At 66.5% G+C, this 53,630-nt stretch carries 62 protein-coding genes and 2 pseudogenes (1 of these 64 running past the window's edge); 30 read left to right on the top strand and 34 right to left on the bottom strand.

Annotated elements, in window-relative coordinates; all coding sequences use genetic code 11:
• The 3 genes from DJ70_RS11960 to DJ70_RS11950 form a co-directional block, all read left to right on the top strand.
• On the top strand, positions 1–1,638 hold the 3' portion of the coding sequence (locus DJ70_RS11960) for a radical SAM protein (RefSeq protein WP_094533296.1). It extends 195 nt beyond the left edge of the window; the window shows 1,638 of its 1,833 coding nt (coding positions 196–1,833); its start codon lies off the left edge, out of view; its stop codon occupies positions 1,636–1,638.
• The gene (locus DJ70_RS11955; protein ID WP_094533294.1) at positions 1,638–2,495 is read left to right on the top strand and encodes an MBL fold metallo-hydrolase; all 858 of its coding nucleotides are present in this window, start codon (positions 1,638–1,640) and stop codon (positions 2,493–2,495) included. Before DJ70_RS11960 ends, DJ70_RS11955 begins: the two co-directional genes overlap by 1 nt.
• 78 nt (positions 2,496–2,573) lie before the next feature.
• Entirely contained in the window at positions 2,574–4,223 is a 1,650-nt protein-coding gene (locus DJ70_RS11950; protein WP_094533292.1) for an ATP-binding protein, read from the top strand.
• 13 nt (positions 4,224–4,236) lie between these two features.
• Here DJ70_RS11950 and DJ70_RS11945 read toward each other — a convergent pair whose 3' ends face one another.
• The 7 genes from DJ70_RS11945 to DJ70_RS11915 form a co-directional block, all read right to left on the bottom strand.
• Positions 4,237–5,154, bottom strand: a complete 918-nt coding sequence (locus DJ70_RS11945; RefSeq protein ID WP_094533290.1) for an adenosylcobinamide amidohydrolase — start codon at positions 5,152–5,154, stop codon at positions 4,237–4,239.
• A complete protein-coding gene (gene cobD / locus DJ70_RS11940; protein WP_094533288.1) occupies positions 5,151–6,158 on the bottom strand; it encodes a threonine-phosphate decarboxylase CobD in 1,008 nt (335 codons plus the stop codon). Before cobD ends, DJ70_RS11945 begins: the two co-directional genes overlap by 4 nt.
• Positions 6,159–6,228: 70 nt before the next feature.
• A complete protein-coding gene (locus DJ70_RS11935; RefSeq protein ID WP_245810830.1) occupies positions 6,229–6,903 on the bottom strand; it encodes an NTP transferase domain-containing protein in 675 nt (224 codons plus the stop codon).
• Positions 6,888–7,667, bottom strand: a complete 780-nt coding sequence (cobS, locus tag DJ70_RS11930; protein ID WP_394338456.1) for an adenosylcobinamide-GDP ribazoletransferase — start codon at positions 7,665–7,667, stop codon at positions 6,888–6,890. The genes DJ70_RS11935 and cobS overlap by 16 nt, the downstream gene beginning before the upstream one ends.
• 104 nt (positions 7,668–7,771) lie before the next feature.
• Positions 7,772–8,728, bottom strand: coding sequence for a CobD/CbiB family cobalamin biosynthesis protein (locus tag DJ70_RS11925; RefSeq protein ID WP_094533286.1), 957 nt, complete (start codon positions 8,726–8,728; stop codon positions 7,772–7,774).
• Positions 8,725–9,345, bottom strand: coding sequence for an HAD family hydrolase (locus DJ70_RS11920; protein WP_094533284.1), 621 nt, complete (start codon positions 9,343–9,345; stop codon positions 8,725–8,727). The genes DJ70_RS11925 and DJ70_RS11920 overlap by 4 nt, the downstream gene beginning before the upstream one ends.
• A gap of 139 nt (positions 9,346–9,484) precedes the next feature.
• The gene (locus DJ70_RS11915; protein WP_094533282.1) at positions 9,485–9,967 is read right to left on the bottom strand and encodes a DUF7321 family protein; all 483 of its coding nucleotides are present in this window, start codon (positions 9,965–9,967) and stop codon (positions 9,485–9,487) included.
• Between the two features lie 170 nt (positions 9,968–10,137).
• Here DJ70_RS11915 and DJ70_RS11910 point away from each other — a divergent pair, with 170 nt between their 5' ends.
• The 7 genes from DJ70_RS11910 to DJ70_RS11880 all read left to right on the top strand — a co-directional run bounded on the left by DJ70_RS11910 (position 10,138) and on the right by DJ70_RS11880 (position 14,601).
• On the top strand, positions 10,138–11,070 hold the full coding sequence (locus tag DJ70_RS11910) for a DUF308 domain-containing protein (RefSeq protein ID WP_094533280.1): 933 nt from the start codon (positions 10,138–10,140) through the stop codon (positions 11,068–11,070).
• Between the two features lie 97 nt (positions 11,071–11,167).
• The gene (locus tag DJ70_RS11905) at positions 11,168–11,818 is read left to right on the top strand and encodes a halocyanin domain-containing protein (RefSeq protein ID WP_094533278.1); all 651 of its coding nucleotides are present in this window, start codon (positions 11,168–11,170) and stop codon (positions 11,816–11,818) included.
• Positions 11,815–12,204, top strand: a complete 390-nt coding sequence (locus DJ70_RS11900; RefSeq protein ID WP_094533276.1) for a DUF7318 family protein — start codon at positions 11,815–11,817, stop codon at positions 12,202–12,204. Before DJ70_RS11905 ends, DJ70_RS11900 begins: the two co-directional genes overlap by 4 nt.
• 7 nt (positions 12,205–12,211) lie before the next feature.
• Positions 12,212–13,021 (top strand): cytochrome b, encoded by an 810-nt coding sequence (locus DJ70_RS11895; RefSeq protein WP_094533274.1) that lies wholly within the window; start codon positions 12,212–12,214, stop codon positions 13,019–13,021.
• Positions 13,022–13,025: 4 nt separating this feature from the next.
• Entirely contained in the window at positions 13,026–13,814 is a 789-nt protein-coding gene (locus DJ70_RS11890; protein WP_094533272.1) for a cytochrome B, read from the top strand.
• Positions 13,815–13,949: 135 nt separating this feature from the next.
• Positions 13,950–14,324, top strand: coding sequence for a DUF7315 family membrane protein (locus tag DJ70_RS11885; protein ID WP_094533316.1), 375 nt, complete (start codon positions 13,950–13,952; stop codon positions 14,322–14,324).
• Positions 14,325–14,328: 4 nt separating this feature from the next.
• Positions 14,329–14,601, top strand: a complete 273-nt coding sequence (locus DJ70_RS11880) for a DUF7314 family protein (RefSeq protein ID WP_094533270.1) — start codon at positions 14,329–14,331, stop codon at positions 14,599–14,601.
• A 101-nt stretch (positions 14,602–14,702) separates the two neighbouring features.
• Here DJ70_RS11880 and DJ70_RS17455 read toward each other — a convergent pair whose 3' ends face one another.
• Positions 14,703–14,843: a hypothetical protein gene (locus DJ70_RS17455; protein WP_179234048.1), complete on the bottom strand. Its 141-nt coding sequence runs from the start codon at positions 14,841–14,843 to the stop codon at positions 14,703–14,705.
• Between the two features lie 127 nt (positions 14,844–14,970).
• On the opposite strand from DJ70_RS17455, the gene DJ70_RS11870 reads away from it, so the two are divergent.
• A complete protein-coding gene (locus tag DJ70_RS11870; RefSeq protein WP_094533266.1) occupies positions 14,971–15,273 on the top strand; it encodes a DUF7521 family protein in 303 nt (100 codons plus the stop codon).
• Between the two features lie 147 nt (positions 15,274–15,420).
• Here the strand turns inward: DJ70_RS11870 and DJ70_RS11865 are convergent, their stop codons facing one another.
• Positions 15,421–15,864 carry a DUF7313 family protein gene (locus tag DJ70_RS11865; protein WP_094533264.1) on the bottom strand — a complete coding sequence of 148 codons (444 nt, stop codon included), beginning with the start codon at positions 15,862–15,864 and terminating at the stop codon, positions 15,421–15,423.
• 39 nt (positions 15,865–15,903) lie between these two features.
• Complete coding sequence (locus tag DJ70_RS11860) at positions 15,904–16,692, bottom strand: NAD(+)/NADH kinase (protein ID WP_094533262.1); 789 nt, start codon at positions 16,690–16,692, stop codon at positions 15,904–15,906.
• Between the two features lie 136 nt (positions 16,693–16,828).
• Here DJ70_RS11860 and DJ70_RS11855 point away from each other — a divergent pair, with 136 nt between their 5' ends.
• The gene (locus DJ70_RS11855; RefSeq protein ID WP_094533260.1) at positions 16,829–18,133 is read left to right on the top strand and encodes a M28 family peptidase; all 1,305 of its coding nucleotides are present in this window, start codon (positions 16,829–16,831) and stop codon (positions 18,131–18,133) included.
• A 36-nt stretch (positions 18,134–18,169) separates the two neighbouring features.
• Here the strand turns inward: DJ70_RS11855 and DJ70_RS11850 are convergent, their stop codons facing one another.
• The 11 genes and pseudogenes from DJ70_RS11850 to DJ70_RS11800 form a co-directional block, all read right to left on the bottom strand.
• The gene (locus DJ70_RS11850; RefSeq protein ID WP_094533258.1) at positions 18,170–18,817 is read right to left on the bottom strand and encodes a DUF420 domain-containing protein; all 648 of its coding nucleotides are present in this window, start codon (positions 18,815–18,817) and stop codon (positions 18,170–18,172) included.
• Positions 18,818–18,862: 45 nt separating this feature from the next.
• Positions 18,863–19,909, bottom strand: a complete 1,047-nt coding sequence (locus DJ70_RS11845; RefSeq protein WP_094533256.1) for an NAD(P)-dependent glycerol-1-phosphate dehydrogenase — start codon at positions 19,907–19,909, stop codon at positions 18,863–18,865.
• Positions 19,910–19,985: 76 nt separating this feature from the next.
• A complete protein-coding gene (locus DJ70_RS11840) occupies positions 19,986–20,678 on the bottom strand; it encodes a LysE family translocator (protein WP_094533254.1) in 693 nt (230 codons plus the stop codon).
• Positions 20,679–20,765: 87 nt separating this feature from the next.
• Positions 20,766–21,452, bottom strand: a complete 687-nt coding sequence (locus DJ70_RS11835; RefSeq protein ID WP_094533252.1) for a metal-dependent transcriptional regulator — start codon at positions 21,450–21,452, stop codon at positions 20,766–20,768.
• A gap of 32 nt (positions 21,453–21,484) precedes the next feature.
• Positions 21,485–23,191 carry a cobyric acid synthase gene (locus DJ70_RS11830; protein WP_094533250.1) on the bottom strand — a complete coding sequence of 569 codons (1,707 nt, stop codon included), beginning with the start codon at positions 23,189–23,191 and terminating at the stop codon, positions 21,485–21,487.
• 8 nt (positions 23,192–23,199) lie between these two features.
• Positions 23,200–23,559: a hypothetical protein gene (locus DJ70_RS11825; protein ID WP_094533248.1), complete on the bottom strand. Its 360-nt coding sequence runs from the start codon at positions 23,557–23,559 to the stop codon at positions 23,200–23,202.
• Positions 23,559–24,404, bottom strand: a complete 846-nt coding sequence (locus DJ70_RS11820) for a cob(I)yrinic acid a,c-diamide adenosyltransferase (RefSeq protein WP_094533246.1) — start codon at positions 24,402–24,404, stop codon at positions 23,559–23,561. The genes DJ70_RS11825 and DJ70_RS11820 overlap by 1 nt, the downstream gene beginning before the upstream one ends.
• A 74-nt stretch (positions 24,405–24,478) precedes the next feature.
• Positions 24,479–24,751 (bottom strand): DUF7385 family protein, encoded by a 273-nt coding sequence (locus DJ70_RS11815; RefSeq protein ID WP_066414813.1) that lies wholly within the window; start codon positions 24,749–24,751, stop codon positions 24,479–24,481.
• Positions 24,752–24,868: 117 nt separating this feature from the next.
• The gene (locus DJ70_RS11810; RefSeq protein WP_094533244.1) at positions 24,869–25,885 is read right to left on the bottom strand and encodes an aldo/keto reductase; all 1,017 of its coding nucleotides are present in this window, start codon (positions 25,883–25,885) and stop codon (positions 24,869–24,871) included.
• 52 nt (positions 25,886–25,937) lie between these two features.
• Positions 25,938–26,486, bottom strand: coding sequence for a GNAT family N-acetyltransferase (locus DJ70_RS11805; protein ID WP_094533242.1), 549 nt, complete (start codon positions 26,484–26,486; stop codon positions 25,938–25,940).
• Positions 26,483–26,891 (bottom strand): annotated as a pseudogene (locus DJ70_RS11800) (universal stress protein). Before DJ70_RS11800 ends, DJ70_RS11805 begins: the two are co-directional and overlap by 4 nt.
• Before the next feature lie 344 nt (positions 26,892–27,235).
• On the opposite strand from DJ70_RS11800, the gene DJ70_RS11795 reads away from it, so the two are divergent.
• Positions 27,236–28,435 carry an orc1/cdc6 family replication initiation protein gene (locus DJ70_RS11795; protein ID WP_094533240.1) on the top strand — a complete coding sequence of 400 codons (1,200 nt, stop codon included), beginning with the start codon at positions 27,236–27,238 and terminating at the stop codon, positions 28,433–28,435.
• Positions 28,436–28,781: 346 nt separating this feature from the next.
• Here the strand turns inward: DJ70_RS11795 and DJ70_RS11790 are convergent, their stop codons facing one another.
• From DJ70_RS11790 to DJ70_RS11775, 4 genes are all read right to left on the bottom strand, one after another.
• Complete coding sequence (locus DJ70_RS11790) at positions 28,782–29,306, bottom strand: hypothetical protein (protein ID WP_094533238.1); 525 nt, start codon at positions 29,304–29,306, stop codon at positions 28,782–28,784.
• Between the two features lie 116 nt (positions 29,307–29,422).
• Positions 29,423–29,860, bottom strand: coding sequence for a hypothetical protein (locus DJ70_RS11785; protein WP_094533236.1), 438 nt, complete (start codon positions 29,858–29,860; stop codon positions 29,423–29,425).
• Positions 29,857–30,390, bottom strand: coding sequence for a DUF7342 family protein (locus DJ70_RS11780; protein ID WP_094533234.1), 534 nt, complete (start codon positions 30,388–30,390; stop codon positions 29,857–29,859). Before DJ70_RS11780 ends, DJ70_RS11785 begins: the two co-directional genes overlap by 4 nt.
• A 152-nt stretch (positions 30,391–30,542) precedes the next feature.
• Positions 30,543–30,995 carry a transcriptional regulator gene (locus tag DJ70_RS11775; protein ID WP_094533232.1) on the bottom strand — a complete coding sequence of 151 codons (453 nt, stop codon included), beginning with the start codon at positions 30,993–30,995 and terminating at the stop codon, positions 30,543–30,545.
• Between the two features lie 115 nt (positions 30,996–31,110).
• On the opposite strand from DJ70_RS11775, the gene DJ70_RS11770 reads away from it, so the two are divergent.
• The 4 genes from DJ70_RS11770 to DJ70_RS11755 all read left to right on the top strand — a co-directional run bounded on the left by DJ70_RS11770 (position 31,111) and on the right by DJ70_RS11755 (position 33,045).
• Positions 31,111–31,743 (top strand): aminopeptidase, encoded by a 633-nt coding sequence (locus DJ70_RS11770; RefSeq protein ID WP_094533230.1) that lies wholly within the window; start codon positions 31,111–31,113, stop codon positions 31,741–31,743.
• 67 nt (positions 31,744–31,810) lie between these two features.
• Entirely contained in the window at positions 31,811–31,978 is a 168-nt protein-coding gene (locus tag DJ70_RS11765) for an NTP transferase domain-containing protein (protein WP_094533228.1), read from the top strand.
• A gap of 54 nt (positions 31,979–32,032) precedes the next feature.
• Positions 32,033–32,602 (top strand): DUF7342 family protein, encoded by a 570-nt coding sequence (locus tag DJ70_RS11760; protein WP_094533226.1) that lies wholly within the window; start codon positions 32,033–32,035, stop codon positions 32,600–32,602.
• Positions 32,599–33,045 (top strand): hypothetical protein, encoded by a 447-nt coding sequence (locus DJ70_RS11755; RefSeq protein WP_094533224.1) that lies wholly within the window; start codon positions 32,599–32,601, stop codon positions 33,043–33,045. Before DJ70_RS11760 ends, DJ70_RS11755 begins: the two co-directional genes overlap by 4 nt.
• Before the next feature lie 75 nt (positions 33,046–33,120).
• On the opposite strand, the gene DJ70_RS11750 is transcribed toward DJ70_RS11755, so the two are convergent.
• Positions 33,121–34,527, bottom strand: coding sequence for an ATP-binding protein (locus DJ70_RS11750; RefSeq protein WP_094533222.1), 1,407 nt, complete (start codon positions 34,525–34,527; stop codon positions 33,121–33,123).
• 677 nt (positions 34,528–35,204) lie between these two features.
• Between DJ70_RS11750 and DJ70_RS11740 the strand changes: the two genes are divergently transcribed.
• The 5 genes from DJ70_RS11740 (at position 35,205) to DJ70_RS18120 (ending at position 37,147) form a co-directional block, all read left to right on the top strand.
• Positions 35,205–35,453 (top strand): UPF0175 family protein, encoded by a 249-nt coding sequence (locus DJ70_RS11740; protein ID WP_094533220.1) that lies wholly within the window; start codon positions 35,205–35,207, stop codon positions 35,451–35,453.
• Entirely contained in the window at positions 35,450–35,809 is a 360-nt protein-coding gene (locus tag DJ70_RS11735; RefSeq protein WP_179234047.1) for a hypothetical protein, read from the top strand. Before DJ70_RS11740 ends, DJ70_RS11735 begins: the two co-directional genes overlap by 4 nt.
• Before the next feature lie 227 nt (positions 35,810–36,036).
• Positions 36,037–36,267 carry a DUF433 domain-containing protein gene (locus tag DJ70_RS11725; RefSeq protein WP_014556651.1) on the top strand — a complete coding sequence of 77 codons (231 nt, stop codon included), beginning with the start codon at positions 36,037–36,039 and terminating at the stop codon, positions 36,265–36,267.
• The gene (locus tag DJ70_RS11720) at positions 36,264–36,590 is read left to right on the top strand and encodes a DUF5615 family PIN-like protein (RefSeq protein ID WP_094533218.1); all 327 of its coding nucleotides are present in this window, start codon (positions 36,264–36,266) and stop codon (positions 36,588–36,590) included. The genes DJ70_RS11725 and DJ70_RS11720 overlap by 4 nt, the downstream gene beginning before the upstream one ends.
• A gap of 44 nt (positions 36,591–36,634) precedes the next feature.
• Positions 36,635–37,147, top strand: a complete 513-nt coding sequence (locus DJ70_RS18120) for a hypothetical protein (protein WP_449272196.1) — start codon at positions 36,635–36,637, stop codon at positions 37,145–37,147.
• Positions 37,148–37,395: 248 nt separating this feature from the next.
• Here DJ70_RS18120 and DJ70_RS16950 read toward each other — a convergent pair whose 3' ends face one another.
• Entirely contained in the window at positions 37,396–37,611 is a 216-nt protein-coding gene (locus tag DJ70_RS16950; protein WP_143421011.1) for a hypothetical protein, read from the bottom strand.
• 453 nt (positions 37,612–38,064) lie between these two features.
• Here DJ70_RS16950 and DJ70_RS11700 point away from each other — a divergent pair, with 453 nt between their 5' ends.
• The 5 genes from DJ70_RS11700 (at position 38,065) to DJ70_RS11680 (ending at position 43,276) form a co-directional block, all read left to right on the top strand.
• Entirely contained in the window at positions 38,065–38,907 is an 843-nt protein-coding gene (locus DJ70_RS11700; RefSeq protein ID WP_094533214.1) for a TrmB family transcriptional regulator, read from the top strand.
• Positions 38,908–38,950: 43 nt separating this feature from the next.
• The gene (locus tag DJ70_RS11695; RefSeq protein ID WP_094533212.1) at positions 38,951–40,099 is read left to right on the top strand and encodes an NAD-dependent epimerase/dehydratase family protein; all 1,149 of its coding nucleotides are present in this window, start codon (positions 38,951–38,953) and stop codon (positions 40,097–40,099) included.
• Positions 40,092–41,048: an NAD-dependent epimerase/dehydratase family protein gene (locus DJ70_RS11690; protein WP_094533210.1), complete on the top strand. Its 957-nt coding sequence runs from the start codon at positions 40,092–40,094 to the stop codon at positions 41,046–41,048. Before DJ70_RS11695 ends, DJ70_RS11690 begins: the two co-directional genes overlap by 8 nt.
• Before the next feature lie 3 nt (positions 41,049–41,051).
• A complete protein-coding gene (locus DJ70_RS11685; RefSeq protein ID WP_094533208.1) occupies positions 41,052–42,059 on the top strand; it encodes an NAD-dependent epimerase/dehydratase family protein in 1,008 nt (335 codons plus the stop codon).
• 590 nt (positions 42,060–42,649) lie between these two features.
• Positions 42,650–43,276 (top strand): glycosyltransferase family 2 protein, encoded by a 627-nt coding sequence (locus DJ70_RS11680; protein WP_094533207.1) that lies wholly within the window; start codon positions 42,650–42,652, stop codon positions 43,274–43,276.
• Between the two features lie 217 nt (positions 43,277–43,493).
• Here the strand turns inward: DJ70_RS11680 and DJ70_RS11675 are convergent, their stop codons facing one another.
• The 4 genes from DJ70_RS11675 to DJ70_RS11665 all read right to left on the bottom strand — a co-directional run bounded on the left by DJ70_RS11675 (position 43,494) and on the right by DJ70_RS11665 (position 49,699).
• Positions 43,494–43,847 carry a growth inhibitor gene (locus DJ70_RS11675; protein ID WP_094533205.1) on the bottom strand — a complete coding sequence of 118 codons (354 nt, stop codon included), beginning with the start codon at positions 43,845–43,847 and terminating at the stop codon, positions 43,494–43,496.
• Positions 43,844–44,215 carry a MarR family transcriptional regulator gene (locus tag DJ70_RS11670; RefSeq protein WP_053772525.1) on the bottom strand — a complete coding sequence of 124 codons (372 nt, stop codon included), beginning with the start codon at positions 44,213–44,215 and terminating at the stop codon, positions 43,844–43,846. The genes DJ70_RS11675 and DJ70_RS11670 overlap by 4 nt, the downstream gene beginning before the upstream one ends.
• Positions 44,216–45,323: 1,108 nt before the next feature.
• On the bottom strand, positions 45,324–47,318 hold the full coding sequence (locus DJ70_RS16945) for a hypothetical protein (protein ID WP_143421010.1): 1,995 nt from the start codon (positions 47,316–47,318) through the stop codon (positions 45,324–45,326).
• Positions 47,315–49,699: a hypothetical protein gene (locus DJ70_RS11665; protein ID WP_143421009.1), complete on the bottom strand. Its 2,385-nt coding sequence runs from the start codon at positions 49,697–49,699 to the stop codon at positions 47,315–47,317. Before DJ70_RS11665 ends, DJ70_RS16945 begins: the two co-directional genes overlap by 4 nt.
• Before the next feature lie 341 nt (positions 49,700–50,040).
• On the opposite strand from DJ70_RS11665, the gene DJ70_RS11660 reads away from it, so the two are divergent.
• Together DJ70_RS11660 and DJ70_RS11655 are read left to right on the top strand one after the other, a co-directional pair.
• Positions 50,041–50,316 (top strand): hypothetical protein, encoded by a 276-nt coding sequence (locus DJ70_RS11660; protein ID WP_053772527.1) that lies wholly within the window; start codon positions 50,041–50,043, stop codon positions 50,314–50,316.
• A complete protein-coding gene (locus DJ70_RS11655) occupies positions 50,313–50,753 on the top strand; it encodes a type II toxin-antitoxin system VapC family toxin (RefSeq protein WP_094533201.1) in 441 nt (146 codons plus the stop codon). The genes DJ70_RS11660 and DJ70_RS11655 overlap by 4 nt, the downstream gene beginning before the upstream one ends.
• A 68-nt stretch (positions 50,754–50,821) precedes the next feature.
• Here DJ70_RS11655 and DJ70_RS11650 read toward each other — a convergent pair whose 3' ends face one another.
• Together DJ70_RS11650 and DJ70_RS11645 are read right to left on the bottom strand one after the other, a co-directional pair.
• Positions 50,822–51,352 carry a hypothetical protein gene (locus DJ70_RS11650; RefSeq protein WP_094533199.1) on the bottom strand — a complete coding sequence of 177 codons (531 nt, stop codon included), beginning with the start codon at positions 51,350–51,352 and terminating at the stop codon, positions 50,822–50,824.
• 9 nt (positions 51,353–51,361) lie between these two features.
• Positions 51,362–52,069 carry a DUF7437 domain-containing protein gene (locus tag DJ70_RS11645; RefSeq protein ID WP_094533314.1) on the bottom strand — a complete coding sequence of 236 codons (708 nt, stop codon included), beginning with the start codon at positions 52,067–52,069 and terminating at the stop codon, positions 51,362–51,364.
• A 238-nt stretch (positions 52,070–52,307) separates the two neighbouring features.
• Here DJ70_RS11645 and DJ70_RS11640 point away from each other — a divergent pair, with 238 nt between their 5' ends.
• Positions 52,308–53,027, top strand: coding sequence for a sugar phosphate nucleotidyltransferase (locus DJ70_RS11640; RefSeq protein ID WP_094533197.1), 720 nt, complete (start codon positions 52,308–52,310; stop codon positions 53,025–53,027).
• A gap of 46 nt (positions 53,028–53,073) precedes the next feature.
• Here the strand turns inward: DJ70_RS11640 and DJ70_RS17805 are convergent.
• Positions 53,074–53,630 (bottom strand): annotated as a pseudogene (locus tag DJ70_RS17805) (hypothetical protein); the annotation flags it as partial.

The raw sequence follows: 53,630 nt of genomic DNA, 5'->3' as shown, positions 1-53,630 counted from the left end.
GACGTCGCGGACGCGGACCTGTTCGTCTACGTCGGCGGGATGACCGTCCCCGGCAGCTACGTCGGCGGCACGCCCGCCGAGCCGGACGAGGTGCGCGAGCTGGGGTGGACCGCCGACGGCGTCACGCTGCTCGGCGGCCCGGTCCGCTTCGGCGTCGGCGAGGAGAACGCCGGCGCACAGGAGACGGAGCGCGACGACCTCGACTACGACTTCGTCGCCAAGGGGGACGTGGAGGCCGCCGCCCACGACCTCGTCGCGAACGGGCTCGAGGGGTTCAACGACCGGATGCGCGACAACGCGGAGGTGGACCGGTGGGCGGCGAGGGGCGCGTTCGTCGTCGAACACCACCCCAACCACCCCGACTACCTCATCTGCGAGATGGAGACCTCCCGCGGCTGCGCGTACCGCTGTTCGTTCTGTACGGAGCCGCTGTACGGCAACCCGTCGTTCCGGGAGGCGCGCTCCGTCGTCGACGAGGTGGACGCGCTCTCGGAGTGGGGCGTCAAGCACTTCCGGCTGGGTCGACAGGCCGACATCCTCGCGTTCGGCGGCGACGGCGAGGCCCCGAACCCCGACGCGCTCCGGGAGCTGTACGGCGGGATCCGCGAGGTCGCGCCCGATCTCGAGACGCTCCACCTCGACAACATGAACCCGGTGACGATCACCGACTACCCCGAGGCCTCCCGCGAGGCGATCCGGGTCATCGCCGAGCACAACACGCCGGGCGACACGGCGGCGTTCGGGCTCGAGTCCGCCGACCCGGTCGTCCAGGAGGAGAACAACCTGCTCGTCACCGCGGAGGAGTGTCTGGAGGCGGTCCGCGTCGTCAACGAGGAGGGCGGCTGGCGGCCGGGCGATCCCGTCGCCGGCGACCCCGGCGGCGTCGCGGGGCCGGACCCCGACCGCCGCTACGGCCCCTCGACCGGCCCCGACGCCTCGCCGCGGCTCCCGAAACTGCTCCCCGGAATCAACCTCGTCCACGGGCTCGCGGGCGAACGTCCGGAGACGTACGAGCACAACAAGCGGTTCCTCCAGTCGGTCTACGACGAGGGGCTCATGCTCCGCCGGATCAACGTCCGACAGGTGATGGCGTTCGCGGGCACGGAGATGGCCGAGACCGGCGCGGAGATCGCGAAGGAGCACAGGGACCGCTTCCAGGCGTACAAACGCGAGGTTCGCGAGACGATCGACAACCCGATGCTCGACCGGGTGGTCCCGCCCGGCACCGTCCTTCCCGACGTCCACCTCGAGTACCACCAGGACGGCAGGACGTTCGGCCGCCAGCTCGGCACCTACGCGCTGCTCGTCGCCGTCCCCGGCGAGCGCGAGCTGGGCACCGCGATCGACGTGGCGGTCACCGACCACGGCTACCGCTCCGTGACGGGCGTCCCGTACCCGCTCGACGTCAACGCGGCCTCGATGGACGAGCTGACCACGATCCCCGGTATCACCCGGAACACCGCCGGCGACGTCGTCGTCGGCCGGCCGTACGAGACGGTCGCGGACGTCGACGCCGGCGTCGCCGACCTCTCGCGGTTCGCGGTCGCCGGCGACACGCGCGTCCCGATCCCCGGCCGCGACCGCGCCGGCTCCGGTCCCGGTCCGGACGCCAGGTCGCCGCTCGGTCGGGGGGACTGATGGGGGACTCGATGGATCGGTCGGACGCGGACGAGTCCGGATCGCCACCCGCGGTCGGCCGCGTCGAGGTCCCCGTCGACACCCGTGCCGCGACGGGGACGACGAACGCGTACCTCGTCGACGGGCTCCTCGTCGACCCCGCGGCCCGAACGGCGGCGTTGGACGCGGCCGTGGCGGAACACGGGTCGCCGGCGGACGACGACGCCGGAGCCGGGATCGAGGCGATCGCCGTCACCCACACGCACCCGGACCACGTCGGCGCGATCGGCGACTACGCGGCCCGGACGGGCGCGACCGTCCACGCGCACGCGGACCACGTCGAGCGGTTCCGCGACGCGACCGGCGTCGACCCGGACGCGACGTTCCGCGACGGCGACGCGATCGGGACGACCGGCGTCCGCGCGCTCGAGACGCCCGGACACGCCCCCGACCACGTCGCGTTCGCGGTCGAAGCTGAGGTCGCCGACGAGGAACCCGCTGCCGAGGCGATCGTCGGCGACCTCGCCGTCGCCGAGGGGAGCGTGGTCGTGGGCGCGCCCGAGGGCGACGTCCGCGAGTACCTCGCGAGCCTGGAGCGGGTCCGGGACCGGGGCTTCTCCCGCCTCCACCCCGGACACGGGCCCGCGATCGACGACCCGGCCGCGGCCTGCGAGCGGCTGATCGAGCACCGCCTCGCCCGCGAACGGCGGGTGCTCGCGGCGGTCGAGGCCGGCGCGAGCGACGTGGACGCGGTGCTCGAGGCGGCCTACGACCAGGACCTGTCCGGCGTCGAGGACCTCGCACGGGCGACGGTCCGCGCCCACGTGGCGAGGCTGGTCGCCGAGGGCCGGGTCGACGCGTCGTGGAACGACGGCTAACGAGGGTCGAGCGCGACGAACGGCCGAGAGGCCGCCCCCGACGCCGCACTTATGTCGGCCGGCCGGAACGGATCGGACATGACTCGGGGAGCCGCCGACCGTGACGGGCGACCGCCGCTTTCCGGCCGGTACGGCGGGCTCCTCGTCGCGGGGGTCGGGTTCGCGGTCACCCGCCTCTTCGTCGCCGAGGCGGTCATGCTCTCCGGCGGCCCGCTGGCCGTCGTCGCCACCGCCGGATCGCTCGTCGTCGGCCTCGCCGTGAGCGTCGCGGGCGTCGCCCTCGCGGTCGGCGCGTTCGACGCGGCGTACGTCGCCGACGTCGCCCGCGGCTGTCTGCTCGGCGTGGGCGTGATGATCGCCGCGCTCGCGGTCACGGTCGCGGCGACCGGGGTCGGGATGATCGGCTCGGCGATCGGAACCCAGCTGCTCGCCGCGAACGTCCTGCTGGCCGGCGCGGTCGGCGGGATGGTCAACGGCCACCGGAAGGCCACGCTCCGGCGGCGGCGGGAGGCGATCGGGCGCGGCGCGAACCGGGCTCGGTTCATCAACCGGCTCCTGCGCCACGAGGTGTTGAACGCGGCGTCGATCGTCGACGGCCACGCCGAGCTGCTCCGGGAGCGGGACGAGAGCGGGGACGGGAGCCGCTCCGTCGACGCGATCCGGCGGAGCGCCGCCCGGATCGAGTCGACGATACACGGGGTCGGAACCATCGCCGAGGAGCGCGACGCGGTGCCGGTTCGACTCGGGTCGGCGGTCGAGGCCGCCGTCTCGACGGCGGCGACGCGGGACGCCCACGGCGAGGCCGTCGACGCGGCCGTCGAGGTCGACCTCGGGGACGCGGCGGGCGTCGACGCCGACGCCGACGACCGGCTCTCCGTCGTGTTCGAGCGGCTCGTCGAGCACGCGGTCGACGTCCGCGGCGCCGAGCGCGTTCGGATCGAGGGGACCGCCGAGCGACACGACGCCGCGGTGACGGTCGTCGACGACGGGGAGCCGCTCTCCGAACGGCGGCGGGACGTGCTCGAGCGGGGCGCGTTTCCGGAGTACGACGACCCGACGAGCGGGTTCGCCCTCCAGGCGGTCTCCCTGCTCGTCGGCGAGTACGACGGCCGGGTCCGCGTGACGAACGGGGAGGACACCCGCGTCTCGGTGCGGCTCCCGCGGGCGAGCGCCGACGCCGCGGTGGCGGCGGTCGGCGTCCCGTATCCCGATCTCCGACGGGCCGCCGTGGCCGGGATCGGTGCGGGAGCCGTGATGGGCGGCGTGTTCTGGCTGTCGAGCGGCGGCGTGCTTCCGGTGATCGGCGCGCTCTACGGCGCCGAGAGCGCCGCCATCGGCTGGGTGACCCACCAGTTCCACAGCGTCGTGTTCGCGTTGCTCTTCGTCGCCGGGGCGTCGACCTCGACGCTCCGCGGCCGGATCGGCTCGCCGGCCCGGACGGCGGCCGCCGGCCTCGCGTGGGGGATCGTCCTCTGGCTGGCCGCCGCGGGGCTGATCATGCCGTTGTGGCTCCGGACCGTCGGGGTCCCGGCGCCGCTTCCGAACCTCCCCTGGAGCGGCCTCGTCTCGCACGCGGTCTGGGGGGTAGCCCTCGGCGTCGGCTACGTCCTCCTCGGGGGACGGTTCGGCGGGAACGCGTCGTCGACCGTGACCGACGACGCCTCGCGGTCGACCGGGGAAGCCCCACGGTCGACCGACGCCGACTCCGAGCGATCGATCGGTTCCTGACGGTCGTCGACCCCTACCGATCGGGCGACGCCGTCCCCCCGGCGGCCGGGTCTCGGGCGGCCGGAGTCGAGACGCGTGCCGCCCGGTCGGTCAGGACGCCGTACTCGGCGTCCGCGACCGACGCCGGCGCGTCCCCGAGGTCGGTTCCGTACCGCGAGGCGAGCGAGGCGCGGACCGCGTCTCGGACGCACGCGCGGACCGCCGACCCGACGGCGGTGGCGGCGCCGGAGAAGGCGGCCGGCTCCCGGTCGTCGGCCGCCGGACCTCCCGAACCGGCGTCGGCCGGGCAGCCGACGACGATCGCGTCGCTCGTCGTGCCGGGGAACCCGACCGTCGCGAGCAGCGTCGCCGCCTTCGCCTCGGCGGCGACCGCGACGAGGTTCGCGAGCGCGCCGGGCTCGAGCGCCCGCGCCGTGCCGACGAGGAGGTTGACGGTGCCGGGCGGGGGCGCGTCGTCGCCGGCGTCGTCCCCGGCGACGTCGTTTCGGCCGGTAGTGTCGCCGGCGGTACCGGCGTCGACGCCGGCGGACCGGTCGTCGACGGTGTCGCCAGCCACGCCCGTGACGGGCAGCGCGGCCGGGTTCGAGACGCCCGCGGTGGCGACCACGGTCGCTCCGTCGAGTCGCGCGATCCGGGCGTGTCGCTGGTCGACCCCGGTCAGCAGCGCGGGAGCGACGGGACGATCGCCGCTCGCCCCGCCGCCTCCCGCCTCGAAGCCGGCGTCCCGGACCCGGCCGTCGGCGTACTCGCGGAGGTCGCGGCGCTCCGCGTCGTCCCACCCCTCCGTGACGGTCACGTTGTGGGCGGCGTCGGCGACCCGGACCCCGCCGTCGAACCCGGTCGAGAGGAAGCGCGTCGGGCCGCGTGGCCGCCGGAACCGACAGACGCCGTCGGCGACCTCGGCGCGGAACGCGTGCGGAGGGGGACTCATACGCCGAGCGCGTCGAGGAGGCGGTCGTTCTCCCGTGGCCGACGGATCGCCGTCCGCAGGTGGTCGTCGAGCCGCGGGAACGACCGCGCGTCCCGCAGGACGATCCCCCGCTCCCTGGCGGCCGCGAGCACGGCGTCGGGGTCGTCGTCCCCCGTATCGAAGAGGAGGAACGGCGCGTCGGAGGGGTACACCTCCCACCGGGCCTCGAGGCGGTCGCGGACGCGAGCGCGCTCGACGGCGACGCGCTCGCGCGTTCGCTCGACGAAGCCGGTTCGACGGAGACAGTGGGTGCCGACCGCGGCCGCCGGCGTCGACAGCCCCCACGGGAGCCGCCCGCGGTCGAGCCGGTCGCGGAGCGTCCCCGTCGCGACGAGGAAGCCGGCGCGCAGGCCGGGGAGCCCGAACACCTTCGTGAGCGAGCGCGCGACGACGACGCCCGGCTCGCCGGCGAGCGACCGCTGGGGGGTGAAATCGAGGAACGCCTCGTCGACGAACAGCGTCGTTCCGGCCGCCCGACAGCGCACGGCGAACTCGAGAAGGTCGTCGCGATCGGCGAGCTCTCCGGTCGGGTTGTTCGGCGTACAGACGACGACGAGCGCGTGGTCCGTCGGGTCGACGTCGAGGATCGCGTCGTGGGCGGCCGGCACCGGCCGGCCGCCCTGGAGGCGAATCTCGCGGGCGTACTCGCCGAAGGAGGGCTCGGGGACGACGGCGGAGTCCCCGTCGTCGAGCGCGACCGCGAACAGCAGCCGCATCCCGGCCATCGCGCCCGACGTCGGGATCACCTCGGCGGGGGCACAGCCGACGTAGTCGGCGGCGGCGGCGCGGAAGGCCGCGTAGTCGTCCGCCGGATACCTCGCCGAGGCCGAGAGCGCCGAGTCGTATACGGCCGTCACGCCCGGAGGCGTCTCCGGGTTCGTGTTCGCGCTGAAGTCGATCACGCCGGGGTCCGTGGCCCCCCCGTGGGGCACCCGACCGACGTCGTCCAACGCCTCTACGTCCATGGTACCGATCCAAGCGCGAAGGCCAAAAATCCCTCTCCGAACTCGTGATCCCGAGGAATCCGTCCCGAGCCTATCGATCGTCGACGATCCGGCGGGCGAGCGTGAGGTCGCTCGGTCGGTTGACGTTGACCGCGAGGGAGTCCCGCTCGCGGACGACGGTCCGGTCCGGGCCGTCGCCCACGACGTTCAGCCCGGTCGGCTCGACGGGCGTTCCCGCGTGGTCGACCGACGAGTCGACGCTGGCGCCGAGCTCGCGCTTGTACGCGGCCGGCACGCAGACCGTCACCGACCGGACGGGGTCGTCGGGGGCGGCGCCTCCGGGCGACGGCCCCTCCGTCGAGGGGACCGCCGCGTCGACGGCGTCGTCCACGTCGCGACCGCGGAGCAGCGGGAGGTCGGCCGCGACGGTGACGGCCGGGCCGTCGACCGCCGAGAGGCCGACCCCGAGGTCGGCGACGTATCCCTCCCCGCCCCCGTCGAGGACGGCACACGGAACCCCCGCCTCCTCGGCGAGTTCGCCCCGGAGCGCGCGGCGGGTGTCCGGCGCGTGTGGCGACGCGACGGCGACGACGCGGGCGATCCGCGCGGCTGCCAGCGCGTCGAGGACGCGCGCGACCATCGGCCGCCCGCCGACCTCGACCAGCGGCTTCTCCGCGTCGCCGCCGAGTCGCGTCCCGCGCCCGCCACAGAGGAGGACGGCCGGGAGGCCGGTTCCCGGCCCGACGTCGCTCACGCGATCGCCCACGCCATCACCCCCGCGTGGAGGGCGACCGCGCGCCCGAGTTCGTTCGCCGCGCCGAGCACGTCGCCGCTCGCCCCGCCGAGCCAGGGACGCACCCGGACGAGGAGGAGAAGGGCGACGGCCGGTCCCGCGAGCAGCGCCGCCGCGAGCGAGGGGAGCGCGCCGGGCGGGGCCGCGAGCAGGACGGGCACCGACACGGCCGCGACCGGCACCAGCGACCGGGGGCCGACCTCGCCGACGACCGCCGACCCCAACCCCTCGTGGGCGGGCGTCCCGAGGCAGGCGAGCGTCGCCATCCCCGCCTTCGCGCCGACCTCGGCCGCGAGGACGATCCGGAACGCGGCGCCCCCGACGAGCACGCCGCCGCCGGCGAACCCGGTCGCGAGCGCGAGCACGCCGAGGGTCGTCGCGAGCAGCGTGACCGCGAGCGCGAGCGCGCCGCCCACGCCGAGGTCGGCGTCCTTCAGGACGGCGAGCCGCCGGTCGGGGTCGTGTGCGGCGATCGCGTCGCCGAGGTCCGCGAGCCCGTCAGCGTGGGTGACCCCGGTGAGCAGGTAGATCGCGAGGAGGTAGGCCGCCGCGGCGGTCCACGGGGAGGGCGCGAGGAAGGCGAACCCCGCGACCGCGCCGACGACCGCGCCGACCGCCGGGAACGTCCAGGGGGACCGCCGGAACGCGTGCCAGTCCGCGGGGGCGGCTCCCGGAACCGGCACCCGCGTCAGAAACGTGAACGCGCCCCGCAACGCGGGGATCGGGCGGGGCGGCAGCGCGGCGCCAGCAGGGTCGCCGGCGGCGACGTCGGCGGAGTCGGCGGAGTCGGCGGAGTCGTCACCGTCGGGCCGGTCGCGGCCGACATCGCCGTCGCTCCCCGTCACAGCGCCAGCGACACCCCCGCGACGCCGATCCCGAGCCAGCCGGCCCGCGAGACGACCTCCACGCCGGTCCGCGCCTCCGACGCGGTGGGAAGCTCCTCCGCCGGGAGGAGCGTGTACGTCTCCGGCTTCGCAAGCCGCACGCCGAGGACCGCCGCGAGCGACCCCATGGGCCAGCCGGAGTTCGGCGAGTCGGGGACGCGAGCCGCCGACCGAGTCCGCCGGAGGCCCGAGGCGGATTCAGTCGCGGCCCGCCCCCCGCCGGCCGCGAGGATCAGGAGCGCGGTCGCCCGCGCCGGGAGCCACATGACGGCGTCGTCGAGCCGCGCGGGCGCCCGGCCGGCCCGCCGGTCGCGGTACCCGAGCATCGAGTCGAGCGTGTTGACGCCCTTGACCCAGGCGGCCGCGCCGGCGGCGACGGCGAGTCCGCCCGCCGGCGGGAGCCCCGCGACCGCGCCGACCGCGGCCCCGGCGACGAAGCCGAGAAGCGGCGCGATCAGGCCGTCGGCGAGGTTCTCCGCCGCGCTCTCGACGGCGGCGGACCGGACGTGGTCGGCCGAAAGCTCCGTCGCGTCCCGGCCCGCGAGCGCGCGAAGCTCGCGGCGCGCCGCGTCGAGGTCGCGGTCGGCGAGGTCGATCACGTCGCGCGCGACCGCGAGGAGCATCCGGTGGCTGGAGCAGGCGAAGAGGACGAGGCTCGCGGCCGCGGCGGCGAAAGCGGGAGCGGGGGAGATCACGCCGGCCGCGGCGACGGGCGCGGCGAGGAGGGCGGCGAAGGCGACGGGGAGGACGGCCGCGAACCCGACGCCGACGGCGGGAGCGTCGGGGAGACGGGCGTCGAGCGCGGCGACGCCGCGGCCGAGCCACGCGACGGGGTGGAGGCGGGCGGGCGGCTCCGAGAGGGTCCGGTCGAGGGCGGCGGCGAGCGCGAGCGCGCCGGCCGCCGCGAGCGTCACGGCTCGGCCTCCAGCTCGCCGCCGACCGCCTCGAGGGGGATCTCCGTCACGTCGAGGAAGCGCCCGCCGACGTCGACGATCCCGCCGTCCGTCGCCGGGTCGTCCCCGACGTGGACCAGCGCGGACGGCGCGACGCCGAGCGCCTCGGCCGCGGCCTCGAACGCCTTCGCGTGCGGCTTCCGCCAGCCGCAGCCGACGCTCGTCGTCACCGCGTCGAACTCCCCGCGAAGCCCCGCGCGTATCAGCGTTCGCGGGACGAGCTCCGGGACCGCACAGTTCGAATAGATCCCGACCGGGCCGCGCTCGGCCGCCGCCCGGACCGCCTCGAGCGCGTTCTCGCGACGCGTGACGTCGGGGTCGAAGGCGGCGACGACGGCGTGTCGGACGACGTTGTCGGGCGCGTCGACGCCGCGGGAGTCGAGGGCCGCGGCCACGTGCGCCGGAAGGGGCGTCTCCGCGCCCGCCGGGGCGTCGACGTGTCGCTCGCCGTACGCGACGTGCCAGTCGTCCGGAACGGCGACGTCCCGCGACTCGAGCTCGCGCGCGACGACCTCGGCCGGGTCCGTCGGATACTCGACGTCGACGAGCGTGCCGAAGAGATCGAAGGTAACTGCCACGATACCCCCTTAGGGCCAAACCGGGATTGAACCTGTCGGTCGGGTCACGGTTCGCGGGAGCCGACGGCGGGCCCGGCGGTCGGAGGAGATTCACTCCCCGATGGTCGGGGAGGGATCCCCCGGCGGGCACGGGCCTCGACTACACCAGCTGTGCGAAGTGGAGGTTGTAGAACCGGTAGAGTCCGGAGAGCCACGCGCAGAGCCAGAGGATCATGAACCCGGCGACGCCGACGCGGAGCCGGCTCCGCCAGTGGCCCATGTCCTCGTGGATCTCGTCGATGTCGACGTCGGGGTCCTCGTAGGCGTCCGCCTCCCGCTTGGCCTGGAATATCCGGACGATCCCGGTGAGCGCGAACGTCAACAGCGCGTACGCCTGAAGCCCGAAGAAGGCGTGGATCACCGCGCCGCCCGACAGCTGGCCGAGGATCCGCGGGACCATCCAGGTCGCGACCGGCACGGTCGTCAACAGGAGCCCGACGAGGATGTACCGGAGGTGGTGTGTCAACACGTTCCACGTCACCACCTCGGCGTCGATCATGATCCACGCGCCGTACAGGAGGAACGGAAGGCTCGCCGTCACGGACAGCCCGGCCGCCACCGCGATGACCGACTCGTCGACCATGACCCTCGTTGGGTCTCGGGCGCGTAAAACTCCCCGATCCGCGGGCGGCTCGATCCGCGGGCGGTCCGGTCCGGTCCGGAGCGCGTCGGCGTCGTCCCCGCGACGAACCGGGCGGGGGGGCCGCCGCCGGAGGAAAAAGAGTTACCCTCGCGAGCGCGTACGTCCGGGCGATGGAGGACACCTCGACGCGGTCGGATCCGGACGGTCGAGACGGGGAGGCCGTCGAGGACGGGACGCGCGGGAGGGAGGCCCGCGAGACCCCCGACGGTCCGGACGTCGACGCCCCGCGAGACGGGACCGACGACCCTGACGCCGGCCGGGAGTCCGGACCCGAAGACGGGGCAGCCGCCGACCGGACCGACCCGAGCGACGGCTCCGACGCGGACGACGAGCTCGCCGAGCTCCGCGAGCGGGTCGACGCCGAGTACGACTTCGACGACTTCGGCCCCGCCGACATGGCCCGGATGAGCGCCGAGGAGTGGGACGCCGCCTTCGATCCCGACACGTGGATCACCGGATCCAGGCTGCTCGACCGCGTCGAGTCGGAGCTCAAGTCGCGGATCGCCCGCCGCGAGGTGTTCGGCCTCCTAGAGCGCGTCCGCGAGGACGGCGAGGAGCGGGTGCTCGTCTACTCCGACGAGGGGTACGCGATCGTCCGGCCGAGCGGCGAGGTGAGCGGCCGCGGAACGGTGCTCCGGGACGTGGAGCCGCTCGTCGCGCTCGCGGCGATGGAGGAGTACGACGTGGCCGACCCGCCCGAGGACTGGTCGCTTCCGCACCCCGACACGGTTCCCGAGGGGTCCGGCGAGTTCGGCAACCTGATCATCCAGATCGTCGCGGCGGTTCAGGTGATCGCGGGCGTCGCCCTCCTCGCCGCGTCGTTCCTCATGGACCTGGGGAGCATCGTCGGCCCCGCGATGGGGATCGTGTTCCTTCTCGTCGGGCTCTTCCTGTTCGCGATGGTCGCCAACGCGCGGCTCTCGGATCGGTTCCGCTCCGAGGAGTACCGCGACCGGCTTCGCGCGCTCCGGGAGGCCGAGGAGCGACCGGAGTTCGTCCCGGTCGACGGGGAGGCGCTGAGCGAGGAGAGCGACGATCGGTGAAACTGCCGAATTCGAGGGTTTCAACCCCTCTTACTATCCGCCCACCGATCGAAGATAGTCGGTGGGTTTAAGCGCACTCCGTCCTGAGTGAGCCTGTATGAAAAGGCGGGAATTCGTGCGAACGGCCGGCGGCACGACCGCCGCGGTCGCAGCCTCGGCCGGGGCGACGGGAACGGCCGCCGCACAGGAGGTGCAACCGGACTGGCCGAGCGCCACGAACGGGAACGTGGGGTCGTACCTGGACGCCAGGGGCCAGGACTCGGTCACGATCTCGGTCGGCGCGGGCGACAGCGGCCTCGCGTTCGATCCGACCCAGGTCTGGGTGGATCCGGGGACGACGATCACCTGGGAGTGGACGGGAGCCGGAGGTGCACACAACGTCCAGACCGTCGAGGGCGGCGGGCCGGCCTCCCTCGACAGCGGCGACGCCGTCGGCGAGGAGGGGTACACCTACGAGTACGAGACCAGCGAGGAGGACGCCGGCATCACCCACTACCACTGCGTCCCCCACACCGCGGTCGGCATGCACGCCGGCCTCGCCGTCGGGGGAGACGTCCCGACGGTCGAGGCTGGCGGCGGCGGCGGGAACACCGGGTGGCCCGAGGACATCGCGGACGTCGGCATGCCGATCCACGCCCACTGGGTCGGCGTCTCCGCCGGCCTCGGGATCGTGCTCACGTTCGTGTTCACCTTCTACATGCTGAAGTACGGCGAGTCCGCACACACGGGCCACGGAGGGGGACGATGAGTTCGAGCGGCTCCTCCTACGGCGACATCCACCGCTACGAGCCCGCCAGAGAGAGCACCGCGGCCGCCATCGCGATCGTCCTCCTCACGATCATCGAGGTCGTGTTCGTCTTCCTCTTCGTCTACGGCCTGATGTTCACGTGGGCGTCGACGGAGGCCGGAAACATGTTCATGGGCGCGCTGTTGGCACTGATCTTTTTGGATCTCGCGTTCATACTCCTGTTGTACCGGAAGGAGTTCCTCCCCGACGTGATGATCGTCAAGAAACGCCGTCGGAAGTGGGAGGACCTCTACGTCCGGGAGGAGGACAAGGACGGCGTGGAACTGGAGACCGGCGACGCCTGGGAGACCGTCAAGCGGGCGGTGTACCCGTACTACAAGAAGTGATCAATCAATGAGCCTCAAAAAGACCGACGAGATGGACCACAACGCGTGGCTCAAAAAACAGGACCTGACGGTCATCGAGACCGCGTTCCTCACCACGCTCATCTGGGTCGACAAGCGGCTTCGCATCGTCGACTACCTCGAGCTGCTGGAGACGATGTACTACCGCGCGAACCTCCAGATGCCGAAGAGCCACACCGAGCAGTACGACCTCGACAACAAGTTCTGGTACTGGTACCCGCTGTACTCGCTCGGGTCCCTGTCCATCATCGCCTACCTCGTCGCGGCGGTCTCGGGCGCGATGTTGGGCTTCTACTACTCCCCGTCGACCGCGGGCGCCGCCGCGCAGGGTGACCCGACCGCCGCGTACGACTCCGTCGTCCTGATCCTCAAGGACGTCCAGTTCGGGTTCATGCTCCGGTCGATCCACAGCTGGGCGGCCCAGTTCATGGTCGCCGCGGTGTTCCTCCACATGCTCCGCGTCTACTTCACGGGCGCGTACAAGGAGCCCCGCGAGGTCAACTGGATCCTCGGGGTCGTGTTGATCGGGTTGACCCTCTTCTTCGGGTTCTCCGGGTACGTCCTCCCGTGGAAGCAGCTGTCCTTCTGGGCGGCACAGATCGGCGTCGAGATGGCGCTCGCGACCCCGATCGTGGGGGAGTGGGCGGCACAGCTGTTGTTCGGCGGGTTCACCCTCGGACAGGCGACGCTCGTGAGAATGTACATCCTGCACGTCTTCGTGTTGCCGTTCGTGGTGACGTCGCTCATCGCGCTCCACGTCGGCATCGTCTGGGTGCAGGGGATCGCGGAGCCGCACTAAGCCAATGACCGACGACAACCAAGCCATGACGGACGGCGGAACCGACGAGGAAGCGCGCACCGACGGGGGGCCGCCGGCGACGGTGCCGCCGGACGACGAGACCCCGACCTGGAGCGAGCGCAAGGAGCACTCCCAGGGGCTCGCCCAGCTCACCTACCAGTACTTCGAGCGGTCCCGCCGCGAGGACGAGGACCTGCGTACCGAGTCGACGTACGTCGAGCGCGACGTGCTCGGCTTTCCCGCGTGGCCCCACGAGACGATCCGCAACCTCGCGATCACGAGCTTCTTCGTCGGAATCCTGATCTTCATCGCGGCGCTGATGCCGCCGCACTTCGGCCACCCGGCCAACCCCGGCTCGACGCCGGCGATCATCCTGCCGGACTGGTACCTCTACTGGTCGTTCGGGCTGTTGAAGCTCAACCCGCTGAACCCCCAGCTCGCGGTGCTCGACGGGAACATCCTGCTCGGCAACGAGTTCCTCGGGATCATCGCGCACGGCATCGTCTTCGGCGCCATCGGGCTCGTGCCGTTCCTCAACAAGGGGAGCGCCCGGCGCCCGGTCGAGGAGCCGTTCTGGGCGGCCGTCGGCGTGACCGGCGTCGTGCTCTCGCTCACGCTCGCCGCGCTCGCCATCCAGAACTTCTTCCCGTTCGGGCTCGACCTGCTCATCACGCTGACGTTCCTGCTGCCGGTGCTCTGCGGGATCATCACCTACGCAGTCCTGAAGACGATGCGGGAGGGGTACATGTACGACCTCAACCGTCGGTACTACATGCTGCGCCCGCCGAAGTAACGGCCGAAGACCACCGTTCCCGTTCTCGTTTCCATGTCCGACACAGACGACGCCGTCGACCGCACCGAGACCGACGACCGCGACGAGCCCGGCGGGGGTGTCGAGCGGCAGGCGGTCGACGACACCGGCGACCCGATCGCCGTCGACGACGAGTCGGACCCGCGGAACGAGCCGGTCGGGCCGCGGGTCGGGCCGAACGGCCGCGAGGTGGTCGTTCCGCTCCGGCTGTACAAGACCGTCACCGCGCTGTCGACGCTTGCGGCCGTGGTGACGTACCTGATCGGGTTCGTCCTCGTCGACGCCGCGACCATCCAGGTGAGCGTCGTTCGCCGGCTCATCGTCTTCGCGCTCGAGAGCGTCGGGGTCGGGCTCGCGGCGGACACGCTGACGGCGCTTCTCGCCATCGGCGGCGTCGGCTCCATCCTGCTCGGAACGGCGGTGTACGTCCTCGGGACGCGGTTCCGGGCTCAAGGAATGGGAAAGCCTCAAGAGGACTCCAACGAAGGGTGATACAATGGCAGACGAGTTCATGAAGGGGCTGGCCCTGTTCGCTCTCGGGGGCCTCGGCTGGATCACCTTCGGCGCGTGGTACCGGACCCCCTCGTACTACGAGGTCGTTCAGCTGGTGAACGCGCCGGAGGGCGTCAACACGGTGTACGGCGAGATCGGCGTCCTCGTCGGCGACGTGCTCTACTGGCTGATGATCCTCGGCCCGCTCACCTTCTGGATCCTCATCCCGATCAGCCGGGAGCTGCGCGGCAGCATCGGCGACGACGCCGCGAACTGACGACCTGCTTCTCGCTCGTCCTCCGTCCCGCGGGAGCGGCGCCGCTCCGCCGATCGCTTGCGGCTTCGGCGACGACGCCTCCGACGCGTCGACGAACGCTCTCACGTCTCGCTCGTTCCCGGCGTCGAGCCGGCGGCGCCGGTCGGGCCGCGCTCCGGCTCGTCGGCGGCGCCGGTCGGCCCCCGAGCCGCGGCGGCGGAGAGCGTCTCGGGACCGTGGTATCCCACGAGCGCGAGCGCCACGAGACGGTGTACTCGCCGAACCTCGAGCGGGTGACCGTCGAGTTGGCCGACGGCGAGCCGCGGCTCCACGTCGACAGACGGGAACGCACGGCCGACCGACTCACCCGCTTCGTCGAGGGGATCCGAGATGGTCGACGCCGTCCCGCTCGCGGCCGGGGGTCGTCCGCTCCTCCAGGCGTACGAGATGATCGGCGCGGCGCTCGGCCTGTTCATCGCCTCCCTCGCCTACAGGGGGTACCGACGGAACGACAGCCGGCCGATGCTGTATTTCGCCGCCGGCTTCGGGGTCGTCCTTGATCTGCCGATCCCGGTGGTGGCGCTGGTGTTCCTGTTTCCGGCGATCCCCGCCCCGCCGACGCGGGCGGTCATCCAGACGCTGGAGATCGGCAGGCTGTCGTGTATCGTGTACGCGCTCCGAACGGAGCCGTGAGCCCCCGTCCGGTCGGGAGGCTCTCGACGGACGGGAGGGAGTCCACGTCTCGGCCCTCGGGTCGCTTGACGGCGGGTCGAACGTAACTGTCGGAGCGGACGGCAGGGAGCGGGTGGCGGTGACTGCTCCGGAGGGGCGCGTCGCGTGTCAGGCGACGATCGCCTGGTTCCAGAACCCCTCGACGAGGAAGAACAGCGAGTAGTAGGAGGCGAACAGCAGGATGAGCCCCGAGGTGACGATGGCGCTCTTCGGCGCCTCGACGGTCATGTCGTTGCGGGCCTCGACGTTGCGGGCCTCGAACTCGAACAGGTCCGCGATGATCATCGTCACCACGAGGAAGGTGAGGATGGTTCCCCTGGTCGGCGCGTGGACCGCGAACAGGAAGCTCAACGACGCGAGCCCGAAGTTCGTGAACACGTGCGGAGCGTACTGTTCGACCGCGTCACTCTCCGCCGCCTGTTCCACGTGCCGTCTGTGTGCGAGGTGCCGAGTCGCCAGGTTCGCGAGCGCCATCACGAGGATCGCGTACGGCAACGCCGGCCCGACGGCCGACAGCCAGCCGAACGGAACGAGGAACTGCAGTGGATCCATACCGATCCCTCCGTTCACGAGTTATTAGAACCTTTCCGATCAGCGCTCGGCGTCGACCGGGAAGGAGGGGGAAAGCCGGAGGGTCTCGACCCGGTCGGTGACCTCGATCCGGATCGGGCGTCCCGGCGTCACCGCGCCCCGGCGGTCGCCGTCGACGACGATCGAGACGGTCTCGGCGTCGCGGCGGACCGAGATCCCCACGCCGTCCCGAACGACCCACGCGTCGTGTCGGGTCGTGAACGGCGCGATCGGGACGACCGACAGCCCACCGCCGGCCTCGAGCAGCGGTCCGCCGGCGGCGGCCGCGTATCCGTCGCTTCCCATCGGCGTCGCGACGACGACGCCGTCCGCCCTGAACGCCGCCTCGCGGTCGGCCGCGAGGTCGACCGCGTACTCGGAGATGCGAGCCGGCTCGTCGGTGACGAAGCCGACGTCGAGGACGGCCCGGCGGAGCGGCTCGTCGTCGCCGCCGACGGCGAGGATCGGGTGGGCGACGCGCCGGGCGTTCCCGTCGAGGAGGCCGCGGATCGCGTCGTCGAGGCTCGCCGGGTCGACCGCGTGCCGTCCCGCACGGACGGGGAGGACGGGCGCGTCGACGCGACACGGAACGGGGGAGTCGCCACGCGAGGAGGCGGGGCGGACGCGCCGGTCGGACGGCGCGGACGCGAGGAGGGCGTCCCGAACCGCCTCGTCGCCCAGGGCGACGACCGCGTCGGCGGCGGCGGGGTCGACGAGGCGGCCGCCGGCTGTGCGGACGGCACGCTCCGCGTGGTCGACGACGGAGTCGCCACTGCCGACGACGGCGACGCGGGACGCCGGATCTCCCATACGCGAGGGCTCCGCCGGCACGGTAGAAAAAGCCCCGGTTCCGACCGGGACCGTCGAAGCGGACCGGGACGGCCGTCGAACGGGCGGGTTCTCCGCTTCCCGAACCCTCAAGCGCCGGCGCTCATATCCCTGTGCCATGACGACGTGGATCGGAGAGACGTTCACGAGCGACGCGGGATGGAACCACCTCGAGACGCTCGTCGACATCGGGGACCGCATGGCCGGCAGCGACGGCGAGCGTCGCGCCGCGGAGGCGACACGGGACGCGCTCGAGTCCGTAGGCGCGCGCGACGCGCGGCTGGAGTCGTTCGACATCCAGGGGTGGACGCGCGGCTCGTCGGCGGTTCGCGCCGGCGACACGACCCAGGACAGCATCGCGCTCCCGCGAAGCCCGTCCGGCGAGGTCACGGGCGAGCTGGTCGACCTGGGGTACGGCCTCCCCGAGGACTTCGAGCGGGAGGACGTCGAGGGGAAGGTCGTGATGGCCGCCTCGAACGTCCCCGACTACTACGACCGGTTCATCCACCGGCGCGAGAAGTACTACTACGCCGTCGAGGGCGGCGCGGCCGCGTTCGTCTTCCGGAACCACGTCGAGGGCTGTCTCCCGCCCACCGGGAGCGTCGGGACTGCGGAGGCCCCGATCGGCGACGTCCCCGCGGTGGGCGTCTCCAAGGAGGTCGGCTCGCGGCTCTCGAGGCGGTTCGACGGCGAGGACGTGACCGTCGGGGTCGACGCGGACGCACACGACGCGACGAGCTACAACGTCCACGCGGACCTCGGCCCGGACACGGAGGAGGCGGTGCTCGTGACGAGCCACGTCGACGCCCACGACATCGCCGAGGGCGCGGGCGACAACGGCGCGGGCACCGCGATCGTGGTGGAGGTCGCGAAGGCGCTCGCGGCGCGCGAGGACGAGCTCGACACGCGCGTCCACTGTCTGGTGTACGGCGCCGAGGAGGTCGGACTGGTGGGGTCGAGCCACGACGCGGCCGAACGCGACCACGACACGGTCAAGGCGATCGTGAACAACGACGGCGTCGGTCGCGGCCGGACGCTGAAGTTCTACACCCACGGCTTCGACGACCTCGACGACGCCGCCGAGGCGGTCGCCGACCGCTTCGACCACCCCGCGGGCACCGTCCCGCGGCTCGGCCCCCACAGCGACCACTGGCCGTACGTCCAGTGGGGCGTCCCCGGCTACCACGTCATGAGCGAGACCGGCACCGAAGGCCGAGGGTGGGGCCACACCTTCGCCGACACGCTCGACAAGCTCGAGGTCCGCAACCTCCGCGAGCAGGCGGTCCTCCTCACCGAGCTCGTCGTCGATCTGGCCGACGACGACACCGAGATCGACCGGCGCGAGCCGGAGGCGATCGCGGAGCAACTCGAGGAGGAGGACCTCGCGGCGGGGATGAAGATTATCGGCGACTGGCCGTACTGAGGGGGCGACCGCCCCGTCTCGGAGGGCCCGAATCAGTTAGACGACCGGAACGAGCGGGAGGAGCACCGACGCGGACTCGGCGGCCGTCTCCGCCGCCTCGAACGTCGAGTCGTACACGTGGTTCAACAGGAGGTACGTGACGACGCCCAGCACCAGCGAGAGGAGCCACGCGCTCGCGGCGATCCGGCCGACCCGCGCGTGCGGGACCTCGTTCCTGAGCTCGCGCTCGCTGTGGGTGAGCCCGAGCAGCAGCGCGTAGAGGACGACCGGCACGGAGACGACCGACAACACGATGTGGATCGCGAGCATGACCAGGTACGCGTAGTAGGCCGGGTCCGGGCCGACGAAGTACTTCGTCCCGCCGCCGGCGACCTTCGGCAGATACATTCCGAGGAAGACGAGGATGAGGACGAACGAGGTCGTCATCGCGGCCGCGTGTTTCTTCACCTCGTCGTTGCGGATCCAGTACCACCCGAGCGAGAGCGTGGCGATCGTGACCGTGTTGACCGCGGCGATCGCGTGAGCGAGCAGGTCGACCGTCTCGCGGGTCAGATCCGGGAACAACGCCTGGAACCCCGGAACGAGGAAGACGCCGCCGACGGCGGCGTATCCGACGATCGTGAGGAGGACGGTGAGCGCGCCGGCCGGCTCCGTGAGGCGGGCGCGCACGCTGGCGGCTGCCATGCGATCCGATCGGTGCGGGACGCTAATCCGTCTTCGGGTTCCGACTCAGATCACGCCCGTCGCGGTCGCGACCTCGATGGCGGCCTCCTCGTTGATCCCGCCCTGGAGGATCGTGTAGCGGTCGCGGATCTCGTGGGCGCTCGTCAGCGCGGCGATCAGCTCCTCGTCGTCGACGCCGAGCTCCGCCGCGGTGGTCGGCGCGTCCAGTTCGCCGAGCGCGTCGCGGATCGCGGCCCACTCGCCGCTCTCGCCGCCGTGGAGGTACTCGGTCAGGATCGAGGCGACGCCGACCTGGTGGCCGTGGAGCGCCTTGCCGGGCGCGATCCGGTCGAGCTGATGCGAGATGAGGTGTTCCGCGCCGGAGGCGGGCCGCGAGGAGCCAGCGATGGACATCGCGACGCCCGAGGAGACGAGCGCCTTCACGACGACCCACGACGACTCCTCGAGACCGGGCCGGATCATGTCCGCGTTCTCGACGAGCAGCTCCGCGGTCATCTCGGAGAGCGCGCCGGCGTACTCGCTGTACTCGACGTTGCGCAGCCGGCGGGCGAGCCGCCAGTCCTTCACGGCGGTGTAGTTCGAGATGATGTCCGCACAGCCCGCGGTGGTGAGCCGCCAGGGGGCCTCGGCGAGCAGTTCGGTGTCGGCGACGACCGCGAGCGGCGGGTCGGCGGCCATCGAGTGGCGCGTGTCGCCCTCGGGGATGGAGGAGCGTCCCGAGACGATGCCGTCGTGGGAGGCGACCGTCGGCACGGAGACGAACCCCACGTCGAGGTGGTCGGCCGCCATCTTCGCGATGTCGATCGGCTTGCCGCCTCCCAAGGCGATCAGGTAGCCCGGATCCACCGCCTCCGCGGTCGCCTTCAGCTCCTCGACCGCGTCGAAGGAGGCCTCGTCGACGACGGCGGTCGCGGGGTCCTCGAACTGCGCGCGCACCCGGTCGCCGGCGATCCCGTTCGGCGTCGGGCTGGTGACGACCAGCGGCCGGCCGGTGAGGTACAGCTCGCCGACCGCGGTCCCGAGGTCGTCGACGACGCCGTGGCCCACGAGCACGTTCCGTGGAAGCTTGATCCACGTGGACTTCTCGAACATACGGGCCGCTCACGCCGGCGGGTGAAAGCCGTTGTCCATGCGGGCGAGCACGGCCACGAGAGCGACCGTCGCCCCCTCACCACGCGAGCACCGTCGTCGCGGCGTCGAACAGGAAGTAGACGCCGAACCCGCCGAGCACGATCGCCGACGCGACCGCGACGACCGGGCCGACCGTCCGGACCCGCTGCTCCGCCGCGGCGAGGCTCATGGGGAACAGCGTCACCCAGCCGAGCACCCCGAGGAAGAACCCGCCGAGCAGCGCGGGCGAGCCGGTCGCGACCACCAGGCTCCCGGCGAGGTCGTCGCCGACGACGGGCAGCGGCGCGAGGACGTCGAGATCGCCCGGACGGAGCATCCCCACCCCCACGGTGAGCCAGAACAGCACCTGAAACGGGTTCGTCAGCGCCAGCGCGAGCGCCTTGCGGAACCCCTTCCCGTCCTCGACCATGGGCTCTTCGCCCGCGGTGGGCCGGAAGGAGGCGCGCGCGTCGCGGGCCGTGCCGACCGCGAAGTAGCACATCAGACAGCCGCCGACGCCGACCATGGCGGTCTGGAGCCGCGGGATCGACTGGACGAACGAGACGACCCCGAGGTACGCGAGCACGAAGAACAGGAAGTCGGCGGTCGCCGCGCCGAGGCCGGCGCGGGTGCCGGCGGGCCACCCGCGCAACACCGCCTCCTCGGCGATGACGGCGTTCATCGGACCCGGCGGGGCCGCGAGCGCGAGCCCGAAGACCGCGCCCACGGCGAGGGTGGCGACGGTGTTCACGTCACCGTACAGGACGGTTCGCGTGAAAAACCTCGCGGCCGAGGGCTCTCGCCGACTGTTTCCGGATCCGCGGGCGTGACGGCTCCGCTACGACCGCTCCGCGGACTCCGCGGGTTCCGCGGCCGCCTCCACGCGGATCGACCGGGCGATCTCCGCCGGGAGACTCTGTTCGCCCGCCGGGGTCCGGACGGTCACCATCCCGAACGGCGCGACGTCGACGACCTCGATCGTCGTTCCGGGGATGATCCCGGCGTCGGCGAGGTACTCGAGCTCGTCGTCGTCGCGGTCGGAGACCCGCGTCACGACCAGTCGGTCGCCCTCGGGATGGTCGGAGAGCCGCGGGCCGGTCCCCTCGTCGATGGGCTCGAGGTCGGCGCCGGGGATGGGGTCGCCGTGGGGGTCGACGTCGGGGTCGCCGAGCGCGTCGGCGACGCGCCGTTCGAACTCCTCGGAGATGTGGTGTTCCAGCGCGTCCGCCTCCGCGTGGACGTCGCTCCAGTCGTAATCCAGCTGGTCGGCGAGGAACGCCTCGAGGAGCCGGTGGTGTCTGACGATCTCGAGGGCGACCGCCTCCCCCTCCGCCGTGAGCTCGACCCCCTGGTACGGCTCGCGGTCGACGAGCCCGCGGTCGGCCAGCTTGCCGAGCATGTCGGTTACGGACGGCGGCGTCTTCTCGAGATACTCGGCGATGGCGGACGTCGAGACGGGCGCGCCCTCCTCGGCCTGGAGGACGTAGATCGCCTTGAGGTAGTCCTCCATCACGTCGCTGAGCATTTATGTGCGTTTGCGCGAGGCGGGTCAAATACCTACCGGGACTCCCGTCCGCACGGCGCGTTCGTCGGCAGCCCCAACGCGGCGAGATCCACGTGCTCGCGGAGCAGATCGGCCGCCCGGTCGGCGGGATCGCGAGCACGCGGGTTCCCGCGCCGGGCGACATCGACCGATCCTCCCGCGCGCTCTCGAACCCGTGCGAGAAAGCCCCGTCGAACGGCCTCGTTCTCGAAGAGGCCGTGGAGGTACGTTCCGAGGACATCGCCGGCGGCGGCCCCGAGTTCGACGCCGGTTCGGTCGCCGTCGGGGTCGAAGAAGGGCGTGGAAGGGGTCGCCGTCGATCGATCCGCCGTTCGGTCCGTCTCTCCCATGTGGATCTCGTAGCCGGTGGCCTCGAGGGCTGGATCCCCGTCCGCCGTCGGCCCGCCGACCGACCCTTCGGCCGGCTTCGACCCTTCGGCCGGCTTCACGAGATCGGTCGCGTCCGGATCCAGCCGGAGGTCGGCCGCGACGACCCGCTTCTCCGCCGAGAACGTGGTTTCGACCGGCAGCAGCCCGAACCCCTCAACGACGCCGGAGACGTCGGGCTCCGCGCTCTCGACGGCCGCGTTCGCGATCCGCTCGCCGAGCAGTTGGTAGCCGCCACAGAGGCCGACGACGGGGCCGTCGAACGCCTCGAGGGCGTCGTCGAACCCCGACTCGCGGCAGGCGCGGAGGTCGTCGACGGTGTTCTTCGTGCCGGGGATCACGACCGCGTCGGCGTCGTCAAGGGGGGAATCGAGCGGCACGAAGGCGACGCGGACGCCCGGTTCGGCCGCGAGCGGCTCCACGTCGGTCGCGTTCGAGATCCGCGGGAGTCGGGGGACGGCGACGGTGACCGACTCCGCCGCCGGGACATCGTCGTCCGCGCCGAGGACCGCCCGCTCGCCCGGATCGGGGAGCGCGACGCTGTCCTCCTCCGGGAGGCCGGGGTCGTCGTACGGGAGCACGCCGAGGACGGGGACGTCGGTCCGCTCCTCGAAGGCCTCGACGCCCGGATCGAGGAGACTCCGGTCGCCGCGGAACTTCGTTATCACCGCGCCGACGACGCGGTCGCGCAGGTCCGCGGGGAGCAGCTCGAGGGTACCGACCAGCGCGGCGAAGACGCCCCCGCGCTCGATGTCGGCGACGAGGAGGATCTCGGCGGCCCGCCCCCGGTCGGCGTCCTCACGTGCGTCGTCGCCGAAGAGCCGCGCCGTCTCCACGTTCGCGAGATCGCGGTCGTGGAGGTTGATCTCGGCCACCGAGCCCGCACCCTCCGCGACGATCACGTCGTGGTCGGCGGCGAGCCGGCGATGCGCCGCCGCCGCGGCCTCGCGGGCCTCCGTCCACCGGCCGCCGTAGTAGTCGGCCGCCGTGGCGTGTGCGACCGCCCGCCCGTTCACCACCAGCTGGCTCTCGCCCTCGCCGCGCGGCTTGAGGAGGACGGGGTTGTGGTCGGTCTGGGGGGCGACGCGAGCCGCCCGCGCCTGGACGTACTGGGAGACGCCGACCTCGCCGAACGCCGCGTCGACGCCGGCGCCGGGCGAGGTCGGCACCGCGCGCGCGTTGTTCGACATGTTCTGGGCCTTGTACGGCGCGACGGCGACGCCGGCGTCCGCGAGGTGCCGACAGAGGCCGGCGGCGACCGTGGACTTGCCGACGTGGGAGGCGGTGCCCGCGACGAGGAGCGTCCGGGCGGCGGTGTGGGGATCGTCGGTCATCTCCCGACTCACCCGCCGACGCCGGAGACGTGACCCGTGTCGGACCCCGACCGCTCCGCGATCCGCGCGGCGAGCTCGCGGGCGGCCGCGACGTGGTCGTCCGCCTCCACGTCGCCGGTCCCGTCGATCTCCGCGAGCAGTTCCCGGACCTCGGCGGCGCGCTCGCCGGCGACCGACTCCGCGAGATCGCCGGCCGCGAGGTCGGCCGCGATCGCCTGTGCCTCCCCGAGGTACCAGCCGGCCTCCCGCTCGACCGGAAGCGTCTCGGTGGCGACGAGGTGATCGTGAAGCGCCGTCGCGGGATCGGCTCCGTCGCCGTCGGCGGGACCGGCGGCCCGATTTCCCCTCTCGTCTGACCCGTCGGGCATCAATACTCCGTCCCCCTGCGGGCGCGCTGGCCCGCGTCGATCGGGTGTTTCTCCTTGCTCACGTGGCTGATCAGGTCGGCGGCGTCGGCGAGGTACGCCGGGCGCTCGTGGCTGCCCGTGAGCACGAGCTCGAGCCCGTCGGGCTTCCGATCGACCAGGTCGAGCACCTCCTCGGGGGCGATCAGGTCGCGGTCGGCGGCGTAGAGGATCTCGTCGAGGATCAGCATGTGGACGCCGGCGTCGGGCTCGGCGTCGAGCGGGATCGGATCGTCGAGGGCGGCCTCGCCCGCGGCGTCGATCAGTTCGCGGGCGCGCTCGAGTCCGGCCCGCGCGTCCCGCTCGTGGTCGTCGTCCGCGGAGCCGTCCGCCATCCCGTGCCAGCCGTAGTGGCCGGTGTTCTCGAAGGAGTAGCCGGGCAGCGCCCGGATCGCGTTGTACTCGCCGCGGACGGCCTCCACCGAGTCCGCGCCGCCCTTCATGAACTGGAGCATGTGGACGCGGTGTCCGTGCCCGACCGCGCGGGCGCCCATCCCGAACGCGGCGGTCGTCTTGCCCTTGCCGTCGCCCCACCAGACCTGGACCAGCCCGAACTCCTCGGGCGCGCCGGGCTCGATCGGATCCGCGTCGGGCGTGATCCCGCGGCCGGGGGTGTTCCGCCGGACCGCCTCGCGGTCGGGGACGTCCCCCTCCTCGTCCGCGTCGGCGTCGTCGGTTCGAGCGTCGTCCGCGCCGATCCCGTCCACGCTGGTTCCGTCCGTGCCGGCACCGTCCACGCCGGCCCCGTTCGGGCCCTCGACCTCGATACGTTCCTCGCTCTCCGCCCGTCCGGCCGTCTCGTTGCTCATACGTGTCCGTCGGCGTCGACGCCCTTGAATCGGGGCGGTCCGTTCGGGTGCGTTCCGCGTGGGTTGCCGGTCGATCAGTCGTCGTGGATGAACACCAGTCGCCGGTCCTCGGTGTTACAGATACACAGCTCGATCCCGTCGCGGGTCGCGCCGATCCGCTGCCAGCCGTGGTCGCTGACGAACAGCGTCTGGAACACGCCCAGGTCACACTTCGGGTTCGGACAGCCGACGCCGGCCGCGTTCTTGTACACCGTCGTGCCGCCGCCGGAGCTCTGCCGGACCAGCCCGTCGGTCAGCGAACGGAACTCCTCGGCCGACATCGCCCCCGCCGTGTCATCCTCGCTCATGGTCTCGATTCGCGGCCCATGGTATAAAAACGACCCGCCGGTCAGAGGTGGGAACGCCACCGCCGGTCAGGGATGTGAACGCCACCCTCGATCGGGGAGCGTGAGCCCCGTCTGCGATCAGTGTCCCCACCGCCGCCCGTCCTCGTCGTAGCGGGCGTCCGTGATCCGGTCGTGTTGGTCGTCGGTGATCGACACCGCGGCGGCCCCGAGGTTCTCCTCCAGTTGGTCCACCGTGCGCGCGCCGACGATGGGGACGCAGGTGAACGCCTCCTGGTCCATGAGCCAGCGCAGCGCCACCTGGGCGGGAGTCGCGTCGACCTCGTCGGCGACCGCGCGGACCGTCTCGAGCACCTTCCAGCCGCGCTCGGAGAGGTAGAAGCGCTCGAACCGCTCGTCGAAGCTCCCGCGGGAGCCGTCGGGGGCCCGAACCGACGTCGGGTCGTCGGGATCCGCGCGGGTGTACTTGCCCGTCAGGAAGCCGCCGGCGAGCGGGGAGTACGGACACACCGCGAGGTCCTGGTCGGCGACGACCGAGAGGTACTCCTCGACGTCCTCGTAGTAGCCCGCGTGAAACAGCGGCTGGGTCACCTCGAAGCGCTCGTAGTCGTTGACGTCCGACGTCCAGAGCGCCTTCGTGAGCTGCCAGGCCGCCATCGTCGACGCGCCGAGGTAGTTCACCCGCCCCGACTCGACGAGCCCGTCGAGCGCCGACAGCGTCTCCTCGATCGGCGTCTCCTCGTCCCAGCGGTGGATGTAGTACAGGTCGAGGTAGTCGGTACCGAGCCGATCGAGCGTCCCCTCGATCTGGTTCCGGATGTGCGTGCGTGAAAGGCCCGAGCCGTTCGGGTGGGAGTCGTCGAAGTCGAAGTACACCTTCGAGGCGAGCACGTACCGCTCGCGGTCGCGCTCCGCGAGCCAGTTCCCGACGTACTCCTCGCTCGTCCCGTTCGGGTCGCCGTAGACGTTCGCGGTGTCGATGAAGTTGCCGCCGTGGTCGGCGAAGGCGTCGAGGAGGGCGTGTGCCTGCTCCTCGTCCGTCTCGAGGACGCCGCCCGTTCGTCGGCCGAACCGCCACGTGCCGAAACAGAGTTCGGAGACCTTCGTTCCCGTCGACCCCAACCGTCGATAGTCCATGCGAACGGATCGGCGGGCCGGACCAAAAGCGTGGCCTCCCGCGGCGGACGCGTCACTCCCCGTCGTCCGACTCGTTCAGCCGGAGCGCCATCTCCAGCTCGAAGCTCTCGGCGTTGGAGGTCTCGAAGCCGATCTTCTCGTAGAGCGACACCGCGGCGCGGTTCCACCGCTCGACGGTGAGCCACACCTTCTCGACGCCCTCGGCCTGGCCGTGGCCGAGCAGGCCGCTGATGAGCCGCGTCCCGATCCCGGCCTCCTGGTACGTCTGGTGGACGAAGATCGCGAGCTCGTAGGCGTCGTCGTCGGGCACGAGCGTCGCGTGGCCCGCGACCTCGTCGCCACACCAGGCGACCACGTTGAGACAGTCGTCGGTGAGGATCGCCTCGAGCCACTCGCGGACGCGCTTCTCCCCGCCCGGCGGGATCCCCTGCGCGCGGTCCGACGGGTCGAAGTCGGTGTACATCGACACGAGCGCCTCGTCGGTCCCCTCGGCGCCGTCGTAGGCGCGTATCTCGATCTCGCGGCCCTCCCGGTCGGCGAACGCGATCGGGGGCGGCTCGAATCGGTCCGCGGTCGCGTCCGGGTATCGACGGTCGTTCATCTGACCAGCGTCACGGACGTCATGCTGTTCAACAGGACGAACTCGGCGATCGGCCCGATCGTGATCTTCCCCATCGGGCTGGTCTGGCCCCCGCCGAGAACGATCTCGTCGAACCCCTCCCGTTCGGCGATGTCCACGAGCCGGCTGCCCGGATCGCCCTCGACGTGTCGGATCTCGGCGTCGATCCCGGCGTCGGCTATCGCCTCCTCGGCTCGCCCCGTGATCTCCTCGATCGCGGCGGCGAGCCGAGGAGGCGNNCGTGATCTCCTCGATCGCGGCGGCGGAGTCCGGGTTCTCCACGACCGCGACGGTGAGGTCGTCGCCGGCGACGGCCGCCCGGTCGACCGTCCGCTCGAGCGCGCGGAGCGAGTCGTCGCTGCCGCCGATCCCACAGAGCACCTTCATGTCTCCCACCTCGCGCGCCGGTCTCAAAAGCGTTCGCCGTGCGGGGCGAGGGCGGGTCCGCGAGCGGTCGTGGCGTGGCTCTGACGGGAAAGAAACCATCGAGACGGAGGAGACACCCCTCGTTTCGTCTGTTCTTCGCGTCTGCGACGGGGAGTGTCGGTGGAGATACACCCCTCGTTTCGTCTGTTATTCGAACGAGAGTAGCGCTGATTCCTTCGATCGTAGAGCGGTTCGGCTCGATAGCGAATCGGGCGAATCATGAGAAACAGATAAATCAGATGAATCCAGCAAAACAAACGAAACGACATGGACATATGTAGATGAGTTATCGTCAGAGACACGGAATGAGCGAAGATCTCTTTTCGGATATCACGGACACGCTCTTCGAGAACAAGACCGTTCTCTCCGAGGAGTACCAACCGGACGAGATCGTCGAACGCGAAGACGAGATCGACGCCTTCCGATCCGCGCTCAAGGACGTCCTGTTCGGCCGGAACCCCTCCAACGTCTTCATCTACGGAAAGACGGGGGTCGGAAAGACCGCGGTCACGGAGTACATCGTGACCGCGCTCAAAACGGAAGTGGAGCGGCGAGACGACGCGGACGAACTCCACGTCCATTTCCGCAACTGTAACGACGATACGGTCTATCGAACGGTCCGAGCACTGATCAACAGCATCCGTGGGGCCGACCGCGAGCCGTTTCCGGAGACCGGTCACTCGACGGCGCACGCGCTGGAGACGCTCTACGAGGAGATGGATGCGAACGGCGGGACCTATCTGTTCGTTCTCGACGAGATAGATCACCTCTCCGACCCGAACACGTTGCTGTATGAACTCCCGCGAGCACGCGCGAACGGTCATCTGACCGCCGCACGGGTGGGCGTCATCGGGATCAGCAACAACTACGCGTTCCGCTCCTCGCTGAGTCCGAAAGTGAAAGATACGCTCATCGAAAAAGAGATCGCGTTCTCACCGTACGATGCCGACGAGCTTCGATCGATTCTGACGACACGAGCGGAGAAAGCGTTGATCGAGGATGCGTGGGACGAGTCGGCGATCAAACTCGCCGCGGCCAACGCAGCAAAGGACACCGGGAGCGCGCGACAGGCAATCGATCTGCTTCGAGAGGGCGGCGACGTCGCCGAGGAGAACGGTGCCGGCGCGATCACGGACGACCACATCGAGGTCGCAGTCGATCGCGTTCAGCGCGGGCGCGTCGAGAACAAACTGCGCGATCAGACCATGCACGGGCAGTTGATCCTCGAGGCGCTCGCAAAACTCGAAGTCAGCGGATCAACGCCTGCCAAATCGAAGCAAGTACAGCAGGCATACGTCCGCGTGGCTGAAGGGAGACAGCAAGACCCGCTCACCACGCTCAAGAGCATCCAGAACCATCTCGCCGATCTCACCATGCTGGGGTTTCTCGAACGGACCGAACATAACGAGGGACGCGCAGGTGGCGCCCACCACCAATACGAGTTAGCACTCGATCCGACTATCGTCCTCGAAACACGGGATACGATCGAAGCCGAGTCGATGTGAGCTCTCTTTTGGGAAGCAGAACAGACGAAACGAGGGGTGTATCCAGTGGATCTCCGAGACCATGGATCGGGTCGATATATCGTAAAACGAGTGGAGGGTGTTCAAGGATTCACCGCGCAACCAGATGGATTCGAGACCGAACTCACGGACAAGACCCACCCTCAACGAGCGAAGTCGGTAGACTGAGCGAAGTAGGGTGGAGTCGTTGACTTGGAGAAGAACAGACGAAACGAGGGGTGTGAGTTCGAGCTATGTGTTCGATCTCGACGGAACCCGCGGACCCTGTGATCACATCGACGGCTTTCGGACCTCGTCTTCCGAGATTCGCCTCCGTATGGCATGGCCACTAGAACTCGACGCAGACAGGCTCGTCCGGGTTGTAGTCATCGGGGTCGCCACCGCCTCGTTCGCCAAGGAAGACGATCGCATCAAGTTGGCCGCGCGTGAACCGGGGTTCGTACGACCAATGGAATCCATCTTCGATGTCGTCGCTCCGCCCGTGGAATTCGAAGCTCCCGTGTATGTTGTGGTCGAGCCAGAACTCCTCGTCGACGGTCTGGGTGTTCGGCAGTCGGAGACCGATTCCGCGCTGGAGGCGATCGTCCGGATCCGCGTCTTCGCAGAACGAGACATACTCGTCCCACGATTCGAAGCCATGCTCGGTGGCCTCCGTCTGTTTTTCCTCTGGTGTTTTCTCGCGGAATTCCCGCTCACGCCGGAGGAGCCGTCCTTCCGCGGTAATCTTGTACGTCTGCATGGCTGGCCGACCGATCTCTTTCGTCTGCCACTTTATCGCGGATGGACTGGCTTCGTCCGGAAACTTCGGTAGCCTGAGGCCATCTGCGACCAGCACGTCGTCGTACAGGCCCATGGTAGGGTATGGTTGCCCGTAGACAGTAAAAACACCCACCAAAGAACGTCGTTTGGGATACAGTCTGGACTACCCACCTTGACAGCTTTGATCGCCCCGACCGGATTCCCCCGATCTCAGTCGGTGGCCGACTCCCAGAGAGCGCCGACCCGCTCGTCAATCCACGGGAGCACGGTCCGTTCGACGACGCGCGTGAGATCAGTCGCGTAGCTCCGGTCGACCGCGGCGGCCGTGTTGGCGTCCGGAATCGGGTGGAAGTGATCCCGGGCGTTGTGTGGCTGATCGTGTCGATCCCACCGACACTGTCGCCGGTCGACTGGGCGGGTCTCGTGGTACGACACGTGAAAGTCACCGTTCGTGTACGCACGGATCTCGACCGAGACGCCCTCGATGTCTGGGGGGTAGTACTCCGTGTCGAGGGTCACGACGAGACTCTCCAGCTTGTTGGTCGGGAACAGCGAGGTCCGGCGGACCTCGGTTCGGCGACCGAACGCGCGGGCGAGATAGCGCAGCGTCGCCTCGTCGACGGACCGCGACCGGTCTGGACCGGTCACGCGGCGTTCTCCTCGAGTGAGGAGTCCGAGCCGCGATCCCGCCGGACGGCCTCCAGTCGGTCGATCCGCGCTCGGAGGGTGTGCCACTCGCTCAACGCGAGCCACACGTCCTCGAGATCGTCGTAGCCGGCGTGGTCGAACGCGTCTACCGCCGTCGGCGACGCCGCGTCGAAGCACTCGCGAAACGCCGCCTCGCGGTCGGTGAGCTCGGTAAGGGCGTCGTGCAGCTCGTCGCGTGACAGGTCTTCGAGCCGGTTTCGAAGCCGCCACTCGAAGTACGACTCGTTTCGGACGTACGTGAGCGGGGACTCCGAAACGAGTTCGACGACGCCGATCTCGGCCAGCCGCCTGAGATGCCGCCGGGCGGTGTCCGGCGCGCATCCGGCACGCTCCGCGATCGCCGATACGCCTGCTGGGTCGTATAGCTGGAGCGCGACCCGATACACGCGCTCGTCGGCGGGCTCTGACTCGAGGTCCGCGTTGAACCCCTCGGCGAGTCCGAACGCGTCGGCCGGATCGTCGGTGGTCATACTAATTGGTAGTAGAAATAGCGATATAATTCTTGTGTCGGCGATTTATTTGTTCGATGTGGGCAGCTGGACGTCTCCGCCTGCCACCTCACCCCATCGAGTGTTTCTCTCAGTTGATATCGATGGAGACTGGCTGAGAGACACTCAACCAGTCACTCTGGGCGGGGCATCTCTTCGAGTTCAGCGATCTCACCGGTCTTCTCGACGCGATCGTACTGTCGCTGCCACGCGTCCGCCGGAAACAGGTCGTTTCGGTCGAACAGCTCCCGCGCCTCCGCGGTAAGCTGGTAGAATTTGTACGGGTAGCCGCGCACGCGCTCGCCGGGCTCGACCACCAGCTCCGCGACCACGCTGATGTCCTGCAACACGCCGAGGTGCCGCCGGATCGCGTCCTCACCGAGCTCCGGGTTCATGTAGTCGAGTTCCCGAACGCTCGGCGCACCCTGCGGGTGACCGACCACGTCCGCGATCAGATTCGCACGGGGCCGGTCGGTGGCCTTCTGGAGTGCCAGCCACGTGTCGAACTCGTCGGGCGCCGATCCCGCGTTCGGCGCGTCCGTTCCGCCGGGGTCCGTCGCGTCCGTCTCCGCAGTTCGGGGGTTCATACGCACCCCTACGGACGGCGGGGAGATAAACACTTGGTCGCTGAATACAATCGATTGATCAAATAGTAGCACAACCGATACTACTATTGGATCTCGAACTGGATGTCGCCGTAGGATGGACAGCGGAGACGACCACGCTCACGACGACACCGACGGCACCGCTCGAAACGACTCGACGGGCGACCTCGTCGGGGGCGTCGAGGAGGCGGGTCTACACGGCGGGGAGTCGCTGTCTCTGACGCCCGAGCAACACCAGCGACTCAAAGACGGGATTCATGGACCCCGGTTCGACGATGTTCGCCGAGCCGGCCGTCGGTATCTCGTGGTCGGCAGCGGGTCGGGCGAGCGCGGAAAGCGTCGTCGGCGGGTGTGTGCTCGGTTAAACGACCGTTCGGACGCTATCGCGTTCAGGTTAGAGGAGTTCGGGTTCGACGCTGACGACCTCGACCTGTGGGCGTCGGCCTTCGAGGTGTTGTCGGCACAGGCGACGTGGGTCGTCGGCGTGATCGAGGACTTCGACGGTGGGCACGTCTGGGAGCTTGGCTACCTGTATCGACAGCAGACGAGTGTGCGAGATGTGTTGTGGCTCCTCAAGCGCGCCTACGACGATCCGGCAGAACAACGGGCCCGATACGACAACGGAATGGCGGCGTCCCACCTGGCGGCTCTCGAGGCGGCGGTGGGCGACCGGGTCGTGGAGTGGTCGACCATCGAGGAGCTCGATAGCGCGGTCGAGCAAATTCCGTGAAGGAGAGTCATCGGGGATGTAGGGAAGTGACCGACGGATTCAGTGTCGAGTGGCCGACCAACTCGCCATGGACGCGGTCATCCCAGCCGCCGGGCGAGGCAGTCGGCTCGGCGAGCTGAGGGGGGACCGACCGAAAGGACTCGTCGACGTCGCGGGACGACCGCTGCTCGCGCACGCCTTCGAGGCGGCGGTTGAGGCCGGGGGTGGCGAGCCGGTCGTCGTTTCCCGCATTTGAACGGAATAAACCGTCCAAGAAAGTTTTATCACGTTTTGAGTCGCATGGTGGGGTATGAAAGATCCGCGTTCGGACGTACGAGCCGACACCGGCGAACGCGCGCCGGACTTCGACGCGCTGACCCCGCCGGAGGAGGTCGTCCGTGGTGACCGAACGCGAGACGACTTCTTCGATGCCGTGCTCGGGCTCGACGATCCAGCGACGGCCAGCGAGGTCGCCGACCGTGCGGGACACGGGGTCGACGCAGCACGTGAATACTTGGACTGGTTCGAACGGATGGGCATCGTCACCCGGGTCACGGAATCGCCGGCCACCTACGAACGGAATCAGGAGTATCTGAACTGGCGACGCGTCCAGACGCTCCGAAGCGAATACGCTACCGAGGAGTTGCTCGACCTGCTACGGTCGGAATCCGAGCGGGCGGATACACTCGCACGCGAATTCGACGCCGAGTCTCCGACGACGGTGTCGATCACACGGTACGCCGCGGAAACCGATCAGTCCATCGAGGACATCTGGAAGCAGCTCTCGTCGTGGGAAACCGCTCGCCGTCGCGTCTCCCTCCTCGAACGAGCACTCACTCCCACGTCCGGCGACGCCACGGATCGCGAATCCGTGGCATGACCCCCGGACGCGGGAACGACACGACCGATTCGGTTTCCGGTGGGCCGGTCGATTTCGACCGGCTGGAGGTCATTCGGGAGCGTCTCGCGACGGACGATCGGTTCACCGAAGTCGATGACCGGCCGAGCTTCGCGCCCGAGCGACTGGTCTGTCGGTACGATAGGCAACTCTACCCTGACCGGGTTCGGAATGTCCGTCTAGAGATAGTATGGTTCGAAAACGGGGATTTCTCGCTCCACTACCACGAAACCCACGAGACGGGGGCGTTCGATCACCGGTGGGATAGACATCCGTCCGGTCACAACGCTCGCGACCACGTCCATCCGGGACCAGAGGCCCCGACTCCCGGCGACGATACGACACACCCGACCGACTGGCGTGACGTCCTCTCGACGGTGCTTTCGGAGATCGAAGACCGCCAGCGTGGCTTCTGGGCCGAGTGATTGTGGGTTACGAAGCGGCCCAGATCGTTGACCGGTTCGGCGACGCCTTCCGGGGGTTCTTAGGGATGAGAACGTCTATTCGGACAGTGTCTCAACGACATCATCAACAGTAAACAAACCGAGGTCGTCTCTCCCCTCGGCTGCTTCCTCCAGTGACGACGCGAACCCGCTTCGGCTGAACAGTGCGTACTCGTAGCTCACGTCGCCGTCGGTCGGCGACCACTCGATCTCGGGTGCCTCCCGTTCGAGCTGTGCGAGAACATCGTACCCCATCGGTTGCTGCTGGAACTTCGCCTCCCCGACCAGTAACGTGTCGCCGTTCGTCGGGGCCACGATATCGATCTCGCGTCCGTCGGTGTCCCACCACTGACCCGGCGATTCCGTGAACGTGTACACGTCCCCGTACTCGTAGAGAACTGCCCGCTGGCAGAGGCGTTCGAACGACGAACTGACGAAGTCCGGGAGGTGTGGTTCGACGAGTTCGTCGTACGCATCCGCTCCGAACACTTCGTACCGGGACGAACGACCGTGGACGAACCGGAACCAGAACGCGAACAGTTGGTCCCGGATCCGATACCGGCTGTTCCGACTCCGGGAGGGATCAACAGTGACTGGGTACTCCTGCTCAATTATCTGGAGCTCCCGCAGGCGGGAGAGGTAGTAACTCGCACTGTTAGCGTTGATGCCGGCAGCCTGAACGATCTCGTTTCGCTTGTGGTTCCCCTCCGCCATCGCTTTCAGAACGGCGAAATACCGATCCACCTTGTCTAGTTCCCGGTACAGAACATCCTCGGGCTCCTCGTGGAGGCCGCCATCACGGAGCAGCAAGGTTTCCGTAATGTTCCCTTTGAGTGACTGTGTGTCGTCTACAGCCCGGAGGTATTCCGGCGTCCCTCCGAAGACACCGTACGCGATCACCTGCTCAGCCGGCGCGTAGTTCGGGAAAAAGGTCATCGCGGCACCGAACGGTAACGGGCCGATCTCGAGCTTTCCGTTCGGTCGTTTCGAGATCCGGCCATACAGTGGTGAGCTCCCGTCGATCGCGATCTCGTGTATCATCCCGATCGCCGAGCCAGTCAACACGAAGGTCGTGCCCGTATCGGCGACGTTGTGATCCCAGAGCCGCTGAATGAGAGAGGGGAGCGCTTCGTTTTCGTCGACGAGATACGGGAACTCGTCGAGAATCACGATCGCATCCTGTTCGGCGAGATGCGTGAGAACGTTCTCCCAGTCTTTCCGAATCCGGTTGATCCCCGGAAATACCGTTGCAGCACCAGCGATGAAGGAGTCGAGTTGCTGCTCCGTCGTCCCGTGTGCTGCTTGATGGTACACCGCGTCATCGCGATCTTCGATGGATTTGACGACGAGTGCCGTCTTCCCCATCCGCCGACGTCCGTAGACGACGCTCAACTCCGCGGAATCACTTTCGTACAGCTCGTGGAGCCTGTCGAGTTCCCGTTCTCGGTTAACGAACGTGGGCATGTGCTCACCGTCGGCTCCCCGGTACATAAAACGCGCAGGTAACGTAGTTTAGACTATCGTAGTTTAGACTACTGTAGTCAGGACTACTATAACTTAGCGTATACGATTAGGGCCTGCGAAGGTTGGGGGTCAGCGGCATGACCGAGGTGCGTGAGCAGAACCATATCGATGTCGCCATAGTCGACAGCCGACTGTCCCAGTCAGTGGGTGATTCGACTGCCGCAATCGACGAGCAGGATACTCTCGGCGTGCTTGAGAACTGCGCCCGTCNNGACGGGCGGGCGCTTCCGGTTCCGAACACTGTCAGGCGTATGGGCGTTCGTATTTGATCGACCGGGAGGAGGGTGTGGGACAGCGAGCAGTGTCCGGTTCGGGGAGGTGTCGCTGAGAGACGATCTCGACTTCAAGTAGTGGGTTGACCGATAGCTGTGGGTCCGGAGACTGACGTCTTGAGGTGGCTGATGGTGCCATTTCCCGTGTGGATGCGGTCATTCCTGCTGCCGGGCGGGCCAGTCAACTCGGCGATCTCACCGACGACCGACCGAAGGGGCTCGTCGACGTGGCGGGGCGCCCCCTGCTCGCGCACGTCTTCGAGACGCCATCAAGACGACAAACGTCGTGACCTACACGAGTGGACGAACAGCGTTACTAAGTGGCCCGACGCCGAATCTAACGACATGAGTAGCATCGATCTCCCGTCGGACGTGCTGGACGCGATCGCGGCACCGCCGGAGGAGCGCGAACCGATCGTCCGGCAGGAACTCGCGGTGTCGCTGTACCGGGAGGGCTATCTGTCCTTCGGAAAGGCACGAGAGCTAGCCGGTCTCTCGAAGGCGGAGTTCCACCGGCTCCTCGGAGAACGCGGGGTAGAGCGACACTATACCGAGGAGGATCTCGCGCTTGACGTCGAGTACGCGCGAGAATGACGGTCGTCTCGAACACGTCGCCGCTGTTGAATCTGGCACTCATCGAACGCCTTCACCTGATCGACGCCCAGTTCGGTGAGGTGGCCGTTCCGACGGCGGTCTGGAACGAGCTCACAGCCGGGTTCGACGGCCGCGACCGCATCGAAGCGTTCCGCGATCAGGGTGGGATTCGAGTCGTGTCACCGGAGCCAACCGACCTCCGAATCGAGTTCGAGCGGGAACTCGATCGCGGAGAGGCCGCGGCCATCGCGTACGCCGTCGACGTCGACGCGGACCGAGTACTCATCGACGAGCGTGAAGGCCGGGCGACCGCCACGCGTCACGACGTACGTCGGCCGAGGGAGAGTACCAGCTGAGCGAGGCCGTGGGGTTGTTGGTGCGTGCGGGGTACGACGTGGCGACGGTTCGTGTCGGTGGACGTGTGAACGTGAACACGCCAGCGGACGTGGGGCGGGCGGCGGAGTTGGTGCGTGGGAGTGAGAACGGTCGTTCCCACGGATCTCTCTCGACGGAAGGCCGGCATGAGATACGCCACGATCGGCCGGACCACGTGTTTCAAGTCGCTGCTCGGCCATTCCGTGGTATGGGAGTCGTTCGGGATCGCGAACACAGTGACGGCGCGCCGACGATCGAGGGAACGGGAATTCGCGTCGAGGACATCGCTTCAGCGTACGAACACAGCGGGTACAGCCCTGACGAGATCACACAACTGTACCCCGATCTCAGCCTCGGCGACGTCCATCGAGCACTCGCGTACTACTACGACCACATCGACGACTTTCGGACCTCGTCTTCGGAGCCCGCCTCCGCATGACGCGGCCGTTGTACTGTGACGAGAGCATCTGGATCCCCGTCGCCGATGGTCTCAGTCGTCGCGGGTGGAGCGTTCACACCGCGAGAGACGAAGGAACGCTGGGAGAGTCCGACCGAGAACAGCTCCGGTACGCGGTCGAACGCGACTGGATTCTGCTTACCTTCGACGACGATTTTCTCTCACTCGTCGAAGGGGAGGAGATGGAACACAGCGGAATGATATACGTCCGACAGGCCGGACGGCGGATCGGTGACGTCGTGAAAGTCGTCGACGAGCACCTACAGAACCGCTCGGAAGACGCTCCACCGATCCAGTATCTGTGACGTCCATCTCGAAGGACCGGACCGGTGGGATCGGTCGTGTACTCGTGTGCCTGCTCCGGTTTCGTCGCGACGACCGCCTCGTCCACCAGCTAGACGTCTCCTTTCGCGAGCCGATCGATGAACTCTCGGCGGTCCCGTTTCCGATCGGCGGCGGTTCGCTCGTGTTCGGCGTCGATCCGTTCGCGGTAGGCGTCGACATCTCGTTCGTCACCGACCAGCCGAACTCCTTCCTAGAGGGCTGCGCGTGCGATCGGAAGGGGAAGGTGCTCGATGTCGCTCACGTCGACGAAGTCGTCCGCATAGCTCTGGAGGTCCGCATCGATCCGATTCCGTCGACGGAAGCGCTCTTTCGGCGAGAGGTCCTCGGGGAATCGGAGGGCGACGTCGACATCGGACGACTCGTGCGTCTCTCCCCGGACTCGGGAGCCGAACAGGACCGCGAAGCAGACGTCCGTCTCCGCGAGATACCGGCGGATCGCCGCCACGTCCACGCCGTCGATCGCCGGCCCATCGTGATTCGATCCGGCCATGTCAGGTACCTACGTGCCGGGCGATAAAACCGTTTGTGAACGGTACGGTCGTCCATCGGTCGGGATCGATCGGCCGTCGAGCCGCGAGCATTGGGAAGTCACGGGAAGCGATAGTCCGTCGATGAAGGTAGGTGACCGGCGTGTGGGGCCTCGCGTATGGACGCGGTCATCCCCGCCGCAGGCCGAGGGAGTCGACTCGGCGAGCTGACGGCGGAGCGACCGCGGGGACTCGTCGACATCGAGTGCGCGAGAGAATGACCGTCGTCCCGAACGCATCAACCGTCTTGGTCGACAGTTTCAAACAGGGAATTTCGATCCGCCTCGGAGAATCGGTAGCCATCCCGCTCTCGTAGCTCGTCGACGAGCGTCGACAGCTCTTCACTCGTGGCGATCACGTCACGGTGGATCGCCGCCTGTAACAACAGAACGAGATCCCAGACTTCCACGCCGAGTTGTTGGCCACGTGTGCCGACGTGGGCGTCATCGGGCACGAGCGAGCGTCGCGCTGAGACGCGATCGCGAGGCACCGTGCATCGGTCGAGGAGAGAGCGTGATCGACGATGTCGTCCGCCAGCTCGAGTTCGGCTCCCGTCGGGGAAACGATCTCGAGACACATCAGTCCCGGAACTTCATCGATATCTGTTGGATGCGAATCCAGAAAACGAGCTCTCAACTACCGATCCGGAGCTCTCCAAGGATGTTCAGAGAGTTCTTCGAGAACACAGAAGTACTCCAGACGAACCGACGTTACTCCTCGTTCCGTTCCTCGGAGAGACGCTCCCAGATCTCAGTACAGCCAGCACCGTCGGGGACATCGGCGAGGTGCTCGGCATCATCAGCAGACGATCGGTTACTCATGTTCTGAGTAACTCTATTGAACGAAGTGATATAACGATTCCGGTGGGACCAGTACGTACTTATTCGGTCGACGAGGACCCTGTGGCATGCCTGATACCGGCGAGGAGTTCTTCTCGCTGCTCGATCTCACCGAGTACGAGGCGGCGGCACTCGAGGAGTTGCTGCTCTTGGGGCGAACGACCGCGCCCGACCTCGCGGAGGCGACCGGGATCCCCAAGGCACGGATCTACGACGTGCTCGACTCGCTGTCCGAGTCCGGCTACGTGAAGGTGGTTCCCGGCCGGCCGAAACGGTACGAACCGCACGAACCGTCGGCGATCGCCGACCGAGCGGTCGAGAACCGGCGGCACGCCTACGAGCGGTTCCGCGAGGACGTGGAGGCGGTCGAGGAGTCGTTCGTCGACGCGTACGCGCCGGTTCGAGATCGCGGCGTAGACGAGTTGAGCCCCACCGAGGACCTGTTTCACGTGGTCGACGTCGGCGAGCCCAGCGAGCGCGAGACGCGCCGGCTGTTCCGGGAGGCCGAGGAGGCGGTGTACGTCCTGACGAAGAGCTTCGGGTACGTCGAGTCCGTCGAGGTGGCGATGCGCGAGGCACTCGACCGCGGCGTCGACGTCGACGTGTTGATGCTCGCGCCCGAACACCTCTCGGAGACGAACCGAGAGCAACAGGCGGAGATCCGTGCCATGCTTGCTGAAGAGTTCCCGGGCGTGACGGTTCGCGTGAGCGACCGGGTGCTCCCGTGGCGAGGGACATTCGCCGATCCGAGCCTCGCGTACGAGTCGGGTCGCGGACTCTTGCTGGTCGAACAGGAGGAGATCCCGAACCACCACCGCCAGGCCGCGGTCACGGAGAACCCGTCGTTCGTGGCCGGACTCTGGCAGTACTTTGATCTGCTCTGGCGTCACGAGAGCCACCCGGCGGAGTGAACGAAAAAGCCTTTATCGGTAGTGACTCGAGAGGCGAGTAACGATGACCGTCCTGCTCACCGGTGCTGACGGCTACCTCGGATGGCCGACCGCACTTCGACTGGCCGACCGACTCGACGAACGGATCGTCTGCGTGGACGACTTCTCGCGGCGTGACTGGGTTGCCGAGTCGGGAAGCGTGTCGGCGACCCGGATCGAGAGTCCTGAAGAGCGGTTCGCCGCCGTGGAGAACCTGAGCCTCGTCGAAGGGGATCTCGCTGAGCGCGACTTCGTGCTCCAGCTGCTGGACACCCACGAACCCGATACCGTGCTTCACGCGGCCGCACAACCAAGTGCCCCCTACTCGTCGATCAACGGCGAGCGCGCGCTCTACACCCAGCGCAACAACGTCTCGATGACGTTGAACCTGCTTCACGGGCTCCACGAGTGCGGGCTCTCCGAGACGCACTTCATCGAGACGACGACGACTGGGATCTACGGCGCGCCACAGTTCCCGATCCCCGAGGGCGGGCTCGAGGTCGAACGGAAGGGTGGAGAGGACGAGGTGCCGTTCCCGGCGATGGGCGGGAGCTGGTATCATCAGACCAAGTCCTTCGACGCGGCGAACATGCGGCTCGCGGAGTCGCAGTTCGACTTCCCGATGAGCGAGGTCCGGACCGCGATCGTCTACGGGACGGAGACCGAGGAGACGCAGGCGCACGAGAGCCCGACGCGGTTCGACTTCGACTACTACTTCGGCACAGTCGTGAACCGCTTTTGCGCGCAGGCGGTGGCGGGGTACCCGATCACGGTGTACGGCAAAGGCGAGCAGCGCAAGCCGATGGTGAGCTTAGAGGACGCCGTCGAGAGCCTCGTTCGGTTGGTCGAGAAGGGTCACTCCGGCGACGACGCGATCGATGTCTACAACCAGGTGACGCGCCCGGTGGCGATCGTCGAGCTCGCGGAGACGATCGCGGCGGTCGGCGCGGAGTTCGATCTGGACGCTGAGGTGAAACACTACGAGAACCCGCGCAACGAGGACGAGGAACACAAAATGGAGATGGAAAACGAGCAGTTCCTCGATCTCGTGGGCGGACAGCGCCAGGAGTTGGAAGCCGGGATCCGCGACGTGCTCGGGACGCTGGTTGAGGAACGCGACCGGATCGCGGCTCACGAGGACCGGTTCCTTCCCGGCGTCCTGACCGATGAGTGAGTCCGGCGGGCGTCGGGTGCTCGTCACGGGCGGCTGCGGCTACATCGGGAGCGCGCTGGTTCCGCGGTTGCTTTCGGATTCGCGGGTGAGCGAGGTGGTCGTCCTCGACTCGCTGTCGTCCGGATCGCCCGCGAACCTCGCGGGGAGTCTGGGTGCGGGACTCGAGTTCCGGCGCGGCGACGTCCGAGAGTACGGTGCGGTCGAGGCCGCGGTGCGGGATGTCGATGCCGTGATCCACCTCGCGGCGATCACGGGTGCCGCGTCGACACACGACCGGCGCGCGGAGACGATGGCGGTCAACCGCGACGGGACCGAGAACGTGCTCACGGCCGCGGGCAAGTTCGGCGTCGAGAACGTGGTGCTCGCCTCCTCGTGTAACAACTACGGGCGCGCGGCGAGCACCGACATCGACGAGGGGACCGAGCAGAACCCCCTGAACCCCTACGCGGAGTCGAAGGTCGCCGCCGAGGAGTTGCTGGCGACCGCGGTCGAGGAGTACGGGATCGAGGGGACGGCGCTGCGGATGAGCACGAACTACGGCTGGTCGCCCGGCGTGCGGTTCAACCTCGTGGTGAACCACTTCGTCTTCCGCGGGCTGACGGACCGGCCCCTGACGGTCTACGGCGACGGGTCGAACTGGCGGCCGTTCATCCACGTGCGCGACGCTGCACGGGCATACGCGCACGCCGCGCTGGAGCCCGACGGCTGGCCCGCGCAGGTGTACAACGTCGGATCGAACGACGCGAACTATCGGATCCGCGAGATCGCCGAGGTCGTTCGCGAGGAACTGGACCGGGAGCTGGAGGTGACCTATCTGGAGGACGAACAGCCCGGTCCCTCCTATCACGTGAACTTCGACCGGCTGGCGGAGACCGGCTTCGAGACGGAGTGGACGCTCCGGGAGGGGATCCGCGACATCGCGGACGAGCTGTGCGGGGACGATTACTGACTCATGACGACAGAGACCACGGCGGACGGCGAGGAACCGGCGGACGACCACCCCACGATCGCGGTGACGGGCGCGGCGGGGTACATCGGGAGTCGGGTGCTCGTCGAGTTACGGGAGGCGCATCCGGAGTGGGAGCTCGTCGGGATCGACAACATGTACCGCGGGCAGGTGGAGTCGGTCGGCGACGTGGCAATCCAGCACGTCGACGTGCGGAACCGCGGGCGGCTGGAGGAGGCGTTGTCGGGCGCGGACGTGGTGTGTCACCTCGCGGCGATAAGCGGGGTGGACGACTGCGCGTCGAACGCGGACCTCGCCTACGAGGTGAACGTGACAGGGACGAACAACGTGGCGTGGTTCTGTCGCAAGACGGGCGCGGCGCTCGCGTTCCCGTTCAGCATGGCGGTGTTGGGCGATCCGGCGTCATTCCCGATCACGGCCGACCTGCCGCGGGACCCGCTGAACTGGTACGGGCGGACGAAGCTGCTCGGCGAGCGCGCGATCGAGTCGTTCGCCGAGGGGGCGTTTCCGGCGCATCTGTTCTTGAAGTCGAACCTGTACGGCGAACACGAGGTGGGGGGAACCGAGGTGGGCAAGCCCACCGTGATCAACTTCTTCGTGAACCGGGCGCTGGCGGGCGAGACGCTGACCGTGTACGAGCCGGGGACGCAGGCGCGCAACTTCGTCCACGTGCGGGACGTGGCTCGAGCATATGTTCGGAGCGCAGAGCGGTTAGTGGGGCAGTTGACGCGTGGGGAGACTGGAACCGAGACCTACGAGATCGCGAGTGAGGAGGACCTGGGCGTGATGGAAGTCGCGGAGATCGTTCAGGAGGCGGCTCGAGAGGAGCGTGGGATCGAGATTGATGTTGAATTAGTGGAGAATCCGCGCAGTGGGGAGACTATGGTCGAGGAATTCGGCGTCGATATTTCGGGTGCTCGAGACGTGCTCGGGTGGGAGGTACGGGAGTCGGTAGAAGAGGCTGTTCGAGGGAATTTGGGGTCGGATGAGTAGTTCGCCTACGTGAGAGTCAGGACAGATTAGGAGGCCCTTCAAATTATCAATTGTGGGTTACGATACACAGGTCCTCGTGACGGAGGAGACCGGATTCATCGGCGACCGCCTCACTAGACCGTTCTTGAAACCAATCACAACAGTTGGTGATAGGGCTTCTTGTCATACCTCACGGCGTCGGCACAGTAGCTCACAGGCCAGCCAGCAGATCGCACAAGAACCCACAATTCGAGTCGTTTGATGGGGGTTTTACACAAGATATTCGATTAGGGGGTCAATTAGCGGGTTGTAACTTATGTAGAACTTAGATGAGTGGGATATTGTTGAAAATCGCATGACGTAGGACCGTTACCGGGTTCAGATACGACTGATAATAGTAATAATAAGAACCAACTCACGACAGGTGTGAGTACCGTATCGACACCTCCCAGCACGGAGGCGCGTCTCCCCACAACCCCGGTGGACAGATCAGCAAACTGGCCACTGAGAGCTACTACTGAGCGTCACGACTGCTCACTGCTACCGTTCCCATAGTTCGCAACTCACCGGACAGACAAAGTGCTGGGTACACTGAGCGTTGAGTAGCACCTATGTCAGCGACCACGGTCGTCGTCCCAGCGTACAACGAGGCAGGCCGGATTGGCACGACGGTTACAGAACTCCCTGATGAGCACTCGGTGTTAGTGGTTGATGATGGCTCAACGGATGCCACTGTCTCGGAGGCTCGATCCGCAGGCGCAACTGTCGTCGAACAGCCACACAATAAGGGGTACATTGCTGCGTTAAAGCGAGGGTTTCGCGAAGCCAGCACCGACATCATCGTCACCTTCGATGCCGATGGAGAACACCGACCGGCTGACATCAAGAAACTCGTCCAGCCGATCGCCGCCGACAAATTGGATCTCGTGTTGGGCGCGCGCTCGACAATCCCCCGACCGTCAGAACGACTGTTGAACAAGTTGACCCAACTTCGGCATGATGTCCACGATTCGGGCACTGGCCTCAGGGCGCTTCGCCGATCGCTGGCCGTGGAACTTGCACTCGACACCGCATGTACGTGTGGCACCTTCGTGTTGGAAGCCGCAGCACGCGGCGCACGAATCGGTGAGGTCCCAGTTGAAACGCGCTCCGTCCAGAAGCCGCGCGGGATAGCCTGGAAGCATGGGGCCCAGTTCTTTCACGTGCTTCGGTACCTGTTATTCTCACAAAGGGCCTGATCAGGAGTTTGAGCTTTGGGTAAATCCCATCACCGAGGATCAGATTCGAGACTTTCGATGGTCACTGTGTCCCTCTCAACCACCTCATCCACTGGGGACTCGCATACGGTTTCTCCTCGCCAGGCTCTGGTTCGATCGCGGCGTGGACGGAGTGATCCCTTCTGTGAACAGACTCCGTCGTTGGTAGTTGGCTCCCACCCGGTTCCCGATCCGTCGGCTACTGTAGCTCTCCGACGAGGGCGGCAACCGCTTCGTCGACACGGTCGCTCTCCACCCGGCCCTGCCAGAAGTCGATATCTTCGATGTCGATCGATTGGACGCCCCATGGAACGATTCGACTCTCGTCGGGTGTCCCACCACGCAGCCAACTCTCCTCGGGAATTTCGATCAGCCCGTCCATCCAGGATTTCGTCGTCAACGTCAGCGCGATATACTGCTCGCCGTGGAACGGACGGGTTTCGTGATTGGCAAGAATGAGCCACGGTCGGGCATCATCTTCGTCTTTGAACGGGTCATCACCGTAGACTACGTCGCCCCGCTCAAAAATCGGGGTTGCGTTCTCGTCGGTCACTGCTCGCTTTCTACACTCGGATGTGGCTTGTCGGGGGCGTGTTCGCGCCACGACTTCTTGTCTTCGTCACCGAGTTGCTCATTGAACAGAGCGGTCGCCCGTTCGTAGCCGCTATACCCGCCTAGTCGATCGTTGTCGTCAGTTACGGCCCAGTACGTTGCCTTGTGGTCGACCAAATCCCGATCCTTCAGCCGCGAGAGCGCAGTGCTGACAGCGCCTTCGTCAATGCCGATCTGGGAGGCGATTTCCTGCGCTTTGAACGCACGATCGTCGTGGGCAGCGAGAAACCCGAGAACCTGATCCGGGACAGAAAGGTCTTCGAGTTCATCCTCGCTCGTGTTCTCGAAGGTGTCTCGGTCGATGGACATCTTAGACTAAGATACGCCACCCACTGTGAAGAGTGTTAAGACTGAAAGCATTGAAGCCTTCGAAGACAATGATACAACACTGTCAGCGAGTAGAATTGACTTCATCCCACGCGTTAAGATGCGGGTATACAGTTGAACCATATATCACCGAAGTGTTTCGCCTGTGTGTGCCGGTCTGCTCAACAGAGATACACCAACGTCTCCCAGTCGATTTTGGCGGTGGATTGGAGTGGATACTGGTAGTTAGTTAGGCCGGTAGAGAGTTGACCAGACACCGGATTAGCTCAAAACTAATGATCAGAGGTCAGTAGAAGACCCAGTAGTGGTTCATGGACGCTGTTAGGTACAGAGAAAAAGAATTCTGACATATTTTGCGAGCAAGTGAGGGTGGCCTGTTCACAGCAGAAAGTGGATCCACCCACCAAGGCTCCGTCCCGAAGGTGGTTCCGCTGGTCTCTCAACTCCCGTCAGTGGGAGGGTTATTATTACTATTATCAGTCGGACTCGTGGCCCCATCATGGCCGCGACGTCTTGTGATTAGCCCCCTCATTAGCCCCCTGATACCCCTCATTCACGATCTGGCCCACTCATCTGTCCCACTCATTCACAAAATTCGCTCGAGAGCGGCGACGTCTGAGACAACAAACACACCAATCGACTCGTTGAGCGCCGATCGGAGACGACTAAATACATACAACTAATCAGACATATCGGCGGCAACGCCTCTGGGTTGTAGAGGAGACACTATCTATCATGGAGGGGTTACACCACCCGCCACGTGGAGGGTACACTACCCGTCGCATGGATGTTCCACCACTCACCACGTGGAAGTCACACCATCCGCCACGTGGAGGTCACACCATCCGCCGCGTGGAGGAGACGCTACCCGTCGCATGGATGTTCCACCACCCGCCACGCAGAGGCCACGCCATCGCCACGTGGAGACTACACTACCCGCCACGTGGAGGCCACACCATCCGCCACGTAGAAGCCACATCCCCGCTACGTAGAAGTCACACTCCCCGTCGCATGGATGGTCCACCACCTGCCACGTAGAAGGTACACTATCCGTCGCAAAGACGGGCCACCCTCAGCACATGAAATCACACTACCCTTGTGCAGGTTCGAACGGGTATCGCCACGTCCGTTTTTGGAGGTCGTCACTATGGATGCTTGAGAGTGTTCCAGGGAACGCAGACTTCAGACTCACAGAAAAATTACCGTCGATTGGCTCCTCGGTTTGGTGACGAAGCCATGAGATAAACGCAGTTTCGACATCAGCGTAGGTGAGCGAGCGATCGGGATCTGCAACGGTGTACGTCGCAAAAAATTCGGTCGCGGCCACCCGGTCGCGAGTCGTGAGCTGGGGAGTATCCCACTGGGCGTTGGGCTGGTATTCAGAGACGGTGTCGCCGTCGTGTAGCAGAACCGTAGCGAACGCAAGCCCGTCTACAAGCCACGATGGCACAGCTGGCGGGTAGACAAACTCGAACTCTTCGAAACACGCTTCATTCGTTTTGTAGGTGCGCTGGCCGTCATCGGCGAGGTTTGTGACAGTGAAGAGCCCATCACGATGAGAGACCTGCGGGAGCCCGGCCGTGATCGTCTCGAAGGTGTCATCAGGGCTTGCGCGGGCACTGACTGTCCCGCCCTGATGGTATTCCAAGTCGCCTGTGGGCGTGAGTATCCACTCGCTCGTTGCTGGGAGTCGATGGACTGGCGCGTCAAGCGTCTTCGGTAGTCGCATCGATTTGGTGTACAGTCGCGTCTTCCCGTCGTCGGTTCGGATGAACGGGCGTTGGAGACAGTTCCGTGCCCGAGACGCAACGTCAGTTGTGTCTGTGAACACGGTGAGCCGATCAATTGTGGATGACTGATGGATGTCTGTGGCGACCGCAACCAAGTCGCCACGGATGAACGCTGGGTCCGTCAGGATGACACAGTGGTGTGTCTGGTTTGGGTACGCCGCCGTGAACTCTTCGAACGGACTAGCGTAGTCGTCGGTGACGTTCGCGCCCTGTTCGCGGGCCCACTTGAGGGCGGTTTGACCGAACGACGATTCAATCTCGAGTTCCCCAGCAGTCGGAATGGGATCCGATGGCGGCGGCGAGGCTGCCGGTGGCTTTGGCTCTCGCAATGTGTACTGCGGGGTGATTCGTGGTGGTGCGCGACCAAAGTCCTTCCACGGCGAGACATGATACGTGTGGGCTCGCAGTCCACAGAACGCTGGCAAGAGTTCGACATCGAGGCGAACCCATGGAAGCACCCTATGTTGGGCGTACGTCGGTGTGAGTGGGGCCGCAGGTGGGTCATCAGAGAACAACGCGGTATACTCTGTTGGGGTCAGTGAGAGGTCGCGAGCAGACGCAAGTGTTGGGACCTTCACAACCGCGCCGTGTTCGCGTGTCACCATCGGAACGGGTGGCCCAGACAGGCGGGTTTCTGTGTGCTGTTGCCAGCCGTGATCGAAGATGAACGCACGGTTTGTCGTGAGATTGAATGCCTCAAAGGGAGCAGCTATATCGGGCGCATGCTGGTGATAGTGGGCATCACCGACAGCCGTGTGGGTAGCCACCGTAGGTGAGAAATCTGCGACGCGGAGGCTCACTTCAACGGACTCACCCTCGAATTGACTGACGATGAGTTGGATCGCATGTGGGCGCATACTGGTCGCAATCTTGAGGAGTTGTTCGAATGGGGTCGGCGTCGATATCTGCGCGCGCGTGACTGGGTGATCGCGTGTTGTGAGCAGTCGGTGGACGGGCACAGGGGTGACACCGAGCGGTGCTGGATCAACTTCGACCATCGTGATGCCGACCTCAAGTGGGAGTTGGTCGTTGGCAATACTGGCAAGTTTCTCGGTACGCTTTCTGGAGTGTGTGGTCGATCGCGACCGGAGCAGGTACCGCTCACGGTGGTGTCCAGACACCGCGAGCAACGTGACCGCGGTGAACCCCTCGTCGAAAAGCGCCCGATAGATCACCCGCGCGAGGAGTCGTGAGACGGGCGTGTCATGGTAGTCAGTTGGTGACTTGCTGGTGGTGACGAACTCAACAGCAGACCACGGCGAAGCGGGATGGCTCCCCGTTGTAATGTCTTTCATTCCGCCTCGTCGGTGTCAATCTCGACGTCGGCCACCGACGTCTCTGTGAGCGTTTCAGTGAGGTCGGTGAGTCCTTCTTCAACGCCCGGGCGATGCGGCGTGTCGATCTCCGGGGGGATGACCCAGTCGTATCCTGGGTAATGCGGATTGCGGTTGTTGGTGCCGCCTTTCTTTGCGTCTTTGATTTCCTCGGGGAGTGCTTGGACGATGATCGATCCCGGTGGCGTGTCGTGGGCTGAGGCGGCGGTGTAGTAGTGTTGGGCCCACGTTTGGAGTGCTCCCGACGAGATGCGCGCGTCATCGCGTTCACAGATGAGTTGCTCGGTGAACGTGTCGAGACAGCCACGGTGTCGCTTCATTTTGCCGGCGCTGTCAGGCGTATCCCAGTCCGGGGGATCAGAGTAGACGTCAATGCCACCTTCTCCGGTACGGTACGCAACCGTTGCGAAATGAAGGTAGTTCCCACAGATGGGAATGTGTGGGAGTGGAATCTTTGTCCATTCTGCGGTGAACGTCTCTTGTTCGTTGTACGTCTCAATGACCGCCCCGTCTGCATCCTCAACGCGGTGAACGCCGTCGACCACCTGATAGAAGTGGGTGTCCCACGAGAACTCACCGACGTCGCCGCCGGGTGTGCCGCCTGCGATACGCTCATCGTTGACCCGAGCGACAATCCGGTCGCGACCAAACAGCTCCCAGGTGGTTGTAGTACTGCCTTTCATCACCGGAATGCGGTCGTCGGGACACCGCACTGGCTTTGTGCGGTTGTACAGCCGAACACCGCCATCATCTCGGTCTGAGAGGTTGTCGTTGTACGGCTGACTGAGGTGAGTAAAGCCCAGTCGTGCGCTTTTTCGTGAATCATACACGAAGATAACGTGCCGGCCCATGGCGTAGGCGCGGTCAGCGTTGACGAGTGTCGTCGTCGCTTTTGTTTTGTTATTGAGTTCGGCCTCAACAGAGACGTATGAGGCGTCAACAGTCAGCGGGATCGTGCTAATCTCACCGGTCTCTGTGTGGAGTTCGATGTCCGGCAGCGACTTGCTGTTCTGGGTGATTTCGTAAATCTCATCGCCGCCTTCGGTGAAGATGTCAATAATCGACTGGACGTGTCCGTGGTGTTCAATGCTGCCGGTGTTTGCGAGCGTCTCGTCGGGGACGTGGATGAGCTCATCATTGTCGCCATAGTTTGGCGCCGTTGAGCCGTACGTGTTGAGTATCTCTTCTGTGTAGAATTTGGGCGCGTCACGTCCTGGAACGACCCCCCACGGGTTGGTCTTCCAGCGTAATCGGACAAGCCCCGTGAGTTGTGGCAAGAACGGTCCTGAGATCGAGAATCGCGCAAAGCGGTTGAGTTCGTCTTCGAGCAGTGAGTCCCACGTTGCGTTCGCAGACACCATATGCCAGTAATCGGATTTGCCAAGCACGATGTCTTTCACTATGTTCGCTTCACGCCGCGTTTGCGCTGTTGATTGGTACCGTGTGGCTTTCTCGTCAGTGTAGCTTGCGCTAGCTACGGGCTCACCGTTGATTTTCTCGGTGTACTCAGTCTCCCAGTACTGGTCAGTGAGTCCGCGAAAGTTGGACGTGAAGTTGTACTTGCTGAACGTCGTCGCCAGATCAAATGGGTGGCCGCGTTCAACGATCTCAGCGAAGCCCTCTCGACCGGTAAAGACGAACTGAGGTGGATACGTTGCAAGTCGAACGGTGGCAGTGTACTGGTCGTTCTGTGCCGGCGTAAAGAGTGTTTGATAGACGAATGCTACTGAGTGCTTACGTAGTGTGTTAAACGTCGTCGCCAGCACGTCGACACCGCTCGTGCCAACGGGGTTGGCCACGTGGGTGTTCTTGAGATGAAGCCGAGACGCGTTGACTGGGGTGGTACCGAGCGGAGAGAGATCAAGGGTCCCACGTTCGACGGTACATTCCTCAGGAACGTATTTCTGAATCGCTTTGGTAATTTTGTTGACGCTGGGCAGATAGGTCCTGTGGATAAACTCGTCGATTGTGCTCTGGTTGGTACTTCGGGCGTCGTTCCGTTTTGGCTCGATGCTCAAGATGAGTTCTAAGCCAACCGGGCCGGGGAACTGGAGCACTTCGAACTGTTTGATTCCACCGGCGGTTTCCTTCCGGACTTCTTCGATGACTTGGGTGATACACCCGCGGATGTAATCGGGGAGGGTTTCGAATTCGTCTTCAATAATGGGGAGTCGAATCCGAAAGGCCGAGCGTCGTTGGGGCTTGTCTTCAGATGGTTCGAACCGAGCGCGTGTGCTGGGCCCGAACTTCTCGTCTGGCAGGGTGTCTGGGGTAGAGGAGTCGTCTTGGTCGGTTTCAGCGCGGTCGTCGTCAGTTTGAGGGGATTCTGGGGTTGCAGCCATTTAGCGGGGGCACAGGAGGGCGTCGTTGCTCAGGGCGGCGGTTCGAGATGTGGAGTGTGGGGGTTGTCGTGTGTAGCTCACGGTGAGTCTGTGTTGGGTAGTCAGCGAAGTCGGTGCGATTGGTGTGTTCGTGTCGAATGAAGAATGTGAATTAATTGTTGCTCTCAAAATATCGGGGGTGAGAAACGGGGTGGGGTTCGGTGATAAGGGTAGAGATTCTGAGGGATGTATCGGTGACAACTCGAAGTTGAGCCCACAGAGAAAGCGGTCTGGTTCAGTCAGAACAAGCATCGCTAATTTTGGTAGAAACATTAACTGTGTTGTAGTCACAACTCAACTGTATGTCAACAGCGGTCAAGATGGATGAAGACGCGAAATCAAAGCTCGAAGAACTCCAGGCAGAGATCCGGCTCAAAACGGGGAAGAAGGTCACTCAGCAGGAAATTCTCTCCACTCTCATTCAATCGGCAGTCGACTCCCGCGCGGAGTTCGTCGATTCGTTCCGAGACGGAACAACAGCCCTGAACGAAACGGAACTTGAGGAATTCAACCAAGGGACGATCGCCTCCGGTGTGGAAACGACGGAAGACGACATTGACGATATCCTGTACGGATGAGCGTCTTCGTCGACACCGGCGTGTTCTACGCCCATCACGACACCGACGCCAGCCGACACACGGTCGGTACTGACGCGTTGAATACCGTCCTTTCGTCCGCAGAATACGGTCACGTGATGACGAGCGACTACGTCTACGACGAAACGGTCACGCTGACGCAGCGGCGGACAGGAGATGTCGACGCTGGGCTTGAAGTGGGACGGCGCATTCGCGGTGCGGGATACCCCTCGGCCATCGAACTACTTCATTCGTCTCCGACGCTCTTCGATCGTGCCGTGTCCGTCCATCAGACGTACGCCGACCACGAGCTCAGTTTCACCGACGCGATAACCGTCGCAATGGTTGAATACCACGAGATAGACGGGGTGTTGAGTTTCGACGACGACTTCGGCGGGATCGTTCCCCGACTCGTTCCAGACACACTCACGTTTCAGTGAAACCGGATAGTTGTGGTCGCGGGTGCTTAAGCAGCGGAGGAATTTCCGCATAGTGGACACCCCCTGACCTAGATCAGCCGCATCGAGTCGCCCGAATCGTCACCGATGATGTCTTCTAATCTGTGAACCGCGATCGTGTCCGTGTATCCTTGCGCCCGGACGGCGTTCTCGATACCCTTCTTGGCAGGCTTATCGTCTGTGAGGACGATAACACCCGCCGTTGAACGGTCTCTGACGTGCTGGATCGCCAACCCGGCGAGAATCGCATCCGTTTTTTCGACCTCGTGTTCGGGCTGATCGGTTTCGTTCGCAATAGTTCGTTTGGCGATATCACTCGCGGCGACAGCGTCGCCATCCGTCGGTGAGGGAGCATCAATAATCGTTGCCCACCCCTCGTCGAGCGCCGTTCGGACGCGGTCCGTTTCTGGTCCTCCAAGTTCACCGATCACGCGCCTAGGGAGTTTACACACAACGCCAGCATTTCGGATTACACTCCGGAATCGTCGATACTGAGAGTTCGAAGGATCACCTATTGCGTAGAAAATATTCGCGTCGACGAGAACATCCTGGTTACCAGAGAATGGTGTGTCGGAACCCATTTGACCGACTCACCTATCGAGATCCGACGAACGGGTCGGGGCATCAGATACATCATCAAGCTCGGGGAGATCCATTTCATCATCCACATCCGGGAACAGATACTCAAAGAACGGATCGTGGTCTCGGCCAACGGCCAGTGCCGGTTTGAGTGCGTAGATGATCATCATTGCTTCCGTTTCGCGAACGTCGATATCAGCGGCGACCATCCGCTGAGTTGTCTTGCCCGCGAAATGGAGTCCAGCACCCCGCAAAGCTGCGATGAGCTTCCCAATACCGTAGCGGTCGATGAAGTATGCGACGTCCTCGTCGACCTCTTGGAGCGCGAGGGCGTGGAGGACGGTTGGTGTGATGACGATTGGGGCGTACTGCTCGACGATGACGATCGGATCGGCAGTCAGTTGCTGGGGGCGCGTCGAGTCATCACGGTCGACGAGGCCGAGGTCAACCAGCCGATCGACGTACTCGTAGGTCGTCGATTTCGAGATATCGAGTGCCTCCATGATCTCCGGCGGGGCAACCGGCCCCCAGTAACAGACGTAGACGTAGACACGGGCCAGTGCTGGGTTGTTGAGCAGTTGAACGACCGTCTCGAGTCGCGGAGCGTTCTGGGCCAGCGTCTCTGGCTTGAGTGCCTCTTCGTCCATCACGTCTCTCGGTGGCGGGTCCAACGCGTCGATCCCGCCATCTAGACGAACGCGGTTGTGATCAGCGGTCATACTCGTTAGTCCGAAGTCTATATACTTCAGACTATCGCCGCAAACAACTGTCACACCGCCCGTGACCACGTCCATCCGGGACCGGACGCACCGACGCCCGGCGACGATACGACACACCCGACCGACTGGCGTGCCGTCCTCTCGACGGTGCTTTCGGAGATCGAAGCCCGCCAACGTGGCTTCTGGATCGGATAGTCCCGTTGATGCGGTTAGGTGACTGGCGTGTGGCGTCTTGCGTATGGACGCAGTCATCCTCGCCGCAGGCCGAGGGAGTCAACTCGGCGAGCTGACAGCAGAGCGACCGAAGCGGTTCGTCGACGTGGCGGGGCGACCACTGCTCGTACACGTCTTCGAGACGGCGATCGAGGCTGGAGCCGACGAGCTGATCGTGATCGTCGGGTACGAGGCGGGCTGGATCGTCGACCAGTTCGACGACACTTTCGAGGGCGTTCCTATTATGTACGTCCACCAGCGCGAGCGGTTGGGGCCCGGGCACGCCGTGCTTCAGGCGGAACCACACGTCGACGGGACGTTCCTGCTCGTGAACGGCGACAACGTCTTCGGGGGGAGCGTCGCGCCCGCGATTGAGGCTGTCAAGAAGGCGGATGCCGTGCTCGGGGTCGAGGAGGTGTCGCCCGAGGTGGCGACGACGACCGGCGTGATCGAGACGGACGAGCGGGGACGTGTGACTGGGGTCGTTGAGAAGCCGGCTGAGCCGTCGTCGACGCTCGTCACGACCGGGTGTTACGTGTTGCCCGAGGACATCTTCCATGCGTGTGCGCTCCTTCGGCCGTCAGCCGAGGGTGAGTACCAGTTGAGCGAGGCCGTGGGGTTGTTGGTGCGGGCTGGGTACGAGGTCTCGACCGTGCGGCTCGGCGAGCGCGTGAACGTGAACACGCCGGACGACGTGGAGCAGGCGAGCGAGTTGGTGCGTGAGGAGAGCGGGACGGGTTCCTGATACTCCACCATGTCGAGTGCTTTTTTCACTGGGCAGTATTCGACCCCTACACCCCACCGTGTCGAGTGTTCCCGGAGACGACCAACCACAGGTCTCTCATCACACCCCACTGCGTCAACTGTTCGAGACGGGTGGCGCTCGCGTTCGAGCAGGAGGTCTCGACGCGTATCTGCGAGCGTAGTCGCCGCATCGGGGTATGCCGGAAGCTTCCGAGTTTCACGGTGTGTGAGTCCGCCGCGCGCTCGTACCGCGTCTTGATCGTCTTCGAACGGGCCGGCGTCGCGCCTCGTTCTTCGAGGTACGCGAACGTTTCGAGCAGCAGTTGGGCGTGCTGGGTCTGGTCGCAAATCCGGTTGCGTAACCGACCGTGCTGGACGAGGTCCTGGGCCTCGACGATGTTCGAGTCGTCAACGCCGTCGTCGCTGCGCTCCTTCACCACCTCGCCGCCGACTCTGAACATGAAGCAAGCAGCGAGTCGGTGGGCCGAGCGCTCGACATCCCACCGTGTCGAGTGCTTTCCTCGTTGGAGTAGCCAGTCAGATCCCCCACCCCACCGTGTCGAGTGTTCTCGATGAGAATTGAAGGTATGTCTCAGAACGCACC

The organism is Halorubrum halodurans, from assembly GCF_002252985.1.
Taxonomy (GTDB): Archaea; Halobacteriota; Halobacteria; order Halobacteriales; family Haloferacaceae; genus Halorubrum; species Halorubrum halodurans.
The sequence above is the reverse complement of the archived record's forward strand: the minus strand, read 5'-3'. Positions and strand labels throughout refer to the sequence as shown.

Bases quoted from the DNA above. Each gene is read 5' to 3' on its own strand.
- DJ70_RS11955 (WP_094533294.1), top strand. From the start codon at position 1,638: ATGGGGGACTCGATGGATCGGTCGGACGCGGACGAGTCCGGATCGCCA.
- DJ70_RS11950 (WP_094533292.1), top strand. From the start codon at position 2,574: ATGACTCGGGGAGCCGCCGACCGTGACGGGCGACCGCCGCTTTCCGGC.
- DJ70_RS11945 (WP_094533290.1), bottom strand. From the start codon at position 5,154: ATGAGTCCCCCTCCGCACGCGTTCCGCGCCGAGGTCGCCGACGGCGTC.
- cobD (WP_094533288.1), bottom strand. From the start codon at position 6,158: ATGGACGTAGAGGCGTTGGACGACGTCGGTCGGGTGCCCCACGGGGGG.
- DJ70_RS11915 (WP_094533282.1), bottom strand. From the start codon at position 9,967: ATGGTCGACGAGTCGGTCATCGCGGTGGCGGCCGGGCTGTCCGTGACG.
- DJ70_RS11910 (WP_094533280.1), top strand. From the start codon at position 10,138: ATGGAGGACACCTCGACGCGGTCGGATCCGGACGGTCGAGACGGGGAG.
- DJ70_RS11905 (WP_094533278.1), top strand. From the start codon at position 11,168: ATGAAAAGGCGGGAATTCGTGCGAACGGCCGGCGGCACGACCGCCGCG.
- DJ70_RS11900 (WP_094533276.1), top strand. From the start codon at position 11,815: ATGAGTTCGAGCGGCTCCTCCTACGGCGACATCCACCGCTACGAGCCC.
- DJ70_RS11895 (WP_094533274.1), top strand. From the start codon at position 12,212: ATGAGCCTCAAAAAGACCGACGAGATGGACCACAACGCGTGGCTCAAA.
- DJ70_RS11890 (WP_094533272.1), top strand. From the start codon at position 13,026: ATGACCGACGACAACCAAGCCATGACGGACGGCGGAACCGACGAGGAA.
- DJ70_RS11880 (WP_094533270.1), top strand. From the start codon at position 14,329: ATGGCAGACGAGTTCATGAAGGGGCTGGCCCTGTTCGCTCTCGGGGGC.
- DJ70_RS11870 (WP_094533266.1), top strand. From the start codon at position 14,971: ATGGTCGACGCCGTCCCGCTCGCGGCCGGGGGTCGTCCGCTCCTCCAG.
- DJ70_RS11865 (WP_094533264.1), bottom strand. From the start codon at position 15,864: ATGGATCCACTGCAGTTCCTCGTTCCGTTCGGCTGGCTGTCGGCCGTC.
- DJ70_RS11860 (WP_094533262.1), bottom strand. From the start codon at position 16,692: ATGGGAGATCCGGCGTCCCGCGTCGCCGTCGTCGGCAGTGGCGACTCC.
- DJ70_RS11855 (WP_094533260.1), top strand. From the start codon at position 16,829: ATGACGACGTGGATCGGAGAGACGTTCACGAGCGACGCGGGATGGAAC.
- DJ70_RS11850 (WP_094533258.1), bottom strand. From the start codon at position 18,817: ATGGCAGCCGCCAGCGTGCGCGCCCGCCTCACGGAGCCGGCCGGCGCG.
- DJ70_RS11845 (WP_094533256.1), bottom strand. From the start codon at position 19,909: ATGTTCGAGAAGTCCACGTGGATCAAGCTTCCACGGAACGTGCTCGTG.
- DJ70_RS11835 (WP_094533252.1), bottom strand. From the start codon at position 21,452: ATGCTCAGCGACGTGATGGAGGACTACCTCAAGGCGATCTACGTCCTC.
- DJ70_RS11830 (WP_094533250.1), bottom strand. From the start codon at position 23,191: ATGACCGACGATCCCCACACCGCCGCCCGGACGCTCCTCGTCGCGGGC.
- DJ70_RS11825 (WP_094533248.1), bottom strand. From the start codon at position 23,559: ATGCCCGACGGGTCAGACGAGAGGGGAAATCGGGCCGCCGGTCCCGCC.
- DJ70_RS11820 (WP_094533246.1), bottom strand. From the start codon at position 24,404: ATGAGCAACGAGACGGCCGGACGGGCGGAGAGCGAGGAACGTATCGAG.
- DJ70_RS11815 (WP_066414813.1), bottom strand. From the start codon at position 24,751: ATGAGCGAGGATGACACGGCGGGGGCGATGTCGGCCGAGGAGTTCCGT.
- DJ70_RS11810 (WP_094533244.1), bottom strand. From the start codon at position 25,885: ATGGACTATCGACGGTTGGGGTCGACGGGAACGAAGGTCTCCGAACTC.
- DJ70_RS11805 (WP_094533242.1), bottom strand. From the start codon at position 26,486: ATGAACGACCGTCGATACCCGGACGCGACCGCGGACCGATTCGAGCCG.
- DJ70_RS11795 (WP_094533240.1), top strand. From the start codon at position 27,236: ATGAGCGAAGATCTCTTTTCGGATATCACGGACACGCTCTTCGAGAAC.
- DJ70_RS11790 (WP_094533238.1), bottom strand. From the start codon at position 29,306: ATGGGCCTGTACGACGACGTGCTGGTCGCAGATGGCCTCAGGCTACCG.
- DJ70_RS11780 (WP_094533234.1), bottom strand. From the start codon at position 30,390: ATGACCACCGACGATCCGGCCGACGCGTTCGGACTCGCCGAGGGGTTC.
- DJ70_RS11775 (WP_094533232.1), bottom strand. From the start codon at position 30,995: ATGAACCCCCGAACTGCGGAGACGGACGCGACGGACCCCGGCGGAACG.
- DJ70_RS11770 (WP_094533230.1), top strand. From the start codon at position 31,111: ATGGACAGCGGAGACGACCACGCTCACGACGACACCGACGGCACCGCT.
- DJ70_RS11765 (WP_094533228.1), top strand. From the start codon at position 31,811: ATGGACGCGGTCATCCCAGCCGCCGGGCGAGGCAGTCGGCTCGGCGAG.
- DJ70_RS11760 (WP_094533226.1), top strand. From the start codon at position 32,033: ATGAAAGATCCGCGTTCGGACGTACGAGCCGACACCGGCGAACGCGCG.
- DJ70_RS11755 (WP_094533224.1), top strand. From the start codon at position 32,599: ATGACCCCCGGACGCGGGAACGACACGACCGATTCGGTTTCCGGTGGG.
- DJ70_RS11750 (WP_094533222.1), bottom strand. From the start codon at position 34,527: ATGCCCACGTTCGTTAACCGAGAACGGGAACTCGACAGGCTCCACGAG.
- DJ70_RS11740 (WP_094533220.1), top strand. From the start codon at position 35,205: ATGAGTAGCATCGATCTCCCGTCGGACGTGCTGGACGCGATCGCGGCA.
- DJ70_RS11735 (WP_179234047.1), top strand. From the start codon at position 35,450: ATGACGGTCGTCTCGAACACGTCGCCGCTGTTGAATCTGGCACTCATC.
- DJ70_RS11725 (WP_014556651.1), top strand. From the start codon at position 36,037: ATGGGAGTCGTTCGGGATCGCGAACACAGTGACGGCGCGCCGACGATC.
- DJ70_RS11720 (WP_094533218.1), top strand. From the start codon at position 36,264: ATGACGCGGCCGTTGTACTGTGACGAGAGCATCTGGATCCCCGTCGCC.
- DJ70_RS11700 (WP_094533214.1), top strand. From the start codon at position 38,065: ATGCCTGATACCGGCGAGGAGTTCTTCTCGCTGCTCGATCTCACCGAG.
- DJ70_RS11695 (WP_094533212.1), top strand. From the start codon at position 38,951: ATGACCGTCCTGCTCACCGGTGCTGACGGCTACCTCGGATGGCCGACC.
- DJ70_RS11690 (WP_094533210.1), top strand. From the start codon at position 40,092: ATGAGTGAGTCCGGCGGGCGTCGGGTGCTCGTCACGGGCGGCTGCGGC.
- DJ70_RS11685 (WP_094533208.1), top strand. From the start codon at position 41,052: ATGACGACAGAGACCACGGCGGACGGCGAGGAACCGGCGGACGACCAC.
- DJ70_RS11680 (WP_094533207.1), top strand. From the start codon at position 42,650: ATGTCAGCGACCACGGTCGTCGTCCCAGCGTACAACGAGGCAGGCCGG.
- DJ70_RS11670 (WP_053772525.1), bottom strand. From the start codon at position 44,215: ATGTCCATCGACCGAGACACCTTCGAGAACACGAGCGAGGATGAACTC.
- DJ70_RS16945 (WP_143421010.1), bottom strand. From the start codon at position 47,318: ATGAAAGACATTACAACGGGGAGCCATCCCGCTTCGCCGTGGTCTGCT.
- DJ70_RS11665 (WP_143421009.1), bottom strand. From the start codon at position 49,699: ATGGCTGCAACCCCAGAATCCCCTCAAACTGACGACGACCGCGCTGAA.
- DJ70_RS11660 (WP_053772527.1), top strand. From the start codon at position 50,041: ATGTCAACAGCGGTCAAGATGGATGAAGACGCGAAATCAAAGCTCGAA.
- DJ70_RS11655 (WP_094533201.1), top strand. From the start codon at position 50,313: ATGAGCGTCTTCGTCGACACCGGCGTGTTCTACGCCCATCACGACACC.
- DJ70_RS11650 (WP_094533199.1), bottom strand. From the start codon at position 51,352: ATGGGTTCCGACACACCATTCTCTGGTAACCAGGATGTTCTCGTCGAC.
- DJ70_RS11645 (WP_094533314.1), bottom strand. From the start codon at position 52,069: ATGACCGCTGATCACAACCGCGTTCGTCTAGATGGCGGGATCGACGCG.
- DJ70_RS11640 (WP_094533197.1), top strand. From the start codon at position 52,308: ATGGACGCAGTCATCCTCGCCGCAGGCCGAGGGAGTCAACTCGGCGAG.